56 protein-coding genes (1 of these 56 running past the window's edge) are annotated in these 57,671 nt (G+C 54.7%); 33 read left to right on the top strand and 23 right to left on the bottom strand.

The genetic code is table 11. The features are described from left to right. Positions 1–76, bottom strand: partial view of an endonuclease III domain-containing protein gene (locus BLR44_RS03675; protein ID WP_089679310.1) — the beginning only. The gene continues 632 nt to the left of window position 1, outside the view; the window shows 76 of its 708 coding nt (coding positions 1–76); its start codon is at positions 74–76; the stop codon falls past the left edge of the window. 68 nt (positions 77–144) lie between these two features. On the opposite strand from BLR44_RS03675, the gene BLR44_RS03670 reads away from it, so the two are divergent. The 8 genes from BLR44_RS03670 to BLR44_RS29355 all read left to right on the top strand — a co-directional run bounded on the left by BLR44_RS03670 (position 145) and on the right by BLR44_RS29355 (position 4,934). Then, the gene (locus BLR44_RS03670) at positions 145–567 is read left to right on the top strand and encodes an acyl-CoA thioesterase (protein WP_089679307.1); all 423 of its coding nucleotides are present in this window, start codon (positions 145–147) and stop codon (positions 565–567) included. A gap of 114 nt (positions 568–681) precedes the next feature. Then, complete coding sequence (gene nhaD, locus BLR44_RS03665) at positions 682–2,055, top strand: sodium:proton antiporter NhaD (RefSeq protein WP_089679303.1); 1,374 nt, start codon at positions 682–684, stop codon at positions 2,053–2,055. A gap of 48 nt (positions 2,056–2,103) precedes the next feature. After that, entirely contained in the window at positions 2,104–2,871 is a 768-nt protein-coding gene (locus BLR44_RS03660) for a phytanoyl-CoA dioxygenase family protein (RefSeq protein WP_089679300.1), read from the top strand. An 85-nt stretch (positions 2,872–2,956) separates the two neighbouring features. Further along, complete coding sequence (locus BLR44_RS03655; RefSeq protein ID WP_089679298.1) at positions 2,957–3,313, top strand: hypothetical protein; 357 nt, start codon at positions 2,957–2,959, stop codon at positions 3,311–3,313. A 23-nt stretch (positions 3,314–3,336) separates the two neighbouring features. Then, positions 3,337–3,765: a hypothetical protein gene (locus BLR44_RS03650; RefSeq protein WP_089679295.1), complete on the top strand. Its 429-nt coding sequence runs from the start codon at positions 3,337–3,339 to the stop codon at positions 3,763–3,765. Positions 3,766–3,806: 41 nt separating this feature from the next. Next, a complete protein-coding gene (locus BLR44_RS03645; protein ID WP_089679292.1) occupies positions 3,807–4,301 on the top strand; it encodes a methylated-DNA--[protein]-cysteine S-methyltransferase in 495 nt (164 codons plus the stop codon). Positions 4,302–4,321: 20 nt separating this feature from the next. Beyond that, on the top strand, positions 4,322–4,732 hold the full coding sequence (locus BLR44_RS03640) for a hypothetical protein (protein ID WP_143017090.1): 411 nt from the start codon (positions 4,322–4,324) through the stop codon (positions 4,730–4,732). Next, positions 4,722–4,934, top strand: a complete 213-nt coding sequence (locus tag BLR44_RS29355; protein ID WP_089679285.1) for a transglycosylase domain-containing protein — start codon at positions 4,722–4,724, stop codon at positions 4,932–4,934. Before BLR44_RS03640 ends, BLR44_RS29355 begins: the two co-directional genes overlap by 11 nt. Before the next feature lie 258 nt (positions 4,935–5,192). Here BLR44_RS29355 and BLR44_RS03630 read toward each other — a convergent pair whose 3' ends face one another. Continuing rightward, on the bottom strand, positions 5,193–5,954 hold the full coding sequence (locus BLR44_RS03630; protein WP_089679283.1) for a peptidylprolyl isomerase: 762 nt from the start codon (positions 5,952–5,954) through the stop codon (positions 5,193–5,195). A gap of 110 nt (positions 5,955–6,064) precedes the next feature. Between BLR44_RS03630 and BLR44_RS03625 the strand changes: the two genes are divergently transcribed. Both BLR44_RS03625 and BLR44_RS29350 read left to right on the top strand, forming a co-directional pair. Then, the gene (locus BLR44_RS03625) at positions 6,065–8,224 is read left to right on the top strand and encodes a prolyl oligopeptidase family serine peptidase (protein ID WP_089679280.1); all 2,160 of its coding nucleotides are present in this window, start codon (positions 6,065–6,067) and stop codon (positions 8,222–8,224) included. Between the two features lie 54 nt (positions 8,225–8,278). Then, entirely contained in the window at positions 8,279–8,566 is a 288-nt protein-coding gene (locus tag BLR44_RS29350; protein ID WP_089679277.1) for an SMI1/KNR4 family protein, read from the top strand. A 321-nt stretch (positions 8,567–8,887) separates the two neighbouring features. Here the strand turns inward: BLR44_RS29350 and BLR44_RS03615 are convergent, their stop codons facing one another. Beyond that, positions 8,888–10,288, bottom strand: coding sequence for a glucoamylase family protein (locus BLR44_RS03615; RefSeq protein WP_245705964.1), 1,401 nt, complete (start codon positions 10,286–10,288; stop codon positions 8,888–8,890). Between the two features lie 128 nt (positions 10,289–10,416). Here BLR44_RS03615 and BLR44_RS03610 point away from each other — a divergent pair, with 128 nt between their 5' ends. The 4 genes from BLR44_RS03610 (at position 10,417) to BLR44_RS03600 (ending at position 15,480) form a co-directional block, all read left to right on the top strand. Beyond that, complete coding sequence (locus BLR44_RS03610; protein ID WP_089679273.1) at positions 10,417–12,795, top strand: TonB-dependent receptor; 2,379 nt, start codon at positions 10,417–10,419, stop codon at positions 12,793–12,795. An 85-nt stretch (positions 12,796–12,880) separates the two neighbouring features. Then, entirely contained in the window at positions 12,881–13,894 is a 1,014-nt protein-coding gene (locus BLR44_RS03605) for a bestrophin family protein (RefSeq protein ID WP_089680705.1), read from the top strand. Between the two features lie 178 nt (positions 13,895–14,072). Continuing rightward, a complete protein-coding gene (locus BLR44_RS28490) occupies positions 14,073–14,651 on the top strand; it encodes a hypothetical protein (protein WP_143017089.1) in 579 nt (192 codons plus the stop codon). Next, the gene (locus BLR44_RS03600; protein ID WP_143017088.1) at positions 14,620–15,480 is read left to right on the top strand and encodes a hypothetical protein; all 861 of its coding nucleotides are present in this window, start codon (positions 14,620–14,622) and stop codon (positions 15,478–15,480) included. The genes BLR44_RS28490 and BLR44_RS03600 overlap by 32 nt, the downstream gene beginning before the upstream one ends. 101 nt (positions 15,481–15,581) lie before the next feature. On the opposite strand, the gene tsf is transcribed toward BLR44_RS03600, so the two are convergent. The 10 genes from tsf to BLR44_RS03550 form a co-directional block, all read right to left on the bottom strand. Then, positions 15,582–16,415 (bottom strand): translation elongation factor Ts, encoded by an 834-nt coding sequence (gene tsf / locus BLR44_RS03595; protein ID WP_089679267.1) that lies wholly within the window; start codon positions 16,413–16,415, stop codon positions 15,582–15,584. Positions 16,416–16,528: 113 nt separating this feature from the next. Then, a complete protein-coding gene (rpsB, locus tag BLR44_RS03590) occupies positions 16,529–17,467 on the bottom strand; it encodes a 30S ribosomal protein S2 (RefSeq protein WP_089679264.1) in 939 nt (312 codons plus the stop codon). 9 nt (positions 17,468–17,476) lie between these two features. Then, on the bottom strand, positions 17,477–17,863 hold the full coding sequence (rpsI, locus tag BLR44_RS03585; protein ID WP_089679261.1) for a 30S ribosomal protein S9: 387 nt from the start codon (positions 17,861–17,863) through the stop codon (positions 17,477–17,479). An 8-nt stretch (positions 17,864–17,871) separates the two neighbouring features. Further along, entirely contained in the window at positions 17,872–18,315 is a 444-nt protein-coding gene (rplM, locus tag BLR44_RS03580; protein ID WP_089679258.1) for a 50S ribosomal protein L13, read from the bottom strand. A gap of 137 nt (positions 18,316–18,452) precedes the next feature. Beyond that, positions 18,453–19,172 carry an RluA family pseudouridine synthase gene (locus tag BLR44_RS03575; RefSeq protein ID WP_089679255.1) on the bottom strand — a complete coding sequence of 240 codons (720 nt, stop codon included), beginning with the start codon at positions 19,170–19,172 and terminating at the stop codon, positions 18,453–18,455. Between the two features lie 6 nt (positions 19,173–19,178). Beyond that, complete coding sequence (locus tag BLR44_RS03570) at positions 19,179–20,306, bottom strand: sensor histidine kinase (protein WP_089679252.1); 1,128 nt, start codon at positions 20,304–20,306, stop codon at positions 19,179–19,181. Between the two features lie 6 nt (positions 20,307–20,312). Continuing rightward, positions 20,313–21,047: a response regulator transcription factor gene (locus BLR44_RS03565; protein ID WP_089679248.1), complete on the bottom strand. Its 735-nt coding sequence runs from the start codon at positions 21,045–21,047 to the stop codon at positions 20,313–20,315. A gap of 29 nt (positions 21,048–21,076) precedes the next feature. After that, on the bottom strand, positions 21,077–22,420 hold the full coding sequence (locus tag BLR44_RS03560) for a TlpA disulfide reductase family protein (protein WP_089679245.1): 1,344 nt from the start codon (positions 22,418–22,420) through the stop codon (positions 21,077–21,079). A gap of 84 nt (positions 22,421–22,504) precedes the next feature. After that, entirely contained in the window at positions 22,505–23,311 is an 807-nt protein-coding gene (locus tag BLR44_RS03555) for a DUF3108 domain-containing protein (protein ID WP_176955889.1), read from the bottom strand. A gap of 87 nt (positions 23,312–23,398) precedes the next feature. Then, entirely contained in the window at positions 23,399–24,430 is a 1,032-nt protein-coding gene (locus tag BLR44_RS03550; RefSeq protein ID WP_089679241.1) for an aminopeptidase, read from the bottom strand. 175 nt (positions 24,431–24,605) lie between these two features. Here BLR44_RS03550 and BLR44_RS03545 point away from each other — a divergent pair, with 175 nt between their 5' ends. Next, the gene (locus BLR44_RS03545; protein ID WP_089679238.1) at positions 24,606–25,199 is read left to right on the top strand and encodes a hypothetical protein; all 594 of its coding nucleotides are present in this window, start codon (positions 24,606–24,608) and stop codon (positions 25,197–25,199) included. 114 nt (positions 25,200–25,313) lie between these two features. Further along, the gene (locus tag BLR44_RS03540) at positions 25,314–25,673 is read left to right on the top strand and encodes a carboxypeptidase regulatory-like domain-containing protein (protein ID WP_245705963.1); all 360 of its coding nucleotides are present in this window, start codon (positions 25,314–25,316) and stop codon (positions 25,671–25,673) included. Between the two features lie 113 nt (positions 25,674–25,786). Here BLR44_RS03540 and BLR44_RS03535 read toward each other — a convergent pair whose 3' ends face one another. Together BLR44_RS03535 and BLR44_RS03530 are read right to left on the bottom strand one after the other, a co-directional pair. Further along, the gene (locus BLR44_RS03535; RefSeq protein ID WP_089679234.1) at positions 25,787–26,203 is read right to left on the bottom strand and encodes a RidA family protein; all 417 of its coding nucleotides are present in this window, start codon (positions 26,201–26,203) and stop codon (positions 25,787–25,789) included. Between the two features lie 105 nt (positions 26,204–26,308). Continuing rightward, on the bottom strand, positions 26,309–27,610 hold the full coding sequence (locus BLR44_RS03530) for an aminopeptidase P N-terminal domain-containing protein (protein WP_089679231.1): 1,302 nt from the start codon (positions 27,608–27,610) through the stop codon (positions 26,309–26,311). A gap of 88 nt (positions 27,611–27,698) precedes the next feature. On the opposite strand from BLR44_RS03530, the gene BLR44_RS03525 reads away from it, so the two are divergent. After that, entirely contained in the window at positions 27,699–29,258 is a 1,560-nt protein-coding gene (locus BLR44_RS03525) for a S8 family serine peptidase (protein WP_089680702.1), read from the top strand. A gap of 273 nt (positions 29,259–29,531) precedes the next feature. Beyond that, positions 29,532–32,051: a replication restart helicase PriA gene (priA, locus tag BLR44_RS03520; protein WP_176955888.1), complete on the top strand. Its 2,520-nt coding sequence runs from the start codon at positions 29,532–29,534 to the stop codon at positions 32,049–32,051. Positions 32,052–32,324: 273 nt separating this feature from the next. Here the strand turns inward: priA and sucC are convergent, their stop codons facing one another. After that, positions 32,325–33,515: an ADP-forming succinate--CoA ligase subunit beta gene (gene sucC / locus BLR44_RS03515; RefSeq protein WP_089679228.1), complete on the bottom strand. Its 1,191-nt coding sequence runs from the start codon at positions 33,513–33,515 to the stop codon at positions 32,325–32,327. 263 nt (positions 33,516–33,778) lie between these two features. On the opposite strand from sucC, the gene BLR44_RS03510 reads away from it, so the two are divergent. Together BLR44_RS03510 and BLR44_RS03505 are read left to right on the top strand one after the other, a co-directional pair. Continuing rightward, a complete protein-coding gene (locus BLR44_RS03510) occupies positions 33,779–34,477 on the top strand; it encodes a hypothetical protein (protein ID WP_143017087.1) in 699 nt (232 codons plus the stop codon). Between the two features lie 54 nt (positions 34,478–34,531). After that, positions 34,532–35,221 carry an ABC transporter ATP-binding protein gene (locus tag BLR44_RS03505; protein WP_089680698.1) on the top strand — a complete coding sequence of 230 codons (690 nt, stop codon included), beginning with the start codon at positions 34,532–34,534 and terminating at the stop codon, positions 35,219–35,221. On the opposite strand, the gene BLR44_RS28835 is transcribed toward BLR44_RS03505, so the two are convergent. After that, positions 35,196–37,112: an RNA-binding protein gene (locus BLR44_RS28835; protein WP_176955887.1), complete on the bottom strand. Its 1,917-nt coding sequence runs from the start codon at positions 37,110–37,112 to the stop codon at positions 35,196–35,198. The genes BLR44_RS03505 and BLR44_RS28835 overlap by 26 nt on opposite strands. 102 nt (positions 37,113–37,214) lie before the next feature. Here BLR44_RS28835 and BLR44_RS28830 point away from each other — a divergent pair, with 102 nt between their 5' ends. After that, the gene (locus BLR44_RS28830) at positions 37,215–38,012 is read left to right on the top strand and encodes an alpha/beta fold hydrolase (RefSeq protein ID WP_176955886.1); all 798 of its coding nucleotides are present in this window, start codon (positions 37,215–37,217) and stop codon (positions 38,010–38,012) included. Here BLR44_RS28830 and BLR44_RS03490 read toward each other — a convergent pair. Further along, on the bottom strand, positions 38,003–39,043 hold the full coding sequence (locus tag BLR44_RS03490; RefSeq protein ID WP_089679216.1) for a hypothetical protein: 1,041 nt from the start codon (positions 39,041–39,043) through the stop codon (positions 38,003–38,005). The two genes, BLR44_RS28830 and BLR44_RS03490, sit on opposite strands and share 10 nt — an antisense overlap. A 141-nt stretch (positions 39,044–39,184) precedes the next feature. Here BLR44_RS03490 and BLR44_RS03485 point away from each other — a divergent pair, with 141 nt between their 5' ends. Next, positions 39,185–39,652 carry a nucleoside deaminase gene (locus tag BLR44_RS03485; RefSeq protein WP_176955885.1) on the top strand — a complete coding sequence of 156 codons (468 nt, stop codon included), beginning with the start codon at positions 39,185–39,187 and terminating at the stop codon, positions 39,650–39,652. 7 nt (positions 39,653–39,659) lie between these two features. Here the strand turns inward: BLR44_RS03485 and BLR44_RS03480 are convergent, their stop codons facing one another. Continuing rightward, positions 39,660–40,610 (bottom strand): hypothetical protein, encoded by a 951-nt coding sequence (locus BLR44_RS03480; protein WP_089679213.1) that lies wholly within the window; start codon positions 40,608–40,610, stop codon positions 39,660–39,662. Positions 40,611–40,627: 17 nt separating this feature from the next. Continuing rightward, positions 40,628–42,124, bottom strand: coding sequence for a lipopolysaccharide biosynthesis protein (locus BLR44_RS03475; RefSeq protein ID WP_089679210.1), 1,497 nt, complete (start codon positions 42,122–42,124; stop codon positions 40,628–40,630). 90 nt (positions 42,125–42,214) lie between these two features. Here BLR44_RS03475 and BLR44_RS03470 point away from each other — a divergent pair, with 90 nt between their 5' ends. The 10 genes from BLR44_RS03470 (at position 42,215) to BLR44_RS03425 (ending at position 51,938) form a co-directional block, all read left to right on the top strand. Further along, complete coding sequence (locus BLR44_RS03470) at positions 42,215–43,213, top strand: NAD-dependent 4,6-dehydratase LegB (protein ID WP_089679207.1); 999 nt, start codon at positions 42,215–42,217, stop codon at positions 43,211–43,213. A 4-nt stretch (positions 43,214–43,217) separates the two neighbouring features. Then, positions 43,218–44,384, top strand: a complete 1,167-nt coding sequence (locus tag BLR44_RS03465) for a LegC family aminotransferase (protein WP_089679204.1) — start codon at positions 43,218–43,220, stop codon at positions 44,382–44,384. A 111-nt stretch (positions 44,385–44,495) separates the two neighbouring features. Beyond that, a complete protein-coding gene (neuB, locus tag BLR44_RS03460) occupies positions 44,496–45,527 on the top strand; it encodes an N-acetylneuraminate synthase (RefSeq protein ID WP_089679201.1) in 1,032 nt (343 codons plus the stop codon). Then, positions 45,524–46,639, top strand: coding sequence for a UDP-N-acetylglucosamine 2-epimerase (gene neuC, locus BLR44_RS03455; protein WP_218127003.1), 1,116 nt, complete (start codon positions 45,524–45,526; stop codon positions 46,637–46,639). Before neuB ends, neuC begins: the two co-directional genes overlap by 4 nt. Before the next feature lie 5 nt (positions 46,640–46,644). Then, on the top strand, positions 46,645–47,280 hold the full coding sequence (locus BLR44_RS03450; protein ID WP_176955884.1) for an acetyltransferase: 636 nt from the start codon (positions 46,645–46,647) through the stop codon (positions 47,278–47,280). After that, positions 47,277–48,323: a nucleotidyltransferase family protein gene (locus tag BLR44_RS03445; protein ID WP_089679190.1), complete on the top strand. Its 1,047-nt coding sequence runs from the start codon at positions 47,277–47,279 to the stop codon at positions 48,321–48,323. The genes BLR44_RS03450 and BLR44_RS03445 overlap by 4 nt, the downstream gene beginning before the upstream one ends. Before the next feature lies 1 nt (position 48,324). Further along, positions 48,325–49,044, top strand: coding sequence for an acylneuraminate cytidylyltransferase family protein (locus BLR44_RS03440; protein WP_089679187.1), 720 nt, complete (start codon positions 48,325–48,327; stop codon positions 49,042–49,044). A gap of 48 nt (positions 49,045–49,092) precedes the next feature. Further along, entirely contained in the window at positions 49,093–49,911 is an 819-nt protein-coding gene (locus tag BLR44_RS03435) for an FkbM family methyltransferase (RefSeq protein ID WP_245705962.1), read from the top strand. Continuing rightward, the gene (locus tag BLR44_RS03430) at positions 49,908–51,167 is read left to right on the top strand and encodes a glycosyltransferase family 4 protein (RefSeq protein WP_089679184.1); all 1,260 of its coding nucleotides are present in this window, start codon (positions 49,908–49,910) and stop codon (positions 51,165–51,167) included. The genes BLR44_RS03435 and BLR44_RS03430 overlap by 4 nt, the downstream gene beginning before the upstream one ends. Positions 51,168–51,170: 3 nt before the next feature. Further along, positions 51,171–51,938 (top strand): glycosyltransferase family 2 protein, encoded by a 768-nt coding sequence (locus BLR44_RS03425; protein ID WP_089679181.1) that lies wholly within the window; start codon positions 51,171–51,173, stop codon positions 51,936–51,938. Here the strand turns inward: BLR44_RS03425 and BLR44_RS03420 are convergent. The 3 genes from BLR44_RS03420 to BLR44_RS03410 form a co-directional block, all read right to left on the bottom strand. Next, on the bottom strand, positions 51,924–54,362 hold the full coding sequence (locus BLR44_RS03420; RefSeq protein ID WP_089679178.1) for a hypothetical protein: 2,439 nt from the start codon (positions 54,360–54,362) through the stop codon (positions 51,924–51,926). The genes BLR44_RS03425 and BLR44_RS03420 overlap by 15 nt on opposite strands. A gap of 159 nt (positions 54,363–54,521) precedes the next feature. Beyond that, complete coding sequence (locus tag BLR44_RS03415; RefSeq protein WP_089679174.1) at positions 54,522–55,538, bottom strand: Gfo/Idh/MocA family protein; 1,017 nt, start codon at positions 55,536–55,538, stop codon at positions 54,522–54,524. Continuing rightward, on the bottom strand, positions 55,531–56,670 hold the full coding sequence (locus BLR44_RS03410; RefSeq protein ID WP_245705961.1) for a DegT/DnrJ/EryC1/StrS family aminotransferase: 1,140 nt from the start codon (positions 56,668–56,670) through the stop codon (positions 55,531–55,533). The genes BLR44_RS03415 and BLR44_RS03410 overlap by 8 nt, the downstream gene beginning before the upstream one ends. A 131-nt stretch (positions 56,671–56,801) precedes the next feature. On the opposite strand from BLR44_RS03410, the gene BLR44_RS03405 reads away from it, so the two are divergent. Continuing rightward, positions 56,802–57,218 carry an OsmC family protein gene (locus BLR44_RS03405; RefSeq protein ID WP_089680691.1) on the top strand — a complete coding sequence of 139 codons (417 nt, stop codon included), beginning with the start codon at positions 56,802–56,804 and terminating at the stop codon, positions 57,216–57,218. Positions 57,219–57,671 lie beyond the last annotated feature (453 nt).

Genomic DNA, 57,671 nt, shown 5'->3' with positions numbered 1-57,671 from the left:
GAGCGCCATATGCCGCACACAAACGCTCGTGCACGGTCAGGACGTCTTCCAGCAAAGGGATGGGTGCCTTGATCATAGCTCTTCTTACGGCGGGGCGGCCTTTCGAGATGTGAGCCGGATGCGGTATCTTTCCCATTTCTTGTTATGCCCCTTCTCCGCTACACACATCCCATTCTGGTTCAACCGAACGACATCGATGCGATGCACCACGTCAACAATGTGGTCTACGTCCGCTGGGTGCAGGAAACGGCCACAGCTCACTGGCAAGCCGCCGCCCCGGCCGAATTGCAACGCACGGTGGCCTGGGTAGTATTGCGACACGAGATTGATTACCGACGGCCCGCCTTTTTAGGCGAACAATTGGAGGCCCGTACCTGGGTCGGCGAGGCCACCGCCACTACCTACGAACGTTTTGTGGAAATCTGGCGGCTGGCAGACCAAACGCTGCTGGTGCAAGCCCGCAGCCTCTGGTGCCCACTTCACCTGAAAACCGGGCGTCCCCGTCGCGTCGACGCTGCATTGCGGGCGCCTTTCGAGGGGTTGACGCCACCCGAACACGAGGCGTAAGTACCCTGAAAACCGGCGCCAGTTTTGCATTTTACCGCCCCCAAAAAAATCTTGGTTCCGCCTATTTTCAAGGGTCAAAGAAAGTCGTAACTAGCTCCCGTTATCTCGACTTTTATGTACCTACTTCTGATTGCCATTTTTGTGATCGGCTATGCGGCTATTGCCTTCGAACACACCATCAACCTGAACAAAACGGCCTCGGCGCTGCTGACGGGCATCCTTTGCTGGACGGTACTGGCCCTGGCCCCTCCTACGCCTGCCGTGCAGGAACAAGAGACCTACCAAGAATACACGGAGCACCTCGAATCGACCGAAACCGCCGAGGCTGTGCAGGAAGAACTTGACGCCCACCACACTTACGTCTCTTACATTGGGTTTTCGCTACGCGAGCACCTGGGCGAAATCGCCGAGATTCTTTTCTTTCTGATCGGGGCCATGACCATCGTCGAACTGATCGACGCGCACGAAGGCTTCCGGTTTATCACCGACAAGATCAACACCAACTCGCCCCGGCCGCTGCTCTGGCTGCTGTCGATCCTGACGTTTTTCATGTCGGCACTGCTCGACAACCTGACCACCTCGATCGTGATGATCTCGCTGCTCCGGCGGCTGGTCACTGACACCCGACAGCGGATGATCTTCGCAGGGCTGATCATCATCGCGGCCAACGCCGGAGGGGCCTGGTCGCCCATTGGTGACGTAACGACCACCATGCTCTGGATCGGCGGCCAAATCACCACGCTGAACATCATCAAAGGCGTCTTTATTCCCAGCGTGGTGTGTCTGCTGGTGCCGCTGCTGATGCTTTCGTTTCAGTTTCGGAACAGCAGCCTGGAAGATACCGAGCGCGCCACATCAGAAACGCCCACCGGCAGCCTGGCGATGCTCATCACCGGCGTGAGCGCCCTGATCTTCGTCCCGATCTTCAAAACCGTGACGCACCTCCCCCCCTGGACGGGCATGATGCTGGGACTAGGCGTGGTGTGGGTTGTGTCGGAAATCATCAACAAAGACAAAGACGAAGAAGAACGCCACCCGTACACGGCCGTCCATGCCCTTTCTAAAATCGACGTGCCGTCCGTGTTGTTCTTTCTCGGCATTCTGGTCGCCATTGCGGCCCTGCAAACGGCGGGTATGCTTACCCAACTTTCCGCGTACATGGCCAACACCATCGGCAATCTGGACCTCATCGTCTACGCCATCGGGTTGGCTTCGGCCGTAATCGACAACGTTCCGCTGGTCGCCGCTACGATGGGGATGTACGACATGGCGGCCTTTCCTCCGGATTCAAAATTGTGGGAATTCATCGCCTACTGCGCCGGAACGGGCGGTTCGGTGCTGATCATCGGTTCGGCGGCCGGCGTTGCGGTGATGGGCATGGAAAAGATCGACTTTATGTGGTACCTCCGGAAAATCAGTTTACTGGCCCTGGCAGGCTACACGGCCGGGGCGCTGGTCTACCTGCTGCTCTACGGCCTGGCCCATTAAGCACAACGCCCGCCGACAGCGCTGCGTAGTGTTTCAAGAAAGAAGACGATGCTGACCGAAGCGCAACTTCAGGGATTTCGTACGCATGGCTTTGTTCGCCTGGAAGAAGCGTTTCCACGCGAGGTAGCCGATGCCGGACGCGATCTGCTGTGGCGGGAAACGGGGTGTGATCCACACAATCCGGCCACGTGGACGCAGCCGGTGATCCGGCTCGGCGGCTACGCAGACGCCCCTTTCCGCGAAGCGGTCAACACGCCTTTGTTACACGCCGCCTTCGATCAACTCGTCGGGGCGGGCCGTTGGCAACCGCGCCAGAGCCTCGGCACCTTCCCGATTCGTTTTCCCAGCCCTCACACGCCCGACGATACCGGCTGGCACGTCGACGCGAGCTTTCAAGGCGAAGACGGCTCGTACCGCCTGAATGTCCGCTCGCACGGACGGGCCTTACTGATGCTGTTTTTGTTTTCGGACGTGGGGAAACAGGACGCACCCACGCGCATTTTACGCGGCTCGCATCTGGACGTGCCCCGGCTGCTCGCCCCCGCCGGAGAAGAGGGGCTTTCGTTTCTGGAACTGGCACAACGGTTCCAAGCCGCTACCCTACAACGCCCCGTTGATCTGGCGACCGGTTCGGCCGGAACGGTCTACTTGTGCCATCCGTTCCTGGTACACGCGGCCCAGCCTCACCACGGTACCACCCCACGTTTCCTGGCGCAGCCGCCCCTCCTTCCAACCGAACCGCTGCAACTGCAACGTGCCGATGGCGACTACTCACCGGTAGAAGCGGCGATCCGTCAAGGACTAGGAACGGTCTAACTTTTTTCGCTGCCAAGCTGCACTGTTTGTCTCGTCTGCGTCTTTGTGCATAGGGAAACGTGCTTTCTCTGCAACTGTACTCACCATGAAACGGTCTTCTTTCTGGCTTACAGGCCTTTTCCTGCTCCTGAGCTGTGTTACCTGCCCGTACGAGCCCCTCGATGCCTGTACGTCCGAACATCCCGTCGAAGAGATTGCCTGGCTCCAGGAACTGAAAAACTCGATGACCCATTGTACCTGCGAGCGGTCCATTCTGCAAGGCACCTACCAGCAAAAAACCGTATTCTTTACGGCACTGACCGATCCCGCCTGCGATGGCCGGGACGCCCCCACTTTGTACGACTGTAACGGCACCGTTGTGCGTACGTTTACCCTGGCCGATTCTCAGGAATATTACGATCAAGTGACCATCGATAAAGTTTTGTACCGTTGTCAGGAATAGGTATCCCTCGCCCCATTTGTGCCATGACGCGCTTCTCACGCCCTCTGTATAGTATTCCGCTGTTAGGTTTCCTCTTGGCCTGTCAGCCCGACGACCCTGCTAACGCTCCCTGCACCGGCCAGGAAATCTGCACCGAAATTTTTGTGTCGGTGGTGGTCACGGTCACCACGGCGGAGGGGCAACCCGTGGCCCTGGATCGCTACTATACCAAGCATATCCAGACCGGCGAAGTTTTTCAATTACAGCCCGATGCCACCGATTCGCTCCGGCAGGCGAACGGTACCTATCCTGTCGTTTCCGACGCGCAGCGCGACAAACTCGCGCCCGAGGGCAGTCCGCTTTTGTTTGTGGGCGAGAAAAACGGCAGTGTGGTGGTCGAACGGCCCTACACCGTGGGGCACGATTGCTGCCACATCCAGCGCATCTCCGGCGAAACCGACATCACGCTGTAGTGCGCCGTTTCCTGCCGAAAAGCCGTACCTTCGGAGTTGTTATGCTCACCTATTCGCTGCTCGATTCCCCCATCGGTACGTTGCTGCTCCGCCATCGGAATGGGCAGCTGACCCACGTTCACTTCGAGGCGTTTCCACCCGAGCCGTCCTGGACCTTCGTATCACCGGAAAGCGACCCCGCCGCCCGACAAGTGCGTGAATACTTTACGGGAGAACGACATGTGTTCGACCTCGACCTGGCTCCGGAGGGCACGCCGTTTCAGCAGCGGGTCTGGCAGGCACTTTTGCAGGTTCCCTACGGCGCTACGTGTTCGTACAGCGACCTCGCCCGTCAACTTGGTGACCTGAAGGCGGTGCGTGCGGTCGGTGCGGCCAACGGACGCAACCCCATCCCGATCATCATTCCGTGTCACCGTATCATCGGCCAGAGTGGCAAGTTGATCGGCTACGCGGGCGGCCTGTCCATCAAGCAACAACTCTTGGCCCTGGAACGACAACACCACCCGCAAACCGGCGCACAAATGACGTTGTTTTGAAGACAAGGCTTCTTTTGGGAATGAGGCTACTACTCAAATTTTTAGGCTGGGGACTGTTTCTGCTGGCGACCGGACTGACAGCGTTCCTGTTCTATCTACAAAGTGACTTTAACATGGCCGTTCCCACGGCGCAAGTAGAAGAAGCAGCGGCCCTGGTCCGCCAGGCTCCATCCCTACCCGATGCGTTCTACCCGCTCTACGCCGCTGTGTCGGATACAGTCCATACGTCCGGGTATCTGTTGCAGGGGAGTACGGGTGACTGGCAACGCGAATGCCCCTGTTTGCAGGCGGCCCGTCGGTTCGATGCGCATACCCATCAGCAGCCTATTTCCACCCTCCACATGCTTCGCAACGACTACACATGGGCCTGGAAATTGGAGCAACGCGTCAGTCAGCGAGAATGCCTAACGTATCTGATGCATCAGGTTTGACGTTCTCTACAATCAGGAGGGAATCGGTCAGGCTGCTTATTTCTACTTTCAGAAAGAAGTGGAACAGCTCTCCCCAAAAGAAGGGCTTGCGTTGATCGCAATGCTTCGTAATCCTGCGCTGTACAATCCCCTTCGCCATCTCGACCGATTGGAGCGGCGCATCCACCTGCTGGAATCGCGTCTTCCCTCTACCTCATTTTAAGAGGAAGGATGCTTATCAGCCTGCAAAAGTCGAGATGACAACCACATTCCTGTCATGCTGAAAGCATCTTTTACCAAGGAGATGATAATTTCACTCCGACGATAGATGATCCCGCGCCATGGCGGCTACCTAGATGATCAATGAACCTACCTTTTCCCTGCCTTGTCATTTCGAACGTAGCTAAGCGTAGTGAGAAATCTTGCTTCAAAACCTAGAAGATCTCTCCCGAGGGTCGAGATGACAACAGAGATGTGACGCTTATTTCACGATTTCTAAGGTGACTTCGATGTCTTCTAGAGGCCAGTCGTGGTCGTCGACCTTGAGCGCGGCAATCCTGTCGACGACTTCCATCCCTTCCATCACCTCCCCGAACACCGTATAGTGCCCGTCGAGCGCCGGAGCGCCACCCACAGTGGTGTACGCTTCCCGCTGTGTCGCCGAAAGCTGCAGGTTTTCCTGCTTTTCGAGGGCCTCCAGCACGCGCGGTTCGTACACTTCGCCCTGCACGATGAAAAAGTCACGGGACGACGACTTCAGGCTGACGCTGTCCTCTTCGTAAGCAGCCATAGCAAGCGCACCCCGCCGGTGAAAATGCTGCGCCTTGATTTCGGCCGGGATCTTGTATTTCCCCAGCTTGGTCTTGTAAAAGCCGATGTTTCCCGCCTGAATCATGTACCCTTTGATGATCCGATAGAACGCACACTGCGGAAAATCGTCATTTTCGATCAGCCAGAGCAGGTTGGCGCGGTGAATCGGCGTATCGTCGTAGAGACGCACTTTGATGTCGCCCAGTTCGGTTTTCATCACCACCTGATTTTCCGGATGCTCTTTCGCATACCGGCGGAGAAACGCCGGGGCGGTTTGATCATCGAGTTTGAGGCTTTCCGTCGTAGCATCAGCCGCTGTGTCGGGCGCTGCCGAGTTGTTCATGGCGCTGGTAACGCCCGATTTCGCGCCGTCAGGACCGCAAGAGGCCAGTCCGGCGAGGAGGCTCATCAAAAGAAAAAACGAAATTCGCATAGAGAATGGAGAAGTGCAGTTGGGCAGTTGCCACGCCGGCTTTACCTTAGCATGTGATCCGGTTGTGTCTTGATCACGAAGTTAGGCAACACACACAAATCGCGTCGCTCATGAAACCCATTCGTTTGCTTCCCCTTGTTCTGCTTATGGCCGCCTGTCAGACCGAAAAACAACCCACCCGCACCGCCGTTACTTATCCTGAAACCCGCCGCGACACCACCGTCTCGACCGACTATTTCGGCACGCAGGTCGGTGATCCATACCGCTGGCTGGAAGACGACACCGCGGCCGAAGTCGCCGATTGGGTCGAGCGTCAAAATGCCGTTACGTTCGACTACCTGAAGCAAATTCCGTTTCGGGAACAGGCGCAGCAACGGTTGACGGAACTGTGGAATTACGAGAAAGTGTCGGCTCCGTTCCGCCGGGGCGACCGGTACTTCTTTTTCCGGAACGACGGTCTGCAAAACCAGTCGGTGCTGTACGTGCAGGCGTCGCTCGACGCGGAGCCGGAAGTGCTGCTGGACCCCAACAACCTATCGGACGACGGCACGGTCGCGTTAAGCAACCTGGAAATTTCGAAAGACGGTCAGCAGATGGCCTACGCCCTGTCGCGCTCCGGCTCCGACTGGCAGGAAATTTACGTGATGGACGTGGCGAGCAAAGAAAAACGGGACGATGCAGTGCAGTGGGCCAAGTTTACGGGCATTGCCTGGAAAGACAACGGATTCTACTACAGCCGCTACGATGCGCCCACCGAAGGCAAGGAGTTTTCGCAAACCAATCAGTTTCACAAGGTATATTACCACAAAATAGGAACGCCCCAAGCGAACGATCAGCTGGTCTACGAAGATCCGCAGCACGCCCAACGGACCCACGGTGTATACCTGACGGAAGACGAGCGGTTCCTGATTCTCTCTTCGTCGGAAGGCACCAGCGGCAACTCGCTCTACGTGCGCGACCTGGACAAAGGCCAGAGCGGTTTCACGCCGATGGTCACCGATTTTGAGAACGATCATTCTGTGGTGGATGCGATCAATGGGAAACTGCTGGTCCTGACGAACTACCAGGCTCCCAACAACCGGCTGGTGCTGGTCGATCCGGCCCAGCCTACGCCCGACCAGTGGAAAGACCTTGTGCCCGAATCGGAGGCGGTGCTGGAAAGCGCCAGTACGGTGGGCGGCAAGTTGTTCCTCAGTTACATGGAAGACGCCCACACGCGCGTGTACCAATACGCGACCACTGGGCAGCGCGAGCGCGAAATCGAACTGCCGTCGATCGGCACCGCGTCGGGCTTCGGCGGGCGGGCCGAAGACAAAGACCTGTTCTACACGTTTACGTCGTTCACGTTCCCCCCGACCGTGTACCGCTACGACCTCACGACCGGCGAATCGACTCTGTTTCGCAAACCGGACGTGCCGTTCGACCCGGAGCAGTACGAAACGCAGCAGGTCTTCTTCAACAGCAAAGACGGTACCCGCGTCCCGATGTTCATTGTCTACCGCAAAGGACTTGAGCGCAACGGCGACAACCCCGCGCTGCTGTATAGCTACGGCGGGTTCAACATTGCCCTGACGCCTTCGTTCAGCCCGGCCAACCTGATGTGGATTGACCAGGGCGGCGTCTACGCGCTGGCCAACCTGCGCGGCGGCAGCGAATACGGCGAAGCGTGGCACAAGGGTGGTATGCTCGACAAAAAACAGAACGTGTTTGACGATTTCATCGGCGCGGCCGAATACCTGATTCAGGAAAAATACACGTCGTCCGGCAAACTGGCGATTCGAGGCGGCTCGAACGGCGGTCTGCTGATTGGCGCGGTGATGACGCAGCGCCCGGACCTGTTCCAGGTCGCCATTCCGCAGGTGGGCGTGATGGACATGCTCCGCTACCACAAATTCACCATCGGCTGGGCGTGGGGCGTAGAATACGGCGTGGCCGACAGCTCGCAGGCCGAGTTCGAGAATCTGTACCGTTACTCGCCGCTGCACAACCTCAAACCGGGCACCGAATATCCTGCTACGCTCGTAACGACCGCCGACCACGACGACCGCGTGGTACCGGCCCACTCGTTCAAGTTTATCTCCGCTTTGCAAACCGCGCAGGCAGGCGAAGCCCCCGTGCTGATTCGCATCGAAACGAAAGCCGGCCACGGTGCGGGCAAACCTACCAGCAAACAAATCGAAGAGTACGCCGACCTTTGGTCGTTCGCGTGGTACAACATGGGCGTCGATCCGTTTGCGAAAGACTCGACCGAACACATTCAGTTGCAGTAGCGCGTTTTCTGAGTTAAGGGCTAAAAGCGCAAAGAGACCTTCCAAAATCATTCCATGCCGTTTCCGATTGACGAGGAGCACATCCGAAAAGCTGAAGCAGAATTAGGCTTGTTGTTTCCTCAAGCCTACAGAAGTCGCATGGCACATGTGAACGGTGGTGAGCTTGACTCGGAAGAATGGGAAATCGAACTATTTCCTATTCCGGACACCTCTGATAGAAAGCGACTGAGTCGTACCGCCAATCACGTTGGCCTCGAAACCATGAAAGCGAAACAATGGGCCGATTTTCCTGCCCATAGTCTTGCGATAGGGACCGACGGATGGACAATATTTTGCTGCTGATGCACCATGGTAATGGTCAATTAGAGGACGCAGTCTATCTGTGGGATCATGAATCAAGAGAACTTGAAGTCATCGCCAGCAGCATTGATGAATTAGAAAAAAGCTGATCAAGATAAAAACAGGGTAGCCACGCGTCACGCAACCCTCTTGCTGCTCAGCAAGGGCTCTAAAGTCCTCAGAAGCGAAAGTCCATTACGAAGAAGCCCCTTTGAGTTTTCAAAGGGGCTTCTTCTTGAGTTACGCCTGGATTTTAGAGAAACTGTTGGAGATCGTTTTATCCGGGGTAACCCTACTTAGCTGGCAGTTGCCGTTTCGCAACCATCAAAGCTCAGGGCTTTCGAAGCCGAGTTTCTTGAGGCCCGCTTTCACTTCGGGGCACGACATGAACAATTTCCATAGCAAACCACTCCGGTAGTTTTCGATCATCACGGGGATGGGCCCCTGGTCAATGGCCAGGTAGCGGGGCGTAAACCAATCGGCCTCCAGGCTGTAGGCATCGTAAGGACCGTAGCGGCCTACGACGCGATCGCCCAGGTTGTAGTACAGATTCCTCAGCATGGCCATCGATTCGTCGGGTGTGTAGGGAAACGAGGCCAGGGCAGCCGTAGGAGAAATTACCCCCAGGTCGTGCGACGGCGCATGGGCAGCGTAGCCATCGATGGAATAGCTGGCCGTCAATCCCCAGTTATCGGGGCCGTAGCCCTTGTATCCTTTCGGATTCTCGACGCAATACTGGTAATCGATTTGTACGATGTTGCGGTTGTGCTCCCAGTAGTCGGCGTAGCGATCTTTCAGTCCTTTGGGATTCAGCCCTAAATAGGAATAGTGCTCCCAGAACAGTGGTCCGCCGTACTTTTCAGCGCCGTTGTGTTTCAGGATCAGCGGCAGGTCGTAAGTCACCTGATCGGACGTGATGCCACCGCTCCGCGCCCAGCCTTCGTGGTAAGCCGCCGCCGGAATGGGATGCGTGGGCGAAGCCGCCGCCAGCACGTAGGTGATCAGACACTCGTTATAGCCTTCGAGGGGGAAATTCATCTCCCAGGCGTACGTGGGGGACCAGTGCCAGTAGAGCACATTCTTTCCGTTCTGGTACCAGTCCCATTCTACTTCGCGCCAGAGCGTGTCGAGTTGCGCGGCCAATTGCCGTTCGGCCGCATTGTCTCCGTTGAAGTACTGCCGGGCACACAGGAGTCCCTGCACCAGAAAAGCGGTTTCTACCAGATCGCCGCCGTTGTCTTTCTGACCAAAGGGCTGCACCTTGCCCGTTTCACCCTGCATCCAGTGGGGCCAGGCTCCGTGAAAGCGGTCCGCATTTTTCAGAAATTGTGCGATTTTCTGGAACCGTTCGAGCCCCTCCTGCCGGGTGATGAAACCGCGCTCGATGCCCACCAGCAACGCCATCAGGCCGAAGCCCGAGCCGCCGGTGGTCACCACACGCTGATCGTTTTGCGGATAGACACCATCGGTATGGATGCGTTCGCGGGCCAAACCGGACGTTGGCTCTGCACCATCCCAGAAATACTGGAACGTCTGCTGCTGTACGAGCGTCAGAAGCGAATCATCGGAGATTTCGCCCATGCTCTGGTGGGCGGAGGGTGCCTCGGCAGCAACCGAATCGGCAGCGGTGGTGGCCGTGTGTTGTGAGCCGGAAGGTCCCGAACAGCCGGACCATACGCCCATGACAGTGCAGCCGGTAAGGCAAAGACGGAAGAAGCGTATCATAGCATCGGAGGTGGTTGATTCGGCTCAAACATACGAAAACCCGTTACAGCCGCTTTTGCATCCGTATTCTATCCTGTTGATTATCAAATTTTTCCAAACAGTTTCCGGGCTCTCTCCGTTGTAAAAGTATGCATCACTTACAAGCAACGAACCACACAAAAGGGTGCGTTGGTCGATGGGTAAGTTGGATTCCTCTTTTTTATCTGATTCTTTTTTCCCTCCCGGCAACCGCCCAATCTCAATACGAAATCACCGGTCAGGTGATCGACGACAGCACGAATGCACCAGTCTCGTACGCGCAGGTAGCCTTGTATCGCAAGGGCGCCTCGAAAGCGATCTCCGGCACCGTTACCGACGACCAGGGACGCTTCACTTTGCTCGCCCCCCCCGGTACATACCGCATAGCCGTAGTCTTTGTCGGGTATCGGAAAAAGCAACTGAAAAACCTCGTGGTTGGCGAGGACGACCAGGACCTGGGCACCATCGCGGTGGTGTCGACCGCCCGCCAGCTGGAAGAAGTAGTTGTTCGAGGAAAGGCCGCTCCCAAAGCCATTACGACGGACGTAGACGGGCTGACCGTGCGCCCCGACCAGACGCTCACCAATACGGGTGGTAGCCTGCTCGACGTGCTGCGCAATACCCCCTCGGTCAATGTCAGTCAGGACGGGTCCATCTCCCTGCGTGGCAGCGGTACCAACATTCTGATCAACGGCCGCAATTCGGCACTGGCCACCGACCTGGAACAATTGCCCGCCAGTGCCATCAAAAGCATCAAGATCATTAACAACCCCAACGCCAAATACGACGCCTCCGGCACGGGGGGCATCATTAACATCGAATTGAAAAAGGGTGCTGACCGAGGCACCAACGGCAAAGTGGAGTATACCCTGGGTAACCGTTACCGGATGAATGCCAACGTGCGGTTGAATCACCGGACCGACAATTTCGGCGTGTATGGCGGCTACAGTTTCCGGCGCTGGCCTCGGGTGGGAAACTCGAATTCGACCCGCCTGACGTTCGACAACGACCAGCGGCTGGATCAGTGGGAAGATTCGCGGCGCAACGACCTGGAGCACACGGTGAACTACGGTGCCGACTATACCTTCGGGAACAACAAACTGAGCTACGAAGGCGCTGTCAACTTTGAAGACGAAGAGGACTTTGAAAACAACCGGTCGCGCGTTACCAACACCGAAACCGGCGCCGAGATTTTACAGTACAGCCGCCTGAACAACGAAGTAGAGGATAACTACACGCTCGACAACGCGCTGGTGTACGAACGCCTGTTTGACAACGACTCGGGACGGGAGTTCCGGGCCACGGTGAGTCACTCGTACCGCGACCAAAACGAGGTGCAGAACATCGATGTCTACAACGGGCAGGTCACTTCTGAGGGCAGCCCGACGGGACGCCAGCGCGCCAACACCGATGAGTTGAACCAAACTTTTGTGGCACAAGCCGACTATGTACAGCCGCTCTGGGAAGGTAAATTAGAAACCGGGCTGAAAACCATCATCCGGTCGTTTGATACCGACTACCGATACGAGATTCGGGAGGCCCGTTCAGGGGCCTGGGAAAATCAACCCAACACCAGCAATCACTTTTTATACGACGATCAGGTCTATGCAGGGTATTTGATTTACTCGCATTCGTTTCACCGGCTCGATCTATCAGCGGGTGTCCGGGCCGAACAAACGCTGGTTGATACCAAACTTCTGAACACCGGCGAAGCAAACAACCAAAATTACCTGAACTTCTTCCCGAGCTTCCGGGCGCTGTACCACGTTACTGACAATCAGTCGGTAAAGCTTACTTACAGCCGACGCATCGACCGTCCCGGCGGCTGGCGGCTGAATCCCTTCGCCGACATTTCCGATTCGCTGAATGTACGGGTGGGGAATCCGGCGTTGCGTCCCGAGTACATCAACTCGTACGAAGCGGGTTACCACGTTACACTCGGGCAAACCGACCTTACCTCCAACCTGTTTTATCGCCAAGTAAAGGGCGACGTCGATTACATCGTCCGGCTGGAAAACGGCATTTCGTACCGCCAGCCCGCCAACCTGAATACCAGCAAAACCTTTGGGTTGGAATTGATTGGCGTGACGGAGATTTTTTCCTGGTGGAACCTGAACGCCAGCACTACTTTGTTCCGCACGCAGGTAGACGGCAGTAACCTGGGGCAGAACTTTACGAACAAGGGGTACTCGCTAAATGCCCGCCTGACGAGCGAATTGCAACTGCCCATGGACGTGAGCCTGCAACTGACCGGAAGTTACTCGGCACCGGAAATTGAGGCCCAGGGACGCGATTTTGCGCGCTATTACCTGGACGCCAGTTTACAGCGGCGGTTCTTCAACGACAAAGCTAATGTTAACCTCACGCTGCGTGACGTTTTCAACACACGCCGGTTTCGAGGAGAAAATTTCGGTCCTAATTTCAGCCAGACGTTCAATTACAAACGGGAGTCGCGCTATTTTCTGCTGAGTGTGGGGTACAATTTTTAGCCCCTGTTGCACAGCACCTCACTAGGCGTAGGCGCAGAGAGTCAGCGGCTTGAATCGTACCGGGATTCATTCTATCTTTTCGCCCATGTACGTACGTCGCGACATCCGCCCGGGACTCATCTGGCAATTTGCTTGGAAAAACGTCCTGTTCTTCGTTCTCTGGTCATCTCTGATCACATTCCTCTACGTTTGGCTGAAACCGCAGGGTCTCGACATCAGCCTGCCGTTTCTTCCCCTCAGCACCATCGGCGTAGCCGTGGCGTTTTACCTGGGCTTCAAAAACAGCCAGTCGTACGACCGCTTCTGGGAGGGGCGGAAGATCTGGGGAGGCATTGTGAATGCCAGCCGTACGTGGTCCAACCAAGTATTGGGCTACGTTACCAATCGCTATGCGCGCGAACCGCTTTCTGAGGAAGAGCTTCACGCCGTGCACCAATCGCTGATTTACCGCCACCTGGCGTGGATCAACGCTCTTCGCATTCAATTACGGCAGACCACCATCCTCGATCGTAAAAACCTAATTTATGTGCCTGACCTGCACCTAGAACGCAACCCGGCCTGCCCACAGGAAATCGGGCCGTTTTTAGACGTGGTAGAATATGCCGATGTGATTATCAAAGCCAACCCGGCTACACACATTGTTAAGCATCAGGGACAGGCATTGCGGCAGCTGGTCGATCAGGGCTTGATTGAAGAGTTTCGCCACATCGACATGATGTCGACCCTGCGCGAGTTGTACGACCTCCAGGGGAAATGCGAGCGCATCAAAAACACCCCTTTCCCGCGGCAGTATGCCTATTTCAGTACGCTGTTCGTGTGGATTTTTGTGATCCTTCTTCCCTTTGGTCTGGTCGGCGAGTTCGGCAAAATCAGTCAGGATGCATTTGTCTGGCTTACCATTCCTTTTTCCATTCTGATTTCCTGGGTCTTCACCACCATGGAGATTGTCGGCGACAACAGCGAAGATCCATTTGAGAACTACGTGAACGACGTACCGATGACGGCCCTCTGCCGCACGATCGAAATTGACCTTCGTGAAGTGCTGGGAGAAACCGATCTTCCTCCGAAAATTCAGCCTGTCGACGATATCTTGCTGTAAAACAACACAGCCATCCGCTCCATTCCGTATTCGTTGCCCTGAACGCCCATTAACAGGTATCGGTCAGGAAAATGAATTTCCCTACTTTGCAGCGATCACCCAGGATGTAAATTGGTCAAATCTAGCTTTTTAGAAGAAGTGCTATGCGCCATCGCCCTACGTTTTTAAGCTTCCGGTAATGAATGTCCGTTCGTTTGTATCTCGCTTTTACCTGGTGCAACTGTTTCGGCAATCTAAATTACTTTTCGTCGTCATTCTGATGTATGGCTTGTTGGTCGGGCGGTCCGTTTACAACAAACGTGATACGTTTCCTTTTTTCATCTATGCCATGTATTCAGGGTATTATGGTGATTGGGCACAATACGAAGTCCCCGTGCTCTTAGCCGACGACGAAGCCTTAGACCTGAGTACATTGCCTTATCCTCAGTTTGACTTTTTGATGTCAATTTGCCATACGTTTGTGCGCTACGACAAGGCGAATTTTAGCGATAAGGTCAATCCACCTTATATCGAATCTTATATGAAGTATTTGCCAGATAAAGAACGTGCGTTTCTGACCAACCGAGTCGCAGAAGCACCCGGTAGTCGTAAAGCCTTTATCGAGTGGCTACGAGGTTACTTGGAATTACTGTTTAATCGTCCCATTCAACACTTACAGTTACGCATAGATGTCTATGGATACGGCGAAGGACGCTATGTTCTTCAGAGTTCCCATTCGGTTTTCGATGAACCCTTACCTAAAGAATCAGGACTTTGAGCAAACACGCACCTTAATCGTGCGATTGTTCTATGGCTTTGCCATCTTGATCTGGATTTTCAAATACACCAACGGGGTTTGGCTGCACCAAGTGGCCCATCCCACGCTGGCTTATATTACACCCGAGGAAGTTCAATGGCTCTGGTACAGTACTGGAATCCCCTCCTGGATTCTAGCGACTGATCTCCGTGCCCTGACGGTCGATCTTCTCCTGTTAGCTTCTATGCTTCTGGCGTTTTGTTATCCGCGCCAGCGCTGGTGGCCACCTCTTTTCTCAGGACTTTTGTGTACTTACTGTCTGACAGGATACTTGTACTATTTCGCCCGCGGCCATAACCTAAGTGGTTTTTTGTTGATGAGCTTTTTGCCTTGGTTTCAATCGCACCGGCGCTTTGCAGCTTATTTTCAATTTATGCGGTATTTCCTGCTTTACATTTTGTGTTCAGCCGCCCTCTGGAAATTATACAATGGAGTAGTCTGGGATTATGACAATCAACTCCCCTTTATTCTCAAGATGCAGCACGCTGAATACGTTGTACATCACCCAGATGCCTGGCGTAGCCATTGGGTCAGGTGGCTGCTGGATCAGCCCGCGCTCAATTTGATCTTGCTAAAGGGTGCCTGGGTGTTGCAATTGAGCTGCTTAGTAGGATTCTTCACAAAAAAGTTTGACTACTTTCTGTTAACCGCAGTAGTTCTTTTTTTTATAGGCGATTGGCTGGTGATGAACTTGCCCTTTTACGAAATGTATATTCTGGTCATTACTCTTCTGCCTTGGCAAGCGGTGCGCTTAGCGGCAAAGCCCCCTTCACTCATTTCAGTTGTATAGTCACATCTGCCTCCTGCTTGCCCTTTTAGATATGCTAAAAAGGAAAACGCCCCGGCCTGTAACAGACCGGGGCGTTTTCCAAATAAACTATTTGAAAGCTATCAGCCTCCGATGTTCACACGCTTGAACGCTGACACCGTCAGGCCTTTGTGCGTCTCGTTGAGGTACTGGGCGATGGTTTTCGAATTATCTTTCACAAACTGCTGGTTCAACAGCGTATTGTCTTTGTAAAATTTATTCAGTTTGCCCAGCGCGATTTTTTCCAGCATTGCTTCGGGCTTGCCTTCTGCACGCGCCTGCTCTTTCCCGATTTCAATTTCGCGTTCTACTACGCTGGCATCCACCTGGTCTTTATCTACAGCCACAGGGTTCATGGCCGCAATTTGCATGGCGACATCTTTTCCAGCTTCCTGCACGTCGGTTCCATTCACACCGGCCAGTGCTACCAGCACGCCCAATTTTCCGTTAGAGTGGATATAAGGCACCACTTGGTCGCCTTTCAGCACTTCGTAAGCAACAACTTCGATTTTCTCGCCGATTTTACCCATCAGGTCAGTCAGGTGCTCAGAAATTGAACGGCCGTCAACGTTCAGCTCCAGGAGTTCTGCTGTGGTGGCAGGTTTGTTCGCAGCGGCTTGTGCTACTACGGCTTCACCCATTTTCTGAAAGTCTTCGTTTTTCGCAACAAAGTCGGTTTCGCAACCGAGGGCTACCAGAATCGCTTCCGAGCCATCGTCGGTAGTTTTTACGAAAACACTTCCTTCGGAAGTCTGACGATCCGAACGAGCGGCCGAGATTTTCTGGCCTTTCTTCCGGAGAATATCGATAGCGGCGTCGAAATCGCCGTTAGCTTCGGTGAGGGCTTTCTTACAGTCCATCATGCCGGCTCCGGTCATTTGCCGCAGTTTGTTGACGTCTTGTGCAGTAATAGCCATAATGCGTGTGTGATTAGTAATTTTTAGAAATGCTACCTAAAAAAATTGAACATCGCGCCGCACTGATGTCGGGAAGCGATGTTCAATTTCAGAATGTCTATAAGAGTAAGAACTTACTTGGTCTCGTCCGTATCTTCCTCGTCTGTATCGCCAGCCGCGTCGACCGTCTCCTGCGCGTTTCCTTGCAGGGGTTCGCCTACAACTGCTTGTTCTTCTTTCACTTCTTCGGCCGCCGCGTGGATCTTGTCCATGATATTGGAGTCACCGCCCAGGTCAATGGCTTTTTTCTGCGCAATGGCATCGGCCGCTTCGCGGGCTTTGGCTACTTCTTCTTCACGGCTCTTCTCGTCGTCCTTGTCTTTCCGACGCTCCATGATGCCTTCCTCAATGGCCTTTCCTACCGTTTTGGTAATCAGCGCAATTGACTTGTAGGCGTCATCGTTCGCCGGGATCGGGAAATCTGCCTCTTCGGGATCAGAGTTGGTATCTACGATGGCAAAAACCGGAATGCCCAGCTTCTTTGCTTCCGCAACGGCGATGTGCTCTTTCTTTACGTCGATCACGAACAGAGCCGCCGGCAGGCGCGTCAGGTCGGCGATACCACCCAGGACACGATCCAGCTTGTCGCGCTCACGCTGTTTCATCAGACGCTCACGCTTCGCCAGGTTCTGGTACGTTTCGTCCTTCATCATCCGTTCGATCGAAGCCATCTTCTTGATCGACTTCCGCACGGTTGTGAAGTTGGTCAGCATGCCACCCAACCAGCGCTCAGTGACGAACGGCATTTTCAGGCGGTCGGCTTCTTCTGCCACCAGTTCCTTCGCCTGTTTCTTGGTAGCGACGAACATGATTTTCCGCCCGGAGCGGACAATCTGTTTCATGGCTGCGCAAGCTTCGTCCAGGCAGGCAAGGGTTTTATTCAGGTCGATGATGTGGATGCCGTTCCGCTCCATGAAAATGTAGGGAGCCATTTTGGGATTCCACTTGCGGGTCATGTGCCCGAAGTGAACACCCGCATCCAACAGGTCTTTATATTGAACTTCAGTAGCCATAATTCTCGATTAGCGTTTGCTGAACTGGAAGCGACGACGGGCTTTGCGACGGCCGTATTTCTTACGTTCTACCATGCGCGGGTCACGCGTCAGGAAGCCTTCTTTCTTCAGCGGTGAGCGATTTTCTCCTTCAAGCTCGATCAACGCACGGCTGATCGCCAGACGAACGGCCTCGGCCTGACCGGCGATGCCACCGCCCCGCACGTTCACGTTCACGTCGTACTGACCGTTGGCCTCTACCGTAGCAAAGGGCTGATTCACAATGGTGCGAAGAATTTCAGAAGGGAAATAGTCTTCGATAGAGCGCTTGTTGACGGTGATCTTGCCGCTCCCACTTTGCAGATAGATACGAGCTACGGAAGTCTTTCTCCGGCCGATGGTGTTGATTATCTCCATGCGTATAATCAGAGTTTAATTTCTTTGGGTTGCTGAGCGGTGTGTGGATGCTCGGTGCCAGTGTACACGTGCAGGTTGGTGAACAACCGACGTCCCAAGCGGTTACGCGGAAGCATGCCCCGCACGGCCATTTCGACCAGCCGCTCCGGATACTTCGCCATAATTTCTTTAGGCGTTTGCTCACGCTGTCCGCCCGGATAGCCCGTATGGCGCAGGTAAACCTTGTCCGTCATCTTCTTACCGGTCAGACGAACCTTGTCCGCATTGATCACCACCACATTATCCCCGCAATCGACGTGGGGGGTAAAGTTGGTTTTGTGCTTGCCACGGATCAGCGCCGCCACACGGCTGGCCAGCCGTCCGAGCACTTGCCCTTCGGCATCGACCACGACCCACTCCTTATTTACCGTAGCTTTATTGGCGGAAATCGTCTTATAGCTCAGCGTATCCACAATAACTTCTTGATTTAATTTTAGATGCTTTCTTGCCCAGTTCGCAAAAAGGATTGCAAAGATAGAGAGTTCCTGTGGCAAAAACAACAGGGGAAGGAATCTAACTTTTTGGAAAAAGCGCGCTTTTTTATCAGTGCTCAGAGGCTCTTGTCCAATTGCGTCACCAGCGCGCGCATATCTTTCGGATAAGGGGCCTCGATCTGCACCCGTTCGCCGCCCATGGTTTCGAAATTCAGGGCAAAGGCATGCAGCGCCACGCGTTGGATCAGAGGCTGTTCTTCCGTGTGCTTCTTCAGATTGAAGTTCCGTTTGATTTGCGAAAGGTAAATGGATTTCCCCCCGTAGGCGCCGTCTTGCACAATGGAAGCGTCCAGACACGCCAGGTGAATGCGGATCTGGTGCATGCGCCCGGTAATAGGCAGACACTCGACCAGAGTATGCTGGCGGTAGGCACGCAACGTATTAAAGATGGTCTCTGCTTCTTTGCCCTCCGCCCGGTCAATGCGCACGGTGCCGTTGCGCAATGGCTGGATGGGTAAGAAAACGCGGACACCTCTGAAATCGTGCACGCCATTTGTGACGGCATGGTAGAATTTGGTAATCTGCCGATGCTCGAACTGCATGGCAATGTGCCGGTATGCGTCCGGATGTTTGGCGATGATTAACGCTCCGGAGGTTTCTTTGTCCAGCCGGTGGCCGACCTGCGCGGTGGACACGTAGTCCCGGGCCAGTTGCAGGAGGCTGGCCCCATCGGCTTCGTGGCGCTCGTCCAGCGTCGACACATGGGGCGGTTTATTGACGACAAAAAAATCGTCGTCCTCGAAAAGGATCTGGTCTTCCAGCGTGAAATTCTTCATAAAAACTTAATGTGCCTGTCCTAACTCCCGGTTATGGACCTGCGGAGTGCCCCCCTGTCCGGCGCTCGTGGGGCGGGTGCTGGTGCCGGTTGTGGGAGCAGCGGCGCGTTGGAGGCGAAAGCTGAACGTGGTCTCTTTCCCTACCTTGCTCGACACCTCAATCGAGGACTGATGGGCTTCTACAATTTGCTTAACGATGGCTAACCCCAATCCGGAGCCGCCGGTTCCCTTGGAACGGCTTTTGTCGATGCGGTAAAAACGTTCAAAAATACGCTTTCGGTGTTCTTCCGGAATACCCGGCCCGTTGTCGCTCACGGTAATGTGCACGTAGTCTCGGCTCACGTTCAGCCCTACCGTCACGGTACTGTTGTCGCCGGCGTATTTAATGCCGTTTTCCACCAAGTTGGACATCACCTGCCGAATGCGGTTGCGGTCGGCTTCCACCGTGGTAGGCTTCGCATCTTTTTCCTTCAGCAGCAGCTTCACGTTCCGCTTCTGGGCTTTGTGGTCCAGTTGATCGAATACTTCCTGCACCAGCGTTTTCATCTCGAACGAAGTCAGTTGCATGCGGATCGCGCCGCTTTCCATCTTCGAGAGGGTAAGCAGGTCCTGCACGAGCGCATCCAGCCCATCGAGGCTTTTGGCCGCTTTCTTCAGAAACTTATCGCGCACTTCGGAGTCTTCCACGGCCCCGTCGAGTAGCGTATGGACAAATCCCTGCGCAGCAAAAATGGGAGTTTTTAACTCGTGGGAGACGTCGGCCAGAAATTCGCGGCGGAAATTCTCCATCCGGCGCAACTCGTCGATTTCCGCCTGCTTGCGGTTGGCCAGCGAGAAGATTTCGTCGTGTAGCTTTTTAAGGGGATTGCTCGAAGCTTTCAGCTTCTTCTTTTTGATCTTGAAGCCGGAATCCTTCTTTTTCAGTTCGTCGAGCACGATGTAGATGCGCTGGATTTCCCGAAAAATCAGAAATTCCAGCGTCAGGTAGATCAGAATAAAGGCAGACGAAAAGGCCAACGCCGCCCCCACGAGCAGCGCCTGCACCGAAATATCCGGCACCAACGACAAGAAGGCGGTGGTAATCAGGGCAATGCAACCGCCCAGGATCACCGCCACCACGCGGGGGTTTAGCATGGAAGATTAGGCTTCGGACAATTCAAACTTGTATCCCACTCCCTTGACGGTGTGGATGTAGCCTTCGCCGATTTTCTCCCGCACTTTCCGGATGTGCACATCGACCGTCCGGGCCAGTACGTAAACATCGTTGCCCCAGATGTTTTGCAACAGGTCGTCGCGGCTGAACACCTTGTTGGGGTTTTGTGCCAGGAAATACAGCAATTCAAACTCTTTCTTCGGCAGGGTCATTTGTTGCCCATCGTGCGTAATGGTGTAGCTGGAGCGGTCGATGGTCAGGTTGCCCATGATCAGCCGATCGCCTTCCTGTTGCAACGCGCCACTCCGGCGGAACAGGGCCGCCACGCGGCTCATCAGGGCACGGGGCTTGATGGGTTTGGTAATGAAATCGTCGGCACCTACATCGAACGCAGCCACTTCGGAGTACTCTTCGGTCCGGGCCGTCAAAAAGATGATGTAGATCTCTTTGCCCTGCGGCAACTCACGCATCTGGCGGCAGGTTTCCACGCCGTCCATTTGCGGCATCATGATGTCGAGCACCACCAGGTGAGGCTGGAACTCTTTCAGAATTTCTACGGCTTTACGGCCGTTTTCGGCGGTTCGCACCTCGTATCCTTCCCGCTCAAAATTGTATTGCAGCAGTTCGAGGATGTCGGATTCGTCGTCCACAATCAACACCTTGTACTTGGCCTTGCCGGTGGAAACGGCATTGCGGTCAGGTTTTACAGTGGTTACACTCATCTGTTTATGTAGTTAAGGCGTGGGGTAAGTTACTTAAAAATTTCTTCAAGCTTTTGGTCCAGTTCGGCACCGCGCAGGTTCACAGCGACCACTTCACCCTCGGGGTCGATCAGAAAATTGGCCGGAATGGCGTTGATGCCATACAGGGCCGCGCCGCCCGATTTCCACCCTTGCAGGTCGGATACATGGGACGCCCAGCTCAACTGATCGTCTTCGATGGCTTGCAGCCAACGCCCGCGTTCTTTGTCGAGCGAAATGCTGTAGACGGTAAAGCCCTGGTTCTGGAACTTGCGGTAGGCCCTGACCAACGCCGGATTTTCGTGCCGACAGGGGCTGCACCACGACGCCCAGAAATCAATCAGCACCCACTTGCCTCGCAATGACGAAAGGGCGATCATGTTCCCGTCGCGGCCTTTCATGAGCAGATCGGGCGCACGGTCGCCCACTACCGGCGAACCGGGAGGCAGGTTCCGTAGCTTTTCCTGGGCATAGGCCGATTCCGGAAACTCCCGGGCGTACTGCTTGACCAACTGCCGCCCGTAGTCCGGGTCCGCGTTCATAAAAATAGGAATCAGACTTAACCAGGTGACTTCGCGTCCGGCACTTCCTGCCGGGCTGCGGCTCAGCAGAAAAGGGATTTCTTCGCGCCAGCGGTGCGGCCCCTCGGGCGCAAAATGCTGGAGGTAGATTTGGAACAGGTTCAGCAACAAATCGCTCCGCAAAATCTCCTGATCTTGCAGTTGCGCCTGCGTGACGGCCTCCTCGCGGGTCGCGTCGGGGGAAATGAGGTACAGGGCAGCCATTTTCCCCACAAATGTGCGGGGATGGGCTTCGGCCAGTTGGCGATGGTAGGCGCTTTGCACCCGCGTCAACGAGTCGTAACTGGCTTTGTACGCCTTCATCTGGCGGTTTTTCTCTTCGGCCGGGGCCGCGCTGTAGCTTAGTTGCTGCGTGCTGAGCAACACCCGCCGAATGGCCTGCCGGAACTTGACCAGTTGCTTTTGGTAAGCCGCAAAAAGTTGATTTTCCGGCGATTGCTGGAACTGCGGGGGCTGATTGGGCTCGACCAGATCGGCCTCGAACGTTACGTTTTCGCCGGTCAGGACTAAGGGGAACGAGCGCGCTTCGGACACCCCGATGCGGTAGAGGCCGCGGGGAACAGACGGCTCGTATGTGAGTTGAAATTTGCCTTTGGTCAGCGCGGCCGAATCGACCCTAACAAGCTGAGGACCAAAATAGGCGTAGAGATAAACTTGCGGGAAATTCCCGGTATTTCGGACGGTACCGTCGATGGTGAGGGGAGTCGTCGCCGCACAGGTTAGGCTCCAAAGCCAACCCAACATCATTCCCCAACCTAGCCGCGATAACGTCATGTTGCCGCAAAATTAGTGATAATTTCGGAGCGATTGGTAACCCGCACGGCGGGAAGAAAGCGGCTGGGCAGAAGCGCGTACGGGCTAAAAAGGCGAGTGGTGCCGCAGGTTCCGGTACTCTTTCAGGTCGATTTCCAGGGCGCCGACAAACATGTTGGCGCGGATCTTTACCGGCACATGGTTCTGGTCGTCAGAGATATAGACATCGATTGCATTTTCGCCGTTGAACAGGCTGTTCTCGGGCAACTCCGGCGTTAGACGAATGCATTTGATCTTGCCAAACTCCGTCTTGATTTGCTCTTTGCCCTGGTAAATGATGCTCAAGTGGTAGAGGTGGTCCTCAAAAATTCCACTGACTTTGATCGTCTGCCCTTGTTTCATGTTCTCGTAGTCGAGCAGCCGCATGTAGAACGACCCACTGACCATGTCGAGCACCTCTTTGGGAATCTGCATCAGCTTCTCTTCGTTTTTGCGCTCGTCCACAATGCGCGCCTCTTCCCGAAAATGGTCCACGTACGTGGTTTCGTATTTCCGATAGTTGTTCTCTTCGATGCGGCGGTAAAATCGATGGGGCACAAAAGCGGCCGTGTCGACGTAGCTGCCCCACACGTCGCGCACTTTATAAGCGATGCGGACCATGCCGGTGGTGCGGCCTTTCACTTCGATTTTATAACAGGGACGGTCGTTGATCAGGTGGACCCGCGGACTGGTCTCGATGGTGGCTTCCCCGCCGTCGAAAATCCCGTAGTGGACGCGGTAGTCGAGGCGTTCGCCGGGCTGAAACGAGGTATTCGGCAGACGTCGCAATTGCCCCCGGTCGGTGAAGGCAGCGGTACTGATCAGAATGCAAGCGGCTGCCAACAGCGAGAGCACAGTAACGTTGAGCTTCATAAAGGTTGCATGTGTTTTCGCAAGCAGATTGGCAAACTTCATACCTTATTTTTTGGTGGCAGTGAACACGACTTTTTTACGGGACGATCACAGGGAGGGATATCGTTTCTTCAACGCCTGCAAATATCTCTGAAAATCACCATCAAAGTCACGGTAAAACTCCGTTTCGAACTGGTTCTGTTCCTCCCGGTAACGTTTGTACGACATAAAGTATGTATTATTTGGCAGGCTATCGGCCGAAAAACGTCGCTGATACAACGCCGGATAGCGAAACGAAATCGTGTCGATCTGGGCAATGATCTCACCGATGAGCGCCTGTTTCTTCGCTTTCTTCTCGTCCAATGGCACGGCATCCGAGAAGGTACGGTACAAACTGTCGAGTCGGTTGGCGCCCCGCAGAATGTGGCGGCTGTAGCGCTCGTAATCGTCGTCGCCGTACAGGTAGTGCTGGTAGGGCGCCGACGCCTCACCGTATTTCCACGCCAGAAAACGCTTGGCCCCCTCCTCCCCCACAAAGGTCGCCAGATTTTCGTTGTACTGGATATTGTCCTTCACGTACAGCGTGGCGTGCGTCAACTCGTGGATGATGAGTTCGGCCAGATCGCCCTCCGGTCGGCGCAACATGCTCGACAGAATCGGGTCGCGAAACCAGCCGAGCGTCGACCAGCCACCCACGCTGTAAATGTAAGTCTCGTACCCTTCGTCCTGAAGGCGCGCTTCTTCGGCCAGCACTTTTTCCCGGTCGAAAAAACCGATGTAAGGAAAGGTCCCTAAAAAGGGAAAAGACCACTCCTTCGCTTCCAGGGCAAAGGGGCGGCAGCCGGTCAGGTTCCACAACACCGGCTTTCCGTGCTGATCGTAGAGCGTGGTGTAATTTTTGGAATCGTTGATGCCCAACGAATCGATGGCGTACCGCCGAATCTCCTGCACCAGGCGGATGCGCGCCTTCAGCGAGTCGGGAAAGGTCTCGTCGGCCAGAAACTCTTCGATGGGTCGGGCGTTCCAGACGATGTGGAGCTGCCCCCGCAGCTGCCCGAAGCCATACGCCAGATCGGAAGCGTAAAAGAGCACAAAACCCAGAAAGACAATACCAACCAGTGCCAGAATTTTCTTTACCATATGCCACAGATCTCTGGAAAAGAGAGGCCGACCGGCCCCCGAGCGTTCCGTAGGGTGCCGCGTAGTTTCTCTCGAGAAAGCCCCCAAAGATTCGTTATTTTTGGTAGTTGCTCCACCTGCGTCTGCAACTTCGTAACGTTCTACTTCGTCATTAATTTTCTAACCGCAACGTGCTATGGCTTTTTTCGATGATTTGCTGGAACGACTTTTTCCGAAACCGGCCCAACAGGGCCCCGTGCGGCTGGTGCATGAAGTGCTGCGGCGCTCCGAACGATTCGCGGACGAGTACATCGCCTGGCAACAGGCCGGGCACGAGCAGCATATGATCGAACTGCTATCGCGCGCTTACTACCTGAAACGCAACGACATGGCGGTGGAGCCGGAAATCCATCTGCTGACCACGCCGTATGCCAACGGCTTCGCCGTGATGTGCCCGCCGCAACTGCCCCTCCGCGAGCTGTCGTTCTGGCTCGACGCGCTGAAGAACCGCATCCTGACGCTGGGCTACCGGGTGGCCAGCGCTACTCACGAGCTCCGGGAAAAAAGCCGCTACCTTGAGTCGTCGGAGCGTTACGCGTTAAAGCCGCCTTTTTGCACCGACCCGACGGTGCTGTGCGACCAGCGGTACGGCAACATTCAGGTAGAGGCCATCGCCATCGACGACCGGGCGAGTTACCTGAAGGTGGTGGTCACGGTCTACTCGGATGCGCTTTACACGCGGGCGCTGCCTTTCGAAGACTTTGCGGATGCCGTACTGGCGTCGTCGTAACCCCCGCGGGCGAGGTCGCGTTCCCGAAACTTACGTTGGTCGTCGGCAGGTGCCACGTCGGTTCTCACGCCGCATGGCCTCGTTTTTTATCTTTACCGAAATAACCAATCACTCATGAAAAAAGTCATTCCGTTTCTGTTCGTCTGTTTCCTGATGGCCGCCCTCGCGCCTACCCCGGCGTCGGCGCAACTGGTCAAAACCAGCCTCCGCGTTACCGTGCTGAACGAGTTGGGCAACCCGCAGGAGAACGCGACCGTCAAGCTGTACCTGAACGAAGACGATTACAAGCAAAGCGCCAACCCGGTCGCCACGGAAAAGACCGACGAGAAAGGCCGCGCTACGTTCAAGGAACTGGAGTCCAAGGCCTATTTTGTAGAAGCCGAAAAAGGAGACATGAACAATTACGGATTGGGCACCAAGACCGACAAGTTGGTCGAAAAGCGCATGAACAAGGTCAACGTCGTCATCGAATAACGCGGCGTCCGGCGCGTCTCTTGCACGATATGCGGGCCGTAGTCGCCTGATAGAGAATTGTAGAGAAATCCCCCGTCAACGCACATGCACTGGCGGGGGATTTTGCGTGTCGACTAGTCCAGTACCGCGATGCACTTCAGTTCGATCGCAATGTCGGTGGGCAACCGATCTACGCCCAGCGTCGTACGGCACGGCTGGTTCTCCCGAAAGTAGTCGGCATAGAGGCGGTTGTAGGTCGGGAAGTCGCGCTCCAGGTGGGTCAGAAAAACCGTCACATCCACCAGGTTACTCCAGTCCGCGCCCGCGTCCTCCAGAATCTGCCGCACGTTACTAAACACCTGATGGCATTCGGCCTCGAAGTCGGAACTCACCAACGTGCCGTGTTCGTCGTAGTGCGCCCCGGGGATTTCGTTGGTGCCGGGAATGCGCGAGCCCACGCCCGACAAAAACAACAAATTCCCGACGCGACGGGCGTGCGGATAGGCCCCGACCGGTTTCGGAGCGCGCTGCGAATGGATGGAGTCAGCCATATTGATAATAAAGACAGTAAACGTGACGAATGCAGTCTGATAGCTCCCGTTCGTCGGGAAAGAGGGTGCGCCAGAGAGCGTTGTCCGAAGGCCAGGGGACCCGAACTACGCCTTCACCGAAGCCTGCATGGCTTCCTCGATCTCCTCGGCTTCGAGCGGAATGTTCGCCATCAGATCGACCGGATGGCCACTAGTCACCAGAAAATCGTTTTCCAGGCGGATGCCGATGCCCTCTTCGCGGATGTAGATGCCCGGCTCGCAGGTAAACACCATGCCCGGCTCAAACGTGCGGTACTTATTTCCTACGTCGTGTACATCCAGGCCCAGGTGGTGCGAGGTGCCGTGCATAAAATACTTCTTGTACAGCGGCTTTTCGGGGTCCTGGTTTTTCACCGCTTCCCGCTCCAGCAGTCGCAAGCCGATCAACTCACTTTCCATAATCCGCCCCACTTCCTTGTGGTACTCGTCCAGCGTATTGCCCGGCCGCAGCATCGCCGCCGCCTGGCGCATCACCCGCAACACGGCGTCGTACACTTCGCGCTGGCGAGGCGTAAACCGACCGCTCACCGGGATGGTGCGCGTCATGTCCGAAGCGTAGTTGGCATACTCGGCCCCCACGTCCATCAACAGCAGATCGCCATCTTGGCAGGGCTGGTCGTTCGCGATGTAGTGCAGGACGCAGGCGTTGTGGCCCGAAGCGATGATGGGCGTGTAGGCAAATCCCTTCGAACGGTTCCGCAGAAACTCGTGTGCGTATTCCGCCTCGATTTCAAATTCCATGACGCCCGGACGAACAAACTCGAGCACCCGCCGGAAGCCTTTTTCGGTGATGTTGCACGCCTTCTGAATCAGCTCCACTTCCCGCTTGGACTTGATGGCACGCAGTTGGTGCATCAGCGGCGTGACGCGCTCGTAGTGGTGCAGCGGATATTTCTGACGTACTTCGCGGATAAACCGCGCGTCGCGGGTTTCCACTTCGATCACGGCGCGCGTATGCTCGTTCGAGTTCAGGTAAACGTAATCGCAGGCCGCCATCAGCCCCTGAAACACGGACGGAAATTGCGTGAGCCAGTAGACCTTTTCGATGCCCGACGTTTCGCGTGCTTCTTCTTTCGTGTACTTGTGGCCCTCCCAGATGGCAATGTGCTCGTTGGTTTCGCGCAGGAACAGAACCTCGCGATGTGCCGGATCGGGGCAATCCGGGTAGATCAGCAGAATACTTTCCTCTTGATCAATGCCCGACAGATAAAACAGATCGTTATTCTGCCGGAAGGGCATGGTGCCGTCGGCATTGGTGGGCATGATATCATTGGCGTTAAAAACGGCTAACGCATTGGGTTTAAGGCGGTCGGCGAGTTGCTTCCGATTGTAGGTAAACAATTCTTTTCCGATAGATTCGTACCTCATTTTGTGATATTTTTGAAGCTGAACGGAGCCGGATGGCCTCGTCAGGCGAATAAATTTTCCGGTTAAAGCTCCTGAAATGTATCCGAACATGCAACGACGGTCACAACTTTGGCTGTTCCTTCTGCTGCCTTTCTGGGCGGCCTCTCTGCCGCTGACGGCCCAACCTCATTCGGACACAGAAAAGTATTGGATCTTCCTGACGGACAAGGACCTTGCTGCAACGCCCGCCATCAGCGCCCAGACGCGTGCAAACCGGCAGCACCAGGGCCTGCCGCTGTTTCAGTGGACGGATGTGCCCCTCCAGGCGGCATACGTTCAGGCCTTGCAACACGAAGGAGTGCAGATCGTGTGCAGATCGCGCTGGCTCAATGCCGTGTCGGCCTACCTGACGGACGCCCAGCAAACGGCTCTGCGGCAACTGCCTTTTGTCAAAGAAGTTCGCCCGCTGCGGGGGCAATTGCAACTGGCCGAAACGGAACCTACCGAAACCACGCGATGGGCAAGCCCGGCATCGCAACAGATGGCCTCTCCTTTTTTCGAGACCGAAAAACTTACCGGCAAAGGTGTGGTGGTGGGTGTGATCGACGCGGGCTTCTACCGGGCGCATCAGTCCCCTACCCTGCGGCATTTGTTCGAGGCGGGGCAGATTTTGCAATTCCGCGACTTTGTCAACCCCACCAAAGCCGACTTTTTCGGTACGTCGGAAACGGCTCAGGATGCGCACGGCACGTCGGTCCTGAATATGATTACGGGATGGGACGAAGAAAAACACGAACGCTACGGTTTTGCGCCGGACGCGCAGTTTTACCTGGCCCGCACCGACCACGGCAACGACGAATTTCGGGGTGAGGAAGATTACTGGATGGCGGCGATGGAATGGATGGATAGCCTCGGCGTCCGGCTCATCAACACGTCGCTGGGGTACGCGCTGGGCTTCGATAATCCGCAAGAAAACTACCGCCCGGAAGAGATGGACGGCCAGACCAGTACCATTGTGAAAGCCGCCCGCATCGCCACCGAAGAAAAAGGCATCCTTTTGGTGGTGTCGGCCGGAAACGACGGCGACAACCGCCACTGGCGCTACATTTCTACGCCCGCCGACGCACCCGGGGTACTGGCGGTCGGGGCCACGTGGCAGGACGTCTGGAAAAAAATGGGCTACAGCGGCATCGGACCGGCCTTTCTGCCTTACCTGAAACCCGACGTGGCCTGTTACTCCCTAACGGGCACTTCGTTTTCTGCGCCGGTCATTACAGGCTTCGTGGCCTGTCTGATGCAGAAAGCGCCGCACCTGACCAATGCGCAGCTGATGGAGCTGGTCCGCCGGTCGGCGCATTTGTACCCGTACGGCAACAATTATGTGGGCTACGGCGTGCCGCAGGCCGACCGCGCCCTGCAATGGCTCGCCAAGACGCCCCCGTCGGCCTCGGCTCGCGAAGTGCGTGTGAAAGGTGACCACTACCACCTGAAACTTCGACATGCTCACGAAAACGAAGTCTTACTTTTCCACAAGCGGGATGCCACGCAGGTAGTCGACCAGACCACCGCTCGTGTCCGTCGCCATGCCCTCGACATCGCCCGTCCTGACGGCGTTGCCCGTACCACCATCGACCTGCAAACGGAAGTCATCGAGCTGGTGTGGGAGTAGATTGCCAAGTTGCAAGTCGTAAGCGACAGGCCTCAAATCCTTTTGGCCGAAGCGGACCACTAAGACGGGAAAAAAAATTTCTTTGTCCGCAGCAAGCGCTCTCGCTGCGTTCGCGATGACAGAGAAGCATTGGATAGAAGCAGGACGTACGACCTGTGATCTATTGACCTGCAACCGGCGACTCTGGACCAGCGACCTTCGACCTGCACCCTAAATCCTGCCGCTTCTTTCCGCCAAAACCGTTACTTTTAATTTTCGTTTTTCTGTACTCCCTTGTCCACGCTCGATCTCAATCCGTATTTGCCCACGGAACGCGTCACGTTGTTTGCGGACGTGATTCTGCCGTTGCCGTTGCCGCAGTTGTTCACCTACCGGGTGCCCCACGACCTGAACGACGCCATTCAGCCCGGCGCACGGGCGGTGGTGCAGTTTGGTCGGCGCAAAATTGTGACGGCGGTGGTGGCGCGACTGCACGAAACGGCACCGTCCCGCTACCAGGCCAAGTACATCCTGGAACTGCTCGACGACGAGCCCCTGGTGAACGAACATCAGCTACGCTTTTTCGAGTGGATGGCCGACTACTACCTGTGCGCCATCGGGGAAGTGATGAATGCCGCCCTGCCGTCGGGGTTGAAAATCAGTAGCCGTTCGCGCATTCAACTGAACCCAGACTGGGACCGCTCCGGCTTCGACTTGCTGAACGAGAAGGAGGGCAAGTTGATCGAACTGCTGGAAGAACACGAGTCGCTGACGTATGACGAAGCCGCCGAGAAGCTGGACGTTAAAAACATTTACCACATTCTGAAAGGGCTGACCGCCCTGCGCGCCATCATTCTGTTTGAGGAACTGAAGGAGAAGTACAAACCCCGCACGATCAAGAAAGTGCGGCTGGTACCGCACCATACGGCTTCGGAAGAGCGGTTACAGGCGCTGTTCGAACAACTGGAGAGCAACCCGAAACAGATTTCGGTGCTGTTGTCTTACCTGCAACGCGTGCCGGTGCACGCCAACCCGGCGTACAATGAAAAAGGCATAGAGAAATCGGAACTGAAAGGAACTGGGATCTCGGCTTCGTCGCTGGCGACGCTGACCAAAAACGGGGTCTTCGAAGAATTTGAAGTGGTAGTGTCGCGCTTCCCCACTACCGGAAAAGCCGAGAAGCTGAAAGAAGTCGTGCTGACGGAACAACAGACACGCGCCCGTGAAGAAATCATCCGCCTTTTTCAGGAAAAAGAGGTCACGCTGCTGCACGGCATCACCGGCAGCGGGAAAACCGAAGTGTATATTGACCTGATCCGGCGCGCGCTCGACAGCGGTTCGCAGGTGCTGTTCATGCTGCCCGAAATTGCCCTGACCACGCAGATTGTGGCGCGCTTGCAGAAAGTATTTGGACAGGAAATGGGCATTTACCACTCTAAATTTTCCGATAACGAACGGGTGGAAGTGTGGCAAAGCGTGGCTTCCGGCGCTATTTCCTTTATTGTCGGTGTACGATCCGCCATCTTTTTGCCCTTCAGCAACCTCGGGTTGATCATCGTCGACGAAGAGCATGAGACGTCGTACAAGCAGTTCGACCCCGCCCCGCGCTACCACGCGCGCGATGCCTCCCTGGTGCTGGCGCGGCAACACGGCGCACGTGTGCTGCTGGGATCAGCGACGCCTTCGATCGAGACGTACCATCAGGCCCGCACCGAACGCTGGGGCTTGGTGGAAATGCTGCAACGCTATGGCGACGCACAACTGCCGGAAATGGAACTGGCCGACATCTCGATTGAGAAGAAGCAGAAGAAATTGCAGAACGGCTTCGGGACCGCGCTACTGGACGCCATGCGCCAGAGCATGACGCGCCACGAACAGGTCATTTTGTTTCAGAACCGTCGCGGGTATTCTCCCTGGCTGCAATGCCAGGAGTGCGACCACGTGCCCCGCTGCCGTCAGTGTGACGTAAGTTTGACATACCACCAGGCCGCACAGGAGTTGCGCTGTCATTACTGCGGGTATCACGAAGATGTGCCCCGCACCTGCCCCGAGTGCGACTCGCCCAAACTGATGGCGATGGGGGCCGGCACCGAGCGCATCGAAGACGACCTGAAGCTGCTCATTCCGGAAATCAGAGTGCAGCGGATGGACCTGGACACCACGCGCAGCAAAAACAGTTACCAGCAGATCATCGGCGATTTTGAAGAACGCAACATCGACGTGCTGGTCGGCACCCAGATGGTCAGCAAAGGCCTGGACTTCGACCACGTGGGGCTGGTCGGCATTTTCGATGCCGACCGCATGCTCCACTTCCCTGATTTTCGGGCGCACGAACGCACGTTCCAGATGATTACCCAGGTAAGTGGCCGGGCCGGACGGCGCGACCGCCGAGGACGCGTTATCATCCAGACCCACAAACCGCAACAGGCCATTCTCCACAAAATTGTGCAGGGCGATTTCCTGGGGCTGTACCTCGACGAAATCCGCGAGCGCGAGGGGTTCTTTTATCCGCCCTTTGCGCACCTGATTCGCGTTACCACCAAGTGCGAAGAACGAAAAGTGGCGTTTCAGGCCGCCACGGCGCTGGTCAATATTTTTAGCCGGCACCTCGGCCCGAGTCGCGTCATGGGACCGGAAGCACCCGTAGTGGAACGGATTCGCAATCAGTATTTGCAGGATGTGCTCGTGAAGCTGGAACGGGGAAAACTGAACCTGAAAGCGGTAAAAGAGATGATCCGCCGCGAAATTCGCACGCTCGAAACCGAGCGGATTTACAAAAATGTGCGCTTCGTGGTGGATGTCGATCCGGTCTAGCCGTCGCAGACCTAAAGTTGCAAGCCCGTTTCCCTCCTCTTATTGCTTTCGACCAAGGGGAAAAGCTTCCTGCTTGGGAACACGCTCACGTGGGGCAAAAAAAGAAAGCGCCCGACAAGTGTCGAGCGCCTTCTATACATCAGGAATATGTCAAACAGGAATATGAATAAACTGTGCCTGTTTATACCGTACGAAAGGAGCGAGGTAACCTCTTAAATCGAAAAAAAATTTACTTTTCTTCTAACAAGCTCACCCTCAGGCTCAAAAATTTAGTTACGCCAGTACTTCTTTTACTTTCTGGGCCGCATCCTTCAGCAAAATCGCCGATTTCACCTTCAGACCCGACTCTTCAATAATCTTCGCGCCCTCTTCGGCGTTAGTGCCCTGCAGGCGTACAATGATCGGTACGGGAATGTCGCCGATCTGCTTGTAAGCTTCCACCACACCGTTGGCCACGCGGTCGCAGCGCACAATGCCACCGAAAATGTTGATCAGAATGGCTTTTACATTCGGGTCTTTCAGAATGATGCGGAAGCCGGCTTCCACCGTTTTCGCGTTAGCTCCACCCCCAACGTCGAGGAAGTTGGCAGGCTCTCCGCCCGACAGTTTGATTACGTCCATCGTGGCCATGGCCAGACCGGCACCGTTCACCATACATCCCACGTTACCGTCCAGCTTCACGTAGTTCAGGCCTGACTCGCCCGCTTCCACTTCCAGCGGATCTTCTTCGGTAATGTCGCGCAATTCCGCAAAATCTTTGTGGCGGTACAGGGCGTTATCGTCCAGGTTCATTTTGGCATCGACCGCCAGAATTTTATCGTCCGAGGTTTTCAGCACCGGGTTGATTTCGAACAGCGATGCGTCCGTTTCGCGATAGGCCGTGTAAAGTGCCGTAACGAATTTGACCATCTCTTTGAAGGCATTGCCCGACAGGCCGAAGGCAAACGCAACTTTGCGCGCCTGGAATCCCTGCAATCCGACGGCCGGATCAATCCACTCCTTCACAATTTTATCGGGCGTTTTGGCCGCGACTTCTTCAATGTCCATCCCCCCTTCGGTGCTGGCAATGATCACGTCCTGGCTGGTGTTCCGATCCAGCGTAATGCTGAGGTAGTATTCTTTCGGTTCCGATGCACCAGGATAGTAGACATCCTGCGAAATCAGGACTTTACGCACCAGTTTTCCTTCAGGACCGGTTTGTGGGGTCACCAGTTGCATGCCCAGAATGGCACCGGCTTTTTCCTTCACTTCGTCAAAACTCTTGGCCAGCTTCACCCCGCCACCTTTCCCGCGCCCACCGGCGTGGATCTGCGCTTTCACCACAAACCATTCGGTTCCGGTTTGCTCTTGCAGTTGATGGGCCGCTTCCACAGCCTTTTCCGGGGTGTCGGCGACAATACCCTCCTGGATGCGTACACCGTATTTTTTCAGGATGTCTTTCGCCTGATACTCGTGAATATTCATGTATGGAGCTTGATTTTAATGGACTGCACGAAGGTAAGCCATTTCGCACAATCGTGCCAGCCTCCCGGCGTACCGTCCGTTTTTCTCACAAAGAAGGTCCCGAGCACAAAGTATACTTCCTTTCCCCCGAACCTTTCGCTGTAAGTTCCTAAACATTTTTAAAGATTTTTTAGGACATAACCTGCAATAAAAGTATATTTGGTGTTATAAAATTCGCCTTTGCGGCTCCAGTTCTTTTCATAAACGCTAGCTTTTCGGCGATTATGCCTCCAAAACGCCTCCGATCTTACTTCGCCTTGCTGTTGCTCTCGATGGGGTTGTTTTACCACCCCGTAGCGGCGCAAGTCCCTGAATACCGTTTTATGCTCGACGTAGGCAAGCTGCCCTATTCGCTGAGCACCACCGATCAACGCTGGCACATGGGCGTGCAACGGGCCTTGTCTCCACGGTGGCACCTGGCCCTGGAAGGCGGGTATTATGCACTTCGAAAAGATTCGCTGCGCATCGGTTCCGAACCGCTCTGGGGGAAGACCGACAATCCGTTTCTCGATTACGAAGCACGGGGCGGCGTGGTGAAAGCAGGCCTCGACTGGCACGAGAGCGCCGTAGTGCTGGGCTGGACGGCCCACTCCTTTCTGGGCACCCGGCTGGCGTTTGCGTCGTTTCAGGACCGGGGACGTTCGGTCGACTTCGACCTGGCGTTTCGCACGCATCGGGCCATGTGGGTGGAGTTGCTGGCCGGCACCGAGTTTGCCGTGACGACGCATTTCCTGGTCAGCATTGTCCCTTCCCTGCGGTACCTGCCCCGCTTTTCCCAACCGAACGATCCGCTGGCCGTCCACAACATTCCCGGTTTCGGAAGCCTGAAGTACAACCTGCCCTCGTTCGGCAAAGTCGATAGCGGCCCGAAACTGGCACCCGCCTTGCAGGTGTTTGCCCTCTACCGCCTGCGGCGCGAGTAAGAACCTCGGGCGAATACGCAACGGCAACTCCCAGATTCCTATCTTTGTAGTATGATGCTTCAGGCTCGGCAACTCACCAAAAAGTACGGTCAATTACAAGTATTGAAAGGAATTGACCTCCACATTCAGGAAAAAGAAATCGTCGCCATCGTGGGGGCTTCGGGAGCGGGGAAAAGCACGCTTCTGCACATCCTGGGAACGCTCGATACGCCGGACAGTGGGGAGGTGATGCTGAAGAATCAGAATGTCACGCAATTGCGCGAACGCGCGCTGGCCCGGTTCCGGAACGAGCACATCGGCTTTATTTTCCAGTTTCATAACCTGTTGCCCGAATTTACCGCGTTGGAAAACGTCTGCATTCCCGGCTATCTGGGCAAGCGCAATCCGGCACAGGTGACCAAACGCGCACAAGAGTTGCTTTCGATCCTGAACCTGTCGCACCGCGTCAACCACAAACCTTCGGAGATGTCGGGCGGCGAGCAGCAACGCACTGCCGTGGCCCGTGCCCTGATCAACGCACCGTCCATCATCTTCGCCGATGAACCCAGCGGCAACCTCGACTCGCGTAACGCCGAGGAGCTGCACCGCCTCTTTTTTCGGTTACGCGACGAGTTGGGCCAGACGTTTGTGATTGTGACGCACAACAAAGAGTTGGCCGAAATGAGCGACCGCACGCTCGAAATGCAGGACGGCCTGATGGCCTCCACCACGCATAACGTCAGGGCCACGGGTTCAGGCGTATGAAGCGCTCGCCCGACCGGGCATCCCGCTTTTCGTCCTGGATGTAAGGCGTCAGCACCTGCCCTCCTTCCCCGCCCTCCCCTATGATGACAACATTGATCCGGTAATGGCGCAGAAACTCGATCAGACAATCGGACGTAGCGCGCCCGGCGCAAAATCGCGCGAAAAGATTACTCTGGTGTGTGCGCGCAAACATCGATGCGTAGCGCTCGGACCCTGCACCCGGCCGGGGCATCACCGGAATCAGCCCTTCGATCACGGGCGCGTAAGTAATCACCCGACTAGTAGCTACCAAACCCGCGTTCTGAAACATCCGATCGTCAAGCTCCTGACGTCCTGGCAGGTACACCCCTACGGGATGAGCGGCTTCTTCGGCCGGTAGTTGTTCTACCCACTGGCGATAAGCGGCTCCGTACGTATCGCCCGCCTGAAAAATCTCCTGCTGCCGTTCGGCCGCGCGGCACCCCCCGTAGAGCAGCAACACGCTGATGCCCACTCGCTGCAGCCGGGCGATCGCCGGACGCGGAGCAGATGCCAGTTGCTGCCACACGACACCACTTAAGTTCAGATTCAAAAAGACACAGACGGGATGCAACAGAAGCTGGCCTGCACTCGGGTTGTCGGCCCAGAGGAATGCCGCGATGCCGCCGGCCAGACTGACGGCAAGTAACCATTGCCCGCTGGCGGCTTCGCGGCGGGTGTTGTGAAGTATCCCCTTCCACAGGACCACGAGCCACAAGGCATAGCCCAGCACCATGCGGAACGGGAGCCATCCCAGGAACAGCACCGCATCTTTCAGACGGCGAACTGCCAGTGCAGCAAACGAAAGCCCCGCCGGTCCGCCCAGTTCGTGCACCGCAGCAACGGCAGGAACGGAAGTGGCAGTCAGACCATAGAAGATTGCCAGCCCCCCTATCGTCAGGAGCAGATCGGCCAACAGCCAGCGCGGACGCCCCGCCTGCCACCACACAAGCACCAGCCCACCCAGAAGCGCCGGCAGCATGAGTGCAGAAACAATCGCCCCCCCCAGCAACGCGAGGACCGTCAGGCGCGGTTGCCGGTGGTGCCACGCCAGCCACGCCAACAGCGCGAACAGGTAATGGGGGCCGACTTTCAAGCCAATGGACCACATGGGGTTCAGGTCCGTGACGTGACGCATCGTATCCAGAAAGGGATGGTAGGCATAAAAGGAAAAGAAAGCGCCGCTGAGCCAGAGCAAGCCGAAAGCAATCAGGCCCAACGCCGGGCCTTTCAGGGGCGTCAGTACCTGCCCCATCGCCAGCAGGCCCGTAAAGGCTACGGCTTGTATACCACTCAACACGAACAGATTGGTTGCCAGCGACGCAGGCACGTCCCACAGCCTGACTATGCCTGCGGCCATCCAGACTTCAAACCAATGGTAAAAGCTGGTCCCCTGAAGCGCGGGCTCCAGTCGGTTGGCCAGTCCGTGATAATTCTCCTGCCCGGTGGCATTGAGTCCGTACACCAGGTTGTCGTACACGGTGTTGTCGGCATCCAGCAACCGGTAGATCCCCCGTGCAAAGTCGAACAGAAACAAGCTCTGCCACAGGAAAAAGACGCTCGCGGTCCCCAGCAGGTACAGCATCACCTTGCCCCACGGCAGTGCAGTCACCTCTCTCCCCCTGCGCCATCGTCCCTGGCGGAGGGCAAGCACCAACAACGGCATCAGCAAGAGCATCACGGTAATGCCACGTGTCTGGACGAGGGCGTACGGCAGAGTCAGCAGCATCAGGCCAACCATCTGTCCGGTAAACAGACGACTGAACAGCCGCACCTGGGTCGGCAACAAGCGGTGCATCACGGCCACGCCCGCCATACCGCTTACCCCAAACGTGAGGAGAAAACTACCCACATGCGTCAGCCAGTCGATCACAGTACGATTGCCAATGTCTTATCTTCGAGGCGGAAAGCTACAACACACGCGCAGAACCCACCGCCGAAGGAGCGGCGTCTGCACTACTCTCTGCATACCGCCGTGACCCCTACCCTGCGTACTCTCGAACACGACCACATTTGCCTGGCCTACCGGGTCTGGGGAACGGGAACGCACCCGATGCTGGCGTTTCACGGTTTCGGACAAACGGGCGCGCACTTCGCTGCCTTGCAGCCGGCCTGGGAACATACGTTCCGGGTCTATGCTTTCGATCTATTTTGCCACGGTGACAGTGCATGGCCGCACGGCACCATGCCCCTGAATTTCGCTACCTGGACAACCCTGATGCAGCGCTTTTGTCAGCAGGAGAAGATCGATATGTTTTCGGCAGCGGGCTTCAGCCTGGGCAGTCGCCTGGCCCTGGCTACCGCAACCGCGTTTCCGCAGCAACTCACCTCCCTGACGCTTGTCGCGCCCGACAGCCCCTTTCTCAGCCCCTGGTACCGCCTGGCAATGGCCTGGCCCCGCCTGTTTCGCTGGAGTCTGTCGCATAGTGACGTGTGGCTCAGCTGGATTACGCGCCTGGAGCAAACCGGCGTACTTGCCCCGGCAGCGGCGCGCCTGGCCCTCCGCTCCTTGCGCCAACCGGCGCATCGAGCACGAATGGCCTGCGCGTGGCCCGTCTTCTCAGCATTACGCTTCTCGCCAGTTTCTCTCTCGCAGCTTTTCGAACGACACGCAGTGTCTGTACAACTTTTTTTGGGGAAAAACGATCCGATCGCGGCCGAACGGAAACTCATCGCCTGGGTCGGTCCAATGACTCGGGGCAAAGTCACCCTACTGGACGTGCCTCACGAACGCTTGTTGGCGGTGGTAGCGGGCCACTGGCCTCAGAATTGATTGGGATGGATTTTTTTCAGGCTGACTTTGAGATGCAGCCGCACCAGGTCGCCCATGTTCCGGCATTTGTCGAACTGATCGGTCCCGTAATGACGGTTCAGTTCGCGCCGCAGTTGCGCCAGGTGTTCCGGTGTCGAAATGCGGTCTTTCCGCATTGCGTCGATCAATTCCTTCAGACGGTAGCGAGCCGCTTTTAAGCGCCGGAAGATCAGCGTCCGTTCTTCGTACTGGTATTGCCGGATGGTCTTCATGTTCAGCCGGGCCAGGCACAGTTCCACAATCGGATTATTGTCTTTGAAATACTGCGGCAGGTACATGCTGCGCCGCCCGTCGTACGACTGCTGGTCGAAATCGATGGGCCGCACCCGGTACTGTTCCTCCTCGAAATCGGGCGTGATGTCAACGACGTAGTTGTACGAACGCATATCGCCCAGAAGGCGTACAAAACAGCGCTCGTTGAACTTCACAAACTCTTTGGCCAAGCGTACCTGGTTCAGCGCAGGTCGTTTCAGATAATCTTTGATAAAGTCGTCGCCGGGCACACCCGCAATGTGTTCTTCGATCAGCGTATCGCCCTTCACCAGGTAATTGATCCGGTTCGGCGACAGAATGTGCTCCAGTTCCAGGCCGTAGATCCGCGAAGCATCGGCCCGCTTCACATAAAAGTGATCGTAGTTGTCGTTGAACTGGTTCACGATGCGCACCCGAAACGGATTGGAGTTCCCGAACGTGCAGTAATCCACACGCTCGATGTAGAGGTGTTCCAGCATCTCCGTATCCCCATCCGTCTTCAACAGCGAATAGGTCATCTTCAGGTTATCGTACGTTTCCCGCATCACTTGCGGATCGTAGGTCACCGTTTCCCACAGTGTATCCTGCCCCTTCCGGTCCATCAGCGGAAAAGCGTGCGCATAGTGCCGCAGGTCGTCGTACGTCACCGGCAAGTTTACCGCCCGCCCGTAGCGGTGCAGGTAATGGTGCAACGGCGGCTGAATTTTGTAACTCGGTTTTTTCTTGGAAATGACAGGCATGGTACATTACGCTTTCTTACTCCAACGGCAGAGTGCCGCACGAGGTGCCCAGGAAGATACAAAAATGGCATCTAGACGTTGTGCCAAGCGATTTCCGTTCGGCCCAGGTCGCCTACCTTTGTGCTACCAATTCACCTGCGTATGAATCCAACGTTTATGGAAGAGGCCATTCGGCTAGCCGCCGAAGGCATGCAACACGACCAGGGCGGACCTTTCGGGGCCGTGGTGGTCAAAGAAGGAAAAATTATTGGCAAAGGCTGCAACCAGGTTACCTCGCAGAACGACCCCACGGCCCACGCCGAAATGGTCGCCATCCGGGAAGCATGCCACCACCTCGGCAGCTTTCAGTTGAACGGCTGCGAACTTTACACGTCCTGCGAGCCTTGCCCCATGTGTCTGGGGGCCATCTACTGGGCACGCCTCGACCGCGTCTATTATGCCGGCACCCGCCAGGACGCTGCCCGGCACGGCTTCGACGATGCCTTGATCTATGAAGAAATCGAACTGGCACCCAGCGAGCGCCTCATTTCGTTCACGCAACTGGACCAGGAAAAAGCCCTGGAGGTTTTCCGGGCCTGGACCGCCAAGGAAGATCGAAAGGAGTACTGATTTTTCGTTACGCGTTCATCACTTCACGAAAGCTCTGCCGGGGGAATGTGTCAATCAGCGAGGGGTCACTTAGGTTGTAGATTTTACATCCTTGCCACTCTGCATATGCCTGTAGCCGCTGATAGGTACGAAACAGACGGTAATGCGATTCAAAAATACTAAGCATGCCCGTATAGACTATTTTTCCCCCAACAACTGCAGCAACTGGACGAGCGGTTTGTTTAGCGCGGTCGTCATAATAGTGCTCGTCCCGCAGATAAAGCAAGTTATCGTCTCCTACGTGCACATTTTGTACCCAGTTGTGGTCGGCACCTAATAGATAAAGCGTGCGAAAACCAGCGTTGATTCCGTTAAAAATGGCTGCCGCCAGCACGTTGGCCAAGCTAGGTGATCCCAGACCTTGCCGAAAAAGGCTACGGCAGACGACCTCTATGCCCTCTAGCTTCGTTGTGTTGTAGTACGCTACCGACACATTCGGATTGGTGCCAGCAATTCGTTGAAAGTAAGGTGCGTTTTTCGCACGGTAAGGCACGTACAGCACCAAAGGCCAATCTGTCTGCTCTCGGATCGCACGCAACGTTTCTCCACAACGCTGAAAGGCTTTTTTAACTTCCGGGTGGCTGGCCTCTACCCCAAGCTCCTCTAGCCGAAAAAAATCCTCTTCACTATATTCCCAAAACAAAGGGTCCATGAAAATGTAGTGTGCGGGACGAAATTCCCCATACAGGGCAGAAGCGGCAAAATGATTTGCGCACCATAGAGTCTGCCGCTTCAAAAAATCGCGACTGGGTGCGTCGTTCAGAATTTTATTTAGTGATGGTCCGTTCATCACCAGAAAACACTTGTCCGCATTCGCCAGGGGAAGGCGACGAAAGCGCCACGAGGACTGGACCAAGATTTTCAAGATCGAGATCAGCGTTTGCAGCCATCTTTCTGCACTCTGATACAGACGCTCCATAGGTAAGTTTGAGGAAGTTAGGATCTGCGGAACCCTGTGTATTTGTTTAACAATCGATTGAGGTCTTCAGAAAGTCCGAGTCCGTATACCGTTCCTCCAAAAAGCACCACAATGATCCCTGAACGCACCAAAATATTTTGTATGGAGCTCCAAAGCTCGGCCTGGGGCGCGGGTATCAATTCAACCAGCCCATAAATAACAAGGCCCAGCGTGCATATCAGGGCGATCCGCCAGTCGAGCGGCTGTAGTCGAAATTTCAGGTAGAGGAAGCCATATTTCGCCAAGTTGTAGAGCGTCACCGAAAGCGCAGTAGCGAAAGCCGCGCCTGTAATGCCATAACGAGGGATGAAGATTAAGTTGGTGATGATGGTCACGACAGCAAGCACCACAATGGACAGCAAGTTGAAGCGATAGTACTGTGATTGAAGAATGATCTCAGAGTTGACGCCCGAAATCATGTCCACCAGTTTGCCCAGCCCTACAAAAAGGATGACGTACTTACCTGCGCGGTAAATCTCTGCATTAGGAATGAGGTTAAAAATAGCATCCACATTACACCAAATGCCCAGAAAAAAAAGGACGCCTACGATCGTTTGATTCAAGGCCGATTTTTTATACAACTCTTCAATCAGAGCGAGATCGTTTTCGGCCCAGGCCCGTGAAAGAATTGGGGTACTGATTTGACTGATTGCGCGGCGGGGCATTTCAATGATGGTACCTATGTAAAACGCAATCGAATAGATCGCTACCGAATCGGCATCAATGGCTTCGGCAATCATCAAGCTATCGATTTTGGTTACAATTACTCCTCCTATGCCCCCAATAAGGATGTAGCTACCAAAGGTGCCGATCTGCCGCAATAACTGCGGGGTGATAAAGTTTAAATTCGGTGCAAACCGAAGCACATTCAGCCGGTACAAGTACATCAGCAACAGGAAGATGTGTATGGCGACCACCGCCACTACGCCTTTCATGACTCCCGCGAACGAAAGCCATCCGACAAAATAGAGCAGTACCAGGCCCGCCGTCAGCACGCGCAACACCACTTCGCGCCATACGGCCGGGATTACAATTTTGAGCTGCGTCCGACAGTAAGCTTCCAAAATAAACTGATAGATGTAAAGAAAGGTCAGCGGGGCAATGAGCAGATAGTACTCGTTGATGGCAGGGGTATTTTCGGCATAGATCGATAACCAGAAAGGTCGAAAGATCAGAAATACCAAGCTGAAAAGTAGGAAACCGGGCACAGGATACACGACTGCCCAGAAAAAAAAGCCATTATGATGCGAGGAATCGTCTCGGAAAACAGGGTAGAATTTATCGACAATATTAGAGCCTCCTAGCTGTGCAAACGAGGCAAACGAAAAAGCGATATCCTGCAACAGACGCATCAGCCCTATTTCGGCAGGGGACATAAATTTTGGAAACAGCCAGAGCAGGTTAAAGGCCCCGATCAATACTCCTACATACTGAATGAGCGTAGAGCGTGCGCCTTGCCGAATGATAATCCCCATTTTGCCGATTTCTCTGCAATATTAACTTTGCGTGGCTCCGAAACCAAAGTCAGGGTAAAGAGCTAAGGTTCAGGACACACAATAGCGCACATGCAATTAAAAGGAAAAAAGGTATTGGTAACCGGAGCGGATGGATTTATTGGCAGCCATCTGGTAGAGCAGCTTCTGGAAGAGGGAGCCCACGTCAGAGCCTTAACGTATTATAATTCGTTCAACTCGTGGGGATGGCTCGAGACGCTTGCTCCTCCCCAGTTGGCCGAAGTTGAAATCTTTCCAGGAGATGTACGAGATGGTGCCTGCATACAGGAAGCTGCGCAGGGGTGTGAGGTTATCTTCCACCTGGCAGCGCTTATTGCCATTCCGTATAGCTATCAGGCCCCTGAAAGTTACTTGGATACTAATGTAAAGGGCACCCTGAATATTTTGCAGGCGGCACGGCGACACTCCGTTGCACGCGTCCTGATCACCTCTACTTCGGAAGTATACGGCACAGCACAATACATTCCGATCGACGAGAAACATCCTCGCCAAGGGCAATCGCCCTACGCCGCCAGCAAGATTGGCGCTGATGCATTAGCCGAATCGTTCTATCGAAGTTTTAATGTACCGGTCACCATTGTCCGCCCATTCAACACGTTTGGACCGCGTCAATCTGCACGTGCTGTCATTCCAACCATCATTACCCAACTGCTTCAGGGCAAAGAAGAGATCAAATTAGGAGCACTGACGCCAACACGTGATCTTTTGTTTGTGAAAGATACCGTTGCGGGCTTTACGGCCCTGGCGTGTGCCGAAGGTGCGCTTGGTAAACAGCTAAATTTAGCCACACAGCGCGAAGTGAGTATTGGGGAGCTGGCCCAGACCCTCATTGACCTGATCAACCCACAAGCTTTCATTCAGGAAGACCGCAGCCGCTTACGGCCAGCGGCGAGCGAAGTAGAACGGCTCCTTGGCGATGCAACTCTGACAACCCAGCTTACGGGCTGGCGCCCTCGTCATACACTGGCAGAAGGCCTCAGCAAAACCATTGATTGGTTTCGCGAACAGCACAACCTGAGTCGCTATAAGGCCGACATTTACAACGTATAGAGTTATGCTCGCGGTCCCCTCTTCCTTCAAACAGACAGTAGCGTTTGTTCGGGATATTTACCAGACACAGGATTTTATTCCTCTGCACGCACCGCGCTTTAAAGGCAACGAGGCGCGTTATGTACTCGATTGTTTAGAATCGACCTTTGTCTCTTCAGTGGGTCAGTACGTTAACGACTTCGAGAAGCGCGTTTGTGCGTATACGGGTGCGCCATACGCCATCGCTACGGTCAACGGTACGGCGGCATTGCACCTGGCTCTGCTGCTCGCCAATGTACGACCGGGCGATCTGGTCATCACCCAGCCCTTGACTTTCGTCGCGACAGCCAATGCAATTGCTTATACGGGTGCTACGCCAGTGTTCCTTGATGTAGATCAGGATACACTCGGGTTAAGCCCGGAAGCATTGCAAGACTTTCTGCAAGCGCATTGCCAGCTTGACGACGCGGGACACTGCATACATCAGTCTACCGGCAAAAGAGTCGTAGCCTGCGTCCCTATGCATACGTTCGGTCATGCCGCTCGTATTGAGACGATTGCCCAACTCTGCACAGCGCACCGGATTGCACTGGTCGAAGATGCAGCCGAAGCGATGGGCAGTCGTAAAAACGATACTCACCTAGGCACCTTCGGTCCTTTGGGGACACTTAGCTTTAATGGGAACAAAATCATTACCTGCGGCGGTGGCGGCATGATTCTAACCCACGACGAAGCGCTTGCCCAACGGGCTAAACACCTCACGACACAGGCAAAAGTGCCCCACCCGTGGGAATACGTGCACGATGCCATCGGCTACAACTACCGTTTACCCAACTTAAACGCGGCCTTGGCTTGCGCGCAAATGGAAGAACTTGACGATTTTGTCACTGCCAAACGCGCCCTTGCCGTGCAGTATTCCGACTTTTTTGCTGCACCCGATCGCCCGACTTTCGTAACCGAGCCGGAGGGCAGTTGTTCTAACTACTGGTTAAATGCTGTTCTACTGGACGACTTGGCCGAGCGTGACCTCTTCCTGCAGTACACAAACGACCAGGGCGTTATGACCAGACCGGCGTGGCGACTTATTCATCGTCTTCCCCTTTTTCCGGATGCTATCGTCCAGCCCCTGCCAAATGCAGAATGGCTCGAAGCCCGTTTGGTGAATTTACCAAGCAGCGTGCCCGATCGTTAGGCGATACTACCTACATCCCGTTCGTAGAAGTACAGACTGGCTCGTATCTTTGAACAACAGTCCGATACTTTTCTCTTTTCACAAATCGCTACCTCCGACCTAGTAACTACGATGAACTTTGCCACCCTTACACGTCCTCTCATTATTGCAGAGGCTGGTGTTAACCACAACGGCGATCTGGCCCTGGCACGTCAGCTCATCGATGCTGCGGCAGCCGCTGGGGCAGACTTCGTCAAGTTTCAGACTTTCCGTACCGAGAAATTGGTAAGTCAGACAGCACCACGCGCTGAGTACCAGAAGGTGAATGCACCCAAGTACGAGTCGCAATACGCTATGCTGAAGCAACTGGAGCTTGATGAAGCCATGCATCATGACCTGATGGCTCATTGCCGGTTCCGCAACATTGGCTTTATGTCGTCGCCTTTCGATCTGGAGAGTATCGAGCTCCTTTCCCAACTAGGCGTGGAATTTTTTAAAGTTCCTTCGGGCGAGATTACCAATGCGCCTTACTTGGCAAAGATTGGTTCCTTGCATAAGCCCGTTATCCTTTCAACCGGCATGGCCAAAATTGATGAAATTGGTGCGGCGCTGGAAATTCTATTTTCAGCAGGCACGCCTCGTCAGCAGGTGATCGTGCTGCATTGCAACACGCAGTACCCTACTCCTCCAGAGGACGTCAACCTGCGGGCCATGCACCACATCGCCCGTGAGTTCGCTGTACCCGTGGGGTATTCTGATCATACTCTGGGCATCGAGATCCCGATTGCAGCTGTAGCGTTAGGGGCCGTTTGCATCGAGAAACACTTTACCTTGGATCGGACGCTTCCGGGGCCCGATCAGGCAGCCTCTCTGGAACCTGCCGAGCTGCAAGCCATGGTGCACTCAATTCATCAGGTTGCAGTTGCTTTGGGGGATGGGATCAAACGCCCGTCCCCTTCTGAAATCGGGAACCGCGACATTGTTCGTAAAAGCATCCATGTCGCGGCCCCCTTGTCAGCCCGGCACATTCTGCAGGCCGAAGACTTGATCATGAAACGGCCTGGCACCGGCCTCTCACCAATGGAAGTCTCTCACGTAGTGGGACGAGCGTTACGACACGCTGTGGAAGCCGATCATCAACTCCAATGGGAGGATCTGGTATGAAAGTAGCCTTACTTACCAGCACGCGTGCAGAATATGGAATCTACCGACCGCTGCTGCGTGCATTGGTTCAAGATCCCGAGATTCACGTCAATATCATTGCCTTTGGCACTCATCTCTCGCAGGCCTATGGGTACACGATCGGCGAGATTGAAGCCGATGGCTTTCACGTTGCCTACCGCCCGGAATCGATGTCGCTAGGCGACAGCCCCGAAGCGCTTGCCACGGCAATGGGGGTAACAACGGCAAAGTTCAGCACCATCTGGGCACTAGAAGCCAGCTCGACCGACCTGATTATCTGCCTTGGCGACCGCTATGAGATGTTCGCGGCAGTCAGTGCTGCATTGCCTTTCAACATCCCCGTTGCACACCTCTATGGGGGAGAAACTACCCTGGGCGCAATCGACAATAAAATGCGTCATGCGTTGACCATGTTTGCCGATTATCACTTTACCGCAACGGAGGTATACGCCGAACAGGTCAAGCGCATGGCAGGCCCCATGGCTTCAGTGTTCAATGTGGGCTCTCTGAGTTTAGATAACCTTCAGTACCTGCGATTACTCTCGCCTGAAGAATTTCAGACAAAATTTGGGGTAGACCTTCGGACGCCCACACTGCTGGTTACTTTTCACCCTGAAACCGTCGCCGTTGACCAGAATCGATCCTATGTTCGCGCTCTGTTAGAGGCACTTCAGGAAGTTCCTGAGCAGGTGCTGATCACCATGCCTAACCACGATACCCTTGGACAATGGATGCGCCAGCAGTTCATTGCTTTCGCAAAGCACCATCCGCGTGTCTACACCGTCGAAAACCTAGGTACACAAGGGTACTTCTCGTGCATGCAACACTGCTTATGCCTGGTAGGAAACACATCAAGCGGCATTATCGAAGCAGCTTCGTTTGAAAAGTATGTTGTAAACTTGGGCAATCGGCAACAGGGCCGTGCGTGTAGTGATAATGTACGGCACGTACCTCTGGAAAAAGAAGCGATTCTTAAGGCGTTGGATGACATACGCCGTTCGCCTCGCTACACAGGGCCCAATGTTTATTATCAGCCCAACGTTGCTGAACGTATGTGTTCAATTCTCAAAAGCCTTCCTCTCCATATTCACTAGGTACTGTGGAACGCGCCCAGAAATCAATTGCATTGGTAGGCTACTCCGGTCACGCTTACGTAGTTATCAATACGTTTCAACAAGCACAACGACAAGTTGCAGCGTACTGTGAGCGCGGAAAAAAAGAGAAAAACCCCTACGCACTAGCCTATCTGGGGCAAGAAACCGATGAAGCGACTCTTCTGCTTTTGAAACAGTATGACTATTTCGTGGCCATAGGCGACAATCGACTCCGCAAGAAAATTACCGAGCACTTGGAAGAACACCTAGGTAAGGCAGCCATCGCCCATCACCCTAACGCCATTGTAGCCCCCCATCTAGAGATTGGCCCGGGTACCCTGATTGGCGCCGGTGCGGTGCTGAACCCAGCCTGTAGCCTAGGACGAGGCGTAATCTGCAACACCTGCTGCATTATCGAGCATGAATGCAAAATCGGTAATTTTGCCCACATTGCCCCGGGCGCTATCTTAACCGGAAATGTTTCTGTCGGCGAATGCGCGGTTGTGGGTGCCGGGGCCACGATACTACCGGGGCTGACCATAGGCCGTTACGCCATTGTAGGCGCTGGCGCAACCGTTACACGCCACGTTCCCGAAGGAGCGGTGGTTGTTGGGACGCCGGCAACAGCCCTAAGCACATGAACGACTTACAACCAAGAATTATTTACACGCATCAGTCAGTACGCGATGCACTGGAAAAACTCAACCGTGTACCCGACGGCAAAACCCTCTTTGTGCTCGATGCAGAGCAACGCCTTGTGGGCACGTTGACCGATGGGGACGTGCGCCGTAGTCTTCTGGCAGGGCGTCAGGTACAAGCATCTGTTGCTGAAGTCATGAATAGGGAGTTTCATGCCTTGCGCCGTCACCAATTCCAGCTCGAAGAGTTTGACCAGATCCGTCGCAAACGCATCTTTTCTGTTCCATTTCTGGATGAAGAAGGGCGTATCAGCCGCATCATCGACGCCCATGAATTACGCTCGCTGCTGCCTTGCGAAGCCATTATCATGGCCGGTGGCCGAGGGAGCCGTTTACGCCCTCTGACCGATCACACCCCGAAGCCATTACTTCCTGTAGGTACAAAGCCCATTTTGGCTCATAACATTGACCGTCTTGTGCAGTACGGTATTGACCGCATCCACATCAGTGTAAATTATTTGGGCCAGCAGATCAAGGATTATTTTGGGCACGAACATCCGTCCGGCACAAAAATCAGTTACATCCATGAGCCCGAGCCCCTGGGAACGTTTGGTTCGGTAAAGCTGGGAGGTGCTTATGAAAGTGAGCACCTTCTGGTGATGAATTCTGACCTGCTCACCAACATCGATTTCGAAGATTTTTACCGAGCTTTTCTGCAAACCGAATCGGATCTGGCCGTAGCCAGTGTGCCGTACCGCATCAATGTCCCCTATGCCATTATGGAAACCCAGGGAAATCAACTGACCGCTCTAAAAGAAAAACCGGTGTATACCTATCATGCAAACGCCGGCATTTACTTGCTGAAACGTCAGGTGCTTGATCTGGTTCCTACGCACATTCCTTATCAGGCGACGAGCTTGATCGAAACCCTGATTCAGCAAAAACGACCGGTTATCCATTACCCTATACTCAATTACTGGCTCGATATCGGGAAGCCTGAAGATTACCAAAAAGCGCAGCAAGACATCAGCCATATTAAGCTCTAGCATGAATATTCTGGTAACCATTTGCGCCCGCGGTGGCTCGAAAGGCGTTCCGAAAAAAAACATTAGTACAATCAACGGAAAACCTTTGATAGCCTACTCAATCGAGGCGGGTCAACGCTTTTTAAGCCGGCATTCCGGAACGCTAGCACTTTCGACCGACGACGATGAAATCAAGGCTGTTGCCGCGGCATGGGGGCTCACCACTTCGTATGTACGGCCGAGTGCTCTAGCCACCGATCAGGCGGGTAAAGTGGGCGTAATTCGTCATTTGTGGCAACATGAGGAAGCCACCAGCAGCACTCCGTTCGATCTGGTGCTTGATCTGGACGTTTCGTCGCCATTGCGCACTCAGGACGACCTGGAGCAGGCACTAGCCCACTTGGAAAGCACTCCGGATGCGCTCAATCTTTTTTCTGTAAGCCCGGCCCGACGCAACCCTTACTTCAATATGGTTGAGCCGAAAAACGGAGAATACATCGGATTAGTAAAAGAGGCGCTTTATTTCTCGCGCCAGTCCGCACCACCGGTTTACGACATTAACGGTTCTTTCTACTTTTATCGTCGTAATTTTTTGGCAGACTCTTATCCATCGGTCATCACAGAGCGGACGCTGGTGTACGTAATGCCTCATTTATGTTTTGATGTGGACGAGCCGCTCGATTTAGTGTTTCTGGATTTCTTGCTATCGTCCAAGCAACTGCCTTTTATGGAGCAGCGTTAAACGCCTCCTCCATCTCGTATCTTCCATTCAGCCCTGCTCTATTTTTTGATGATGAAACTCTTGCTGGAACAGCTCTTTCGGGAACAGTATCACTTGCTGCGCACGGCCGAAAGCCGCGAGTTCTTACGCTTACTTGCACGCTATGGCGATGCCCCACGTTACCAGACCAAGTTAGTTCGTTTTCTGAATTATCAGGCCGTTGTACCCGACAGCCTTTCGTTTGTATGGCAGTTCAAAGAAATCTTTGCCGACCAATCCTATCGCTTTCGCACTTCTGTAGCCCGGCCTGTTATTGTAGACTGCGGTGCTAACATCGGCATGAGCTGTCTGTATTTCAAACAGCTTTATCCACAAGCCCAGATAACTGCTTTTGAGGCCGATCCCACCATTGCCTCTGTTTTAGTACAAAACCTCACGTTGAACCACATCACCGACGTGCAAGTGCAGCATAAAGCCGTCTGGGTTCATAACCAGGGAATCCACATCAGCCAGGAGGGGGCCGATGCAGCTTCGGTGCACGGTACAGGGAACCGAATTGAGGTACCGTCTCAGCGCTTGCGGGATACGCTCGAAGCCTACGATCACATCGATATGCTCAAAATGGATATTGAAGGTGCTGAGACTGAAGTATTGTGCGATTGCCGCCAGCAACTTGGAGGAGTGCAACATATGTTCGTTGAGTACCATGCTTACTTGGGGCAACCTCAGAATTTGTCCGAGCTCTTGGCGGTGATGACCGAAGCCGGGTTTCGTTATTTCATCCGCCATGTACAAGACCGCACGACGCCCTTCCTGAACCATCAGTTCCGGAACGGTTCTGTTATGGATTTACAACTTAACATCTTCGCGTACCGAACGGAGTCATGAAAGTTGTTCTCGTCAGTACGTATGAACAAAAAGGGGGCGCCGCCATAGCCTGTGAGCGCACATTCCAAGCCTTACGGCAGTCCAATCTAGACGTTAAGTTGCTGATTCAGGAAGGAAACTGCCACAACCCGGGGCAATACGCCTGGGCCAGTACTGCCCTACGCAAGAAAACAGCATTTGCCCGCTTCGTGGCCGAACGACTTTATTTTCTTCCCTACGAGCGCGACAGTTCCGTGCGGTTTGCATTCTCTCCAGCTCGTTTTGGCGTAGACTTGTTACGCCACCCCAGCGTTGCGGAGGCCGATATCGTGCATTTGCACTGGATCAACTTCGGTTTTGTATCGTTACGTTCCCTCGCCCGCTTGCTGGCCTCCGGAAAGCGTGTGGTCTGGACTTGCCACGATATGTGGGCTTTTACAGGAGGATGCCATTACCCGGGCGAATGCCGGGGCTTTGTTCAACACTGTGGGAAGTGTCCCCTTCTGAAGCGGCCTTCTTCCCATGATCTCTCGCAACGCTTGTGGCAGGCTAAAAGCCGCACGTTTGCACATCAATTTCCGACGCTGGTATCGCCGAGTCAATGGCTTGCCGATCAGGCCCGGCAAAGTTCTTTGCTAGGACAGTGTGATATCAGGACCATCCCGAATCCGCTTGATGCGGAAAAGTTCAAGCCTGTACCCATGCGAAAAGCCCGGCAACAGTTGGGCTTGCCCCTGGAGAGAACGCTCCTGTTGTTTGGAGCATTTAATGTGACCGATCCTCGCAAAGGCTTTGCCTTTTTACAGGATGCGTTGCGACAAATGGCGGCACAAGGGTTTCCCCTTCCCGAGTTAGTCCTGTTCGGCAAACCCGCTCCTGAAGATAGCCTTCGGGAACTGCCCGTACGCGTGCATCAGCTAGGTGTGATTCAAGACTCTACCACACTGACTCAGGTGTACAGCGCGGCCGATCTTATGATATTTCCTACGTTGGAAGACAATTTGCCGAACGTTATCAGTGAAGCAATGGCCTGCGGAACGCCCGTCATCTCTTTTCAGACAGGTGGGGTTCCGGAAATGATTCGCCACCAACAGACCGGTTTTTTAGCGCCCCCACAATCTGCCCAGGGCATCTTAAACGGCATTCAGTGGTACTTACAACACGAAGATCCACACCAAATCCGCGCCGCCGCCCGACAATGGGTCATTGACACGTATCACCCGGAGCGCGTAGCCCGACTGCACCTTGATTTGTACCACACCTTACTGAACCGCTAGTGCATGAGACTGTCGATCATCACGGTTACTTATAACGCAGAACGTTACCTAGAACGAACGCTCCAGAGTATCAACAGGCAAACGCGGCGCGATGCAATTGAGCACCTCATCATCGACGGTCGATCCCAAGACCGGACCCTTGCTATCATCGAAGGTTACCGAGAGTCCATTGATTACATTTCTAGTGAACCAGACCAGGGTCTTTATGACGCCATGAACAAGGGGATACAACACGCCTCTGGCGATTTTGTGTGGTTCGTAAACGCAGGTGATGAGCTGTATGACCACACCGCCGCAGCCCGCGTGCTTCAGGCACTAGAAACCGGTGCTGACATTGCGTACGGAGAAACCATGCTGGTTGACGAAGCCGGGCAGGCATTAGGGCTTCGTAGCCAGCTTACCCCTCATCTGCTTCCCGCACAGCTGACTTGGCGAACCCTGCAACGAGGCCTGGCGGTTAGTCACCAGTCGTTCATCGTCAGGCGCTCAATGGCCCCTTTATACGAGCATCAGCGCCATTTCTATAGCGCTGATGTGGATTGGATGATCAAGTGCCTTAAAGCTTCCCGGCATACTGCCTTAGCCCAAGGGATACTTACACGCTTTCTGCTCGGTGGCTTCTCCCAAAAAAATCATGCAAAATCGCTTTTGGATCGGTTTGCAGTACTGCGGCGGCACTTCGGCCTAGGACTCACTTTATGGAACCACGCTCGGATCGTGGGCAGAGCAGCACTTTTCCGATTAGGTGGCTCACGGTCAAACCGCTTGTAATGCTCGCTTTCGGCTATGCAGAAATTCTAGGTAACCCACAACCAGTAGACCTACTACCAGAATAATCGAAGCAATGAGGTCGATCTTCTGAGCGGCCAAATACGTCTGTGGCACGAAGGTAAAAGTGATGGTGTGTTGCCCTGCCGGAATGACCATCGCCCGAAGCACATAGTCAGCCCGAAAGTGATCTGCGGGCACACCGTCAATCGAAACTTGCCAGTCGCCGAAATCATTATAATAGATCTCTGAAAAGACCGCTAGTTGAGGTGTGTCCGTATTGGCCTTGTACACCAGTTGATCCGGGCGATGCGACACCAGTTCAATGCTTGCAGACGCTGCGTTCACAATCTGTAAATCGCCGACTTGCGCTCGGAAATGCTCATCGATTACGGCTGTTCTTTCAGGATTAATTGAGTCCAACGCTGCAATCTCCTGATCAGCATTCGCCACAAAAAAGTAATTACTTACAAACCAAGCATTCCCATAGGCTTCCGGATTCTGACGCACCGTCGGCTGGCCGTTTTCACCACCTACGATGAAGTATTTCGTGTTGAGCATATTCAATACCTGACGATTGTTTTGACTGATATGGCGCTCAATCAGGTCCTGATACCGTCTCAGTTTGGCAGGATGATACCCCCCAATGTTATGGTGAAAATAAGAAGGGCTTGCATCGTTGAAAACATCTACTGTCGTATTCAACACCCGGTAATAAGTGGTGTCTTGCAAAATTTTCTGATCAGCGGCACTAGGCCGAAAATAGCTAGCGATATCGCGCTTTTCCTGATAAGAATCCGCGTCGAAGAAACGCTTGTCGACAGCCCACAAGTCCAGCGTAATCAACACCGCGAAACCGGCCAGCATCCACATAGGTTTTAACTTTTGCTGCAGGTAAAACCAAACCAGCACACTGCCCAGTCCGATAAACAGCAGCGAACGAAACGCATCACGCTGGAGCATGGCCTGCCGATCGGCTCGGATGGCCGTCAGTATCCAGTCCGGAAACTGCTGCTGCAAACGCGCATCGCCCAAACTCACGTAATCGAAAAAACTCCCTGCCAACAGACCAAAAAGCAGAGCTAACCCACCCACACTACCCGCACTGTAGAGCAGGGCCTTCCGAGCATCGGCTTTAGTAATCTCACCTTTCAGTAACTCCTGCAACCCGACCACTACCCCGATGCCCATAAAAATAGGCAGCAAAGAAAGGATCATGGTATGAGCCCTGAACTTATTGTAAAGAGGAAGATTGTAGAAAAGTAGGTCCGCGAACCACTCCAGGTTGCTTCCCCAGGCGATGAAAATGTAGAAGATTGTGATTCCTAAAATCCACCACTTAATTTTGTTGCGCATGGCGACCATCGCGAAGATAAACAGCATCAACACCACCGCCCCTGCATACGCTGGACCAGACGTAAACGGCTGATCGCCCCAATACATGGGCAATTGCTGAATAAATTGCGAGGCTTGCGGACGCGGCACGTTGTTACGCACCAACGCTTCGTAGGTATGGCTGGAAGGCGACAATGCCATTCCTGAAGCGCCGCCTTTGAAGTTAGGAATCAGTAAGGTGAACGTCTCTGCCTTTCCATAACTCCACCGGAATGCGTATTCTTTATCTAGTCCTCCCGACTTCTGATCTTCGCTGATTGACGTAAGCTCGGAAGGGCCACGGTTGGTCACTTTTGAATACTGCTGAACCGTTAGCAGTCGCGATGCCTGGGTACCCACAGCTACCAGCGCGCCGGCCACCAGAATGCCTGCTGCCACAAAGTAGGCTCGTAATGCCTGCTGTTTATAAGCTTCGACAAACGCGTAGATGGCATAGCCAATAAGTGCCAGAAAAAGATAGTACGTAATCTGAACGTGGTTGCTGCTTAGCTCCAGTGCTGTAAATAGTGTAGCAATAGCGCTTCCCAGAAAATACCGCCCTCGAAAAGCCAGAATCACGCCCCCCAGAATGGGGGGTGCATAAGCAATGGCCTGCACCTGAGAATAGTGACCGGCGGCAATGTTGATAATATTGTAGGAAGCCAGTGCAAAAATGACGGCGCTCAGAAACCCGAGCCAGGGACCGCTCCGCAGTGCAATTGCAAGAAGGTACCCCCCCAGAAGCAGCATGAAAATCAGTCCCGTAGAGGGTGGAAAAATTTGGAACAGAAACCGTCCCAACTGAACCGGAAAGCTGTTGGGATAGTGGATAAAGATCATGTATGCAGGCATCCCCGAAAACATGTTATTAATCCACAGAGTCAGTTTACCCGTTTCGTTGTAGTAATCTTCCGCTTCTTTCATCCAGGCTTTGGGCTGGATGATGTCGTTTTCGAGATTCATCTTCCCCTCCAAAACCGGATAGGTGTAGGCAAAAGCCATCACGATGAAGAGCCCCACGACGATCAGATGGGGAAGCATTTTCTTAAACATGTATCGTTCGATTTACGATGATTTTTCAGGATGTAACGCCCTAAAAGCTAGTGTACTAACGAGGGCTTGCGGCGGATATTCTTCCGGGCAAAGTTGCCTATTCCTTTCGCTTTGCACAACCGTTCGCCCAAAGCGGCTTTTGCAGGAGATTTTCACGGGTCATTTCAGGGCGTAGATCCGCTCGATCATCTCTATTACTTTCAGGCCTTCCAGCGCATTGGTGGAGGCAAAGGAACGGTTGCGTAACGTGTCGACTACGTTTTGAATCACGTAGTGGTGATTGGCCGCACTGCCGGTGTACCCTTCGTAGACGTTGGGCGGACCCGCCTCGGGCAAAGTGGGCATCTTGTAGTCCCGAATGTGGCAGTGCTCCACGCGATTCATGTACTGCCCCCCCACTTTCACGCTGCCGTGCTCGGCCAGAATGGTCAGGCTACTTTCCAGGTTGCGGTCCCACACGGCCGTAGAGTACGTCAACGTGCCGGCCCCTCCTTTGACGAAATCGAACGAGACCACGCCGCTGTCTTCGAACTCGGTGAGTTGCTGGTGATTGAAATCGTAAAAGCGCCCCTGAATCGTTTTGATGTCGCCGAAGAGCCAGTACATCGTGTCGATAAAGTGGCTAAATTGCGTAAAGAGCGTACCGCCGTCCTTGTGGGCGACGCCTTTCCAACCGCCTGGTTTGTAGTAGCGCCCGTCGCGGTTCCAGTAGCAGTTGACTTCAACAAAATAGATTTTCCCCAACCGACCGCTGTCGACCAATTCCTTTAGCCAGACCGAAGGCGGACTGTAGCGATTCTGCATCACACAAAACACGGCCCGCGACCGTTGCAATGCCTTGAAAATGATGGCTTCGCCGTCGGCTTTGGAAAGGGCCATCGGTTTTTCCACCACCACGTGACAGTCAGCCTCCAGCGCCTGAATGGCCTGCGGTGCATGCTCGAAGTTCGGGGTGCAGATGTTGAGGACCTCGGCCGCAGGACCATCGTGCAGAAACACCTCCAGTGACGGGAAAAAGGGCACGCGGAAGGTGGATTCCACATACGCTTGCTGCTGTGGATCAATGTCGATCACCCCTACCAGTTCGGCTTCCGGGTGCTGTTGGATCATGGCGGCGTGGCGTTTGCCAATGTGGCCGCACCCCACCACCGCAAACCGGATGTTCTGTTCAGACATACTGTTCTTTTAAAGCCGCATCAAGGCAATCGGCAAGGTAATGCTGTTGCGCCGGCGTTAACTCCGTGTGCATGGGGAGCGAGAGGACCTCCAGACAGGCCTGTTCGGCGACTGGAAAATCGCCCGGCCGGTGGCCCAAATACGCAAAGGCTGGCTGCAAATGTAGCGGCATGGGATAATAGATCATGGTAGGAATGCCCCGCTCCTGAAGAAACTGGCGCAACGGCGCACGCATGGGAACGCGCACGGTGTACTGGTGAAACACATGGGTGCTGTGGGCCGACGGCGCAGGCAAAGTCAGGCGTTTTAAGCCCCCCAGCAAAGCATCGTACCGTTGTGCAGCGACCTGACGAGCTTCGGTGAATGCCGGCAGATGACGTAGTTTGACCCGCAATACCGCTGCCTGCAACGTGTCGAGGCGGGAGTTGAGCCCGATCAGGGTATGCTGGTATTTTTGGGGTTGCCCGTGATTCGCCAGAAGTCGCACACGCTCGGCCAGTTGTGGATCGTCGGTAAACACCGCGCCACCGTCGCCCAGACAGCCTAAATTTTTGGAAGGGAAAAACGAGGTAGTCCCCAGGTGACCCATGGTGCCGGCCTGCTTGGCGTTGCCCGCCGGCAGCCGACACGTAGCGCCGATGGCCTGTGCGGCATCTTCCACCACGTAAAGCCCCCGTTGGCGGGCTAACTGGAGTAGCGGTCCCATCTCGACACACTGCCCGAACAAATGGACCGGCATGATTGCCACGGTGTTGTCCGTCAGAGCATCCGCTACTTTCGCCACGTCCAACTGAAACGTGGCCGGGTCGATGTCGACGAAAACGGGACGCAGCCCCAGCAAAGCGGCGGCTTCGGCCGTAGCGATGTAGTTGAAGGCAGGCATGATCACCTCTCCCCCACGCGGCAGGTCCAGGGCCATCAGGGCCAGTTGCAGCGCGTCCGTGCCGTTACCACAGGGGATGACGTGCGCTACCCCCAGATAATGGGCCAATTCCTGTGCCAACGCCTCTACCTCCGGCCCGCGAATAAACTGCCCATGGGCCATCACCTGCGCCAGGGCCGCATCGAGCTCCGGCTGCAGCCGGGCGTGCTGGCCCTGCAAGTCGACCATTTGGAGGGAGGGTGTAGGCATGGCGTAAAAGTAGCCGAAGGCCTGCATACCCGCACCAAAGTTCTGAAGAACAGCCAAGCCGTGGAAATGTAATTTTTCTTTCCCTGCAAAAGCTGGTACTTTGCCGCTTCATTCGTCAACGTTTTTTGCAGATGGACCACGAAATATCGGCCCAATGGCTCGGAAACCTTGCGTTCGAAGCGCAAGTAGCCGGCCACACCATTATGATGGACGCCCGCCCCGAAGTGGGGGGAGAAGACCGCGGCACCAGCCCCAAACGGCTGCTGCTTACCGGCCTGGCCGGTTGTACCGGCATCGACATTGGGATGCTGATCAAAAAGATGCGCCTGGAGGTAGAAGGTTTTACGATTGATGTGGGCGGTGACCTCACGCAAGAAGACCCGAAGGTGTATCATCAGGTGAACGTGATTTACACGTTCAAAGGCAAAGATCTGGATCATCCGAAGCTGGAACGGGCCGTACAGCTCTCGTGGGACAAGTACTGCGGCGTAGCCGCCATGTTGAAAAAAGCCACTGATTTGTCGTACGAAATCCGGTTCGAAGAATAATTTTACATTTCTCCCAATTTCCGGAACTATCCTTTGCGATATCCGTTTATTTTTTCTAAAATCGCGTTCCAATTTCCAAGGAGCTAGTCACTGTTAAAAATGACCATTCACCCGTTTTCATCCATGCCCACCGCCAGCCTCGCTACTGCGATGTGTTGTTGCTGTTGTATGGAAGCCGCAGGGTTTCTTGGAAAGGGTATGTGTTAGCATCTGAAGATCTCACAAACGTTTTAATACAACGAACGCCTTTCCGGAACCAACTGGGAAGGCGTTTTTTATTACCCGCCACCTACTTCGCCACCACCCCTTACATCCATTAAGTAGTCAACACACAAAAGGAGTCAAGTTTAAAAGTTTTATGATCGAGACCGATATTTGCATTGTAGGCGCTGGCCCGGTGGGGCTGTTCGCCGTCTTTGAGGCGGGCCTGTTGAAAATGCGCTGCCACCTGAT

Origin of the sequence: Catalinimonas alkaloidigena (assembly GCF_900100765.1) — a bacterium.
In the GTDB taxonomy this organism is placed as follows: domain Bacteria; phylum Bacteroidota; class Bacteroidia; order Cytophagales; family Flexibacteraceae; genus Mooreia; species Mooreia alkaloidigena.
The sequence above is the reverse complement of the archived record's forward strand: the minus strand, read 5'-3'. Positions and strand labels throughout refer to the sequence as shown.

Coding starts and splice junctions, on each gene's coding strand:
- BLR44_RS03670 (WP_089679307.1), top strand. CDS start 145: ATGCCCCTTCTCCGCTACACACATCCCATTCTGGTTCAACCGAACGAC.
- nhaD (WP_089679303.1), top strand. CDS start 682: ATGTACCTACTTCTGATTGCCATTTTTGTGATCGGCTATGCGGCTATT.
- BLR44_RS03660 (WP_089679300.1), top strand. CDS start 2,104: ATGCTGACCGAAGCGCAACTTCAGGGATTTCGTACGCATGGCTTTGTT.
- BLR44_RS03655 (WP_089679298.1), top strand. CDS start 2,957: ATGAAACGGTCTTCTTTCTGGCTTACAGGCCTTTTCCTGCTCCTGAGC.
- BLR44_RS03650 (WP_089679295.1), top strand. CDS start 3,337: ATGACGCGCTTCTCACGCCCTCTGTATAGTATTCCGCTGTTAGGTTTC.
- BLR44_RS03645 (WP_089679292.1), top strand. CDS start 3,807: ATGCTCACCTATTCGCTGCTCGATTCCCCCATCGGTACGTTGCTGCTC.
- BLR44_RS03640 (WP_143017090.1), top strand. CDS start 4,322: ATGAGGCTACTACTCAAATTTTTAGGCTGGGGACTGTTTCTGCTGGCG.
- BLR44_RS03630 (WP_089679283.1), bottom strand. CDS start 5,954: ATGCGAATTTCGTTTTTTCTTTTGATGAGCCTCCTCGCCGGACTGGCC.
- BLR44_RS03625 (WP_089679280.1), top strand. CDS start 6,065: ATGAAACCCATTCGTTTGCTTCCCCTTGTTCTGCTTATGGCCGCCTGT.
- BLR44_RS29350 (WP_089679277.1), top strand. CDS start 8,279: ATGCCGTTTCCGATTGACGAGGAGCACATCCGAAAAGCTGAAGCAGAA.
- BLR44_RS03615 (WP_245705964.1), bottom strand. CDS start 10,288: ATGATACGCTTCTTCCGTCTTTGCCTTACCGGCTGCACTGTCATGGGC.
- BLR44_RS03610 (WP_089679273.1), top strand. CDS start 10,417: ATGCATCACTTACAAGCAACGAACCACACAAAAGGGTGCGTTGGTCGA.
- BLR44_RS03605 (WP_089680705.1), top strand. CDS start 12,881: ATGTACGTACGTCGCGACATCCGCCCGGGACTCATCTGGCAATTTGCT.
- BLR44_RS28490 (WP_143017089.1), top strand. CDS start 14,073: ATGAATGTCCGTTCGTTTGTATCTCGCTTTTACCTGGTGCAACTGTTT.
- BLR44_RS03600 (WP_143017088.1), top strand. CDS start 14,620: ATGAACCCTTACCTAAAGAATCAGGACTTTGAGCAAACACGCACCTTA.
- tsf (WP_089679267.1), bottom strand. CDS start 16,415: ATGGCTATTACTGCACAAGACGTCAACAAACTGCGGCAAATGACCGGA.
- rpsB (WP_089679264.1), bottom strand. CDS start 17,467: ATGGCTACTGAAGTTCAATATAAAGACCTGTTGGATGCGGGTGTTCAC.
- rpsI (WP_089679261.1), bottom strand. CDS start 17,863: ATGGAGATAATCAACACCATCGGCCGGAGAAAGACTTCCGTAGCTCGT.
- BLR44_RS03575 (WP_089679255.1), bottom strand. CDS start 19,172: ATGAAGAATTTCACGCTGGAAGACCAGATCCTTTTCGAGGACGACGAT.
- BLR44_RS03570 (WP_089679252.1), bottom strand. CDS start 20,306: ATGCTAAACCCCCGCGTGGTGGCGGTGATCCTGGGCGGTTGCATTGCC.
- BLR44_RS03565 (WP_089679248.1), bottom strand. CDS start 21,047: ATGAGTGTAACCACTGTAAAACCTGACCGCAATGCCGTTTCCACCGGC.
- BLR44_RS03560 (WP_089679245.1), bottom strand. CDS start 22,420: ATGACGTTATCGCGGCTAGGTTGGGGAATGATGTTGGGTTGGCTTTGG.
- BLR44_RS03555 (WP_176955889.1), bottom strand. CDS start 23,311: ATGAAGCTCAACGTTACTGTGCTCTCGCTGTTGGCAGCCGCTTGCATT.
- BLR44_RS03550 (WP_089679241.1), bottom strand. CDS start 24,430: ATGGTAAAGAAAATTCTGGCACTGGTTGGTATTGTCTTTCTGGGTTTT.
- BLR44_RS03545 (WP_089679238.1), top strand. CDS start 24,606: ATGGCTTTTTTCGATGATTTGCTGGAACGACTTTTTCCGAAACCGGCC.
- BLR44_RS03540 (WP_245705963.1), top strand. CDS start 25,314: ATGAAAAAAGTCATTCCGTTTCTGTTCGTCTGTTTCCTGATGGCCGCC.
- BLR44_RS03535 (WP_089679234.1), bottom strand. CDS start 26,203: ATGGCTGACTCCATCCATTCGCAGCGCGCTCCGAAACCGGTCGGGGCC.
- BLR44_RS03530 (WP_089679231.1), bottom strand. CDS start 27,610: ATGAGGTACGAATCTATCGGAAAAGAATTGTTTACCTACAATCGGAAG.
- BLR44_RS03525 (WP_089680702.1), top strand. CDS start 27,699: ATGCAACGACGGTCACAACTTTGGCTGTTCCTTCTGCTGCCTTTCTGG.
- sucC (WP_089679228.1), bottom strand. CDS start 33,515: ATGAATATTCACGAGTATCAGGCGAAAGACATCCTGAAAAAATACGGT.
- BLR44_RS03510 (WP_143017087.1), top strand. CDS start 33,779: ATGCCTCCAAAACGCCTCCGATCTTACTTCGCCTTGCTGTTGCTCTCG.
- BLR44_RS03505 (WP_089680698.1), top strand. CDS start 34,532: ATGCTTCAGGCTCGGCAACTCACCAAAAAGTACGGTCAATTACAAGTA.
- BLR44_RS03490 (WP_089679216.1), bottom strand. CDS start 39,043: ATGCCTGTCATTTCCAAGAAAAAACCGAGTTACAAAATTCAGCCGCCG.
- BLR44_RS03485 (WP_176955885.1), top strand. CDS start 39,185: ATGAATCCAACGTTTATGGAAGAGGCCATTCGGCTAGCCGCCGAAGGC.
- BLR44_RS03480 (WP_089679213.1), bottom strand. CDS start 40,610: ATGGAGCGTCTGTATCAGAGTGCAGAAAGATGGCTGCAAACGCTGATC.
- BLR44_RS03475 (WP_089679210.1), bottom strand. CDS start 42,124: ATGGGGATTATCATTCGGCAAGGCGCACGCTCTACGCTCATTCAGTAT.
- BLR44_RS03470 (WP_089679207.1), top strand. CDS start 42,215: ATGCAATTAAAAGGAAAAAAGGTATTGGTAACCGGAGCGGATGGATTT.
- BLR44_RS03465 (WP_089679204.1), top strand. CDS start 43,218: ATGCTCGCGGTCCCCTCTTCCTTCAAACAGACAGTAGCGTTTGTTCGG.
- neuB (WP_089679201.1), top strand. CDS start 44,496: ATGAACTTTGCCACCCTTACACGTCCTCTCATTATTGCAGAGGCTGGT.
- neuC (WP_218127003.1), top strand. CDS start 45,524: ATGAAAGTAGCCTTACTTACCAGCACGCGTGCAGAATATGGAATCTAC.
- BLR44_RS03445 (WP_089679190.1), top strand. CDS start 47,277: ATGAACGACTTACAACCAAGAATTATTTACACGCATCAGTCAGTACGC.
- BLR44_RS03440 (WP_089679187.1), top strand. CDS start 48,325: ATGAATATTCTGGTAACCATTTGCGCCCGCGGTGGCTCGAAAGGCGTT.
- BLR44_RS03435 (WP_245705962.1), top strand. CDS start 49,093: ATGATGAAACTCTTGCTGGAACAGCTCTTTCGGGAACAGTATCACTTG.
- BLR44_RS03430 (WP_089679184.1), top strand. CDS start 49,908: ATGAAAGTTGTTCTCGTCAGTACGTATGAACAAAAAGGGGGCGCCGCC.
- BLR44_RS03425 (WP_089679181.1), top strand. CDS start 51,171: ATGAGACTGTCGATCATCACGGTTACTTATAACGCAGAACGTTACCTA.
- BLR44_RS03420 (WP_089679178.1), bottom strand. CDS start 54,362: ATGTTTAAGAAAATGCTTCCCCATCTGATCGTCGTGGGGCTCTTCATC.
- BLR44_RS03415 (WP_089679174.1), bottom strand. CDS start 55,538: ATGTCTGAACAGAACATCCGGTTTGCGGTGGTGGGGTGCGGCCACATT.
- BLR44_RS03410 (WP_245705961.1), bottom strand. CDS start 56,670: ATGCCTACACCCTCCCTCCAAATGGTCGACTTGCAGGGCCAGCACGCC.
- BLR44_RS03405 (WP_089680691.1), top strand. CDS start 56,802: ATGGACCACGAAATATCGGCCCAATGGCTCGGAAACCTTGCGTTCGAA.